Here is a 56,772-nt window from a genome sequence, read left to right as displayed (position 1 = left end):
CGGCGCAGGGAATATGGCGGTCATGGTCAGCCTACTTCGCGGATGGGGCGTAGAGTTTAAGGTTCTCTTGGATGATGATCAAGCGGGCCGGAGAGAGAAGAAGAGATATATTAACGAGCGCATACTCCTCGAGAATGAGGTGTTTACGCTTGGAGATATCATCCCGGAATTGAAAGAAAAATCTTTTGAATCAATATATCAAAACGACGTAATTGATGATGTAAAAGAATACTACTCTGTCAATAAAGTTGACAAGCGTCATTTCGCGACGTTTTTTCAAAATAAACTCTTAACAAAACACAAAAGTGACTACAATGAAACAGACAAAATATTCGAATCAATCAGAATATGGCTTAAAATTAGAAGATAGATCCATTCTTATAAAAGTATAATTTCATCCCCTTGACTCCCCACCCCCAGCGGCTCTACCCCCATCGACGGGACACGCCCCCCCAACGGGGCGCGCCCATCTGTAAGGATGGAGACATCGATGGCGAATACCGCACCTAGCACGCGCCCGCGCGTGCCTAACTTCTCGTCTGGCCCCTGCGCCAAGCGCCCCGGCTGGGCCCTCAAGAACCTCTCCGACGCCCCGCTTGGCCGCTCGCACCGCGCCAAGATCGGCAAAGACAAGCTGAAAGCTGCGATCGACCTGACGCGCGAGGTGCTGCAGGTCCCCGCCGATTACCGCATCGGCATCGTGCCGGCTTCCGATACCGGCGCCGTCGAGATGGCGCTCTGGTCGCTGCTCGGCGCCCGCGGCGTCGACATGCTGAGCTGGGAAAGTTTTGGCGCCGGCTGGGTCACCGATGTCGTCAAGCAGCTCAAGCTCGCCGATGTCCGCACCTTCGACGCGCCCTATGGCGAATTGCCGAACCTCAAGAAGGTCGACACGAAGAACCGCGACGTCGTCTTCACCTGGAACGGCACCACCTCGGGCGTGCGCGTCGTCGACGCCAGCTGGATCGCTGACGATCGCGAGGGGCTGACCATCTGCGACGCGACCTCCGCCGCCTTCGCGCAGCGCCTCGACTGGCCGAAGCTCGATGTCGTCACCTTCTCCTGGCAGAAGGTGCTCGGCGGCGAGGCCGCGCATGGCATGATCGTGCTCTCGCCCCGCGCCGTCGCCCGGCTCGAAAGCTACAAGCCGGCCTGGCCGCTGCCGAAGATCTTCCGCATGACCTCGGGCGGCAAGCTGATCGAGGGCATCTTCACCGGCGAGACCATCAACACCCCCTCCATGCTCGCGGTCGAGGACTATATCGATGCGCTGGAATGGGCCCGGAAGGTCGGCGGGCTCGACGGCCTGGTGAAGCGCGCCGACGGCAATGCCCGCGTCATCGCCAAGTTCGTGCGCGAGAACGACTGGATCGACTTCCTCGCCGTGAAGCCGAAGACGCGCTCCAACACCAGCGTGTGCCTGAAGTTCACCGACCCGGCCGTGACGGCCCTGCCGGCGGACGCGCAGGCTGCCTTCGCCAAGCAGGTGGTCTCGATCATCGAGAAGGCCGGCGCCGGCTACGACCTCGGCCATTACCGCGACGCCCCTCCCGGCCTGCGCATCTGGTGCGGCGCAACCGTCCAGTCGCGCGACGTGAAGGCGCTGCTGCCCTGGATCGCCTATGCCTTCGCCGAGGCCAAGGCGGGCTTGGGCAAGAAGGCCGCGTAAGCGCTTCGCCTCCGCCATGTCGTGGTCGGGTTTGTCCCGACCATCCACGCCTCGCTTCGCCAATGGCATCGCGAGCGTTCGAGACAGGCGGCGCAACCGATATCCGACAGCGCGGCGCCAAGCCGCGCGAAGACGTGGATGGTCGCCACAAGGGCGACCATGACGCCCTCCCCCTTCTCAGCGCCAGACCGCTCCCTGTGCAGCGCGGCGCCAGCCGGAGCCTCCCATGCCCGCACCAAAGGTCCTGATTTCCGACGCCCTCTCCCCCGCCGCAGTCCAGATCTTCAAGGACCGCGGCATCGACGTGACCTTCGATCCCAACCTCGGCAAGGACAAGGACAAGCTCGCCGCGATCATCGGCGATTATGACGGCCTCGCCATCCGCTCGGCCACCAAGGCCACCGCCAAGCTCCTGGAGCAGGCGAAGAACCTGAAGGTCATCGGCCGCGCCGGCATCGGCGTCGACAATGTCGAGATCCCCGCCGCGACCGCGCGCGGCGTGATCGTGATGAACACGCCCTTCGGCAACTCGATCACCACCGCCGAGCACGCCATCGCCATGATGTTCGCGCTCGCCCGCCAGATCCCCTCGGCGGATATCTCGACCCAGGCCGGGAAGTGGGAGAAGAACCGCTTCATGGGCGTCGAGATCACGGCCAAGACGCTGGGCCTGATCGGCGCCGGCAATATCGGCTCGATCGTCGCCGAGCGCGCCATCGGCCTGAAGATGCGCGTCATCGCCTATGACCCATATCTGTCTCCCGAACGCGCGGTTCAGCTCGGCGTCGAGAAGGTCGAGTTGGAAGACCTGCTGAAGCGTTCCGACTTCATCACGCTGCACGTCCCGATGACCGAGAAGACGAAGAACATCCTCTCGGCCGAGAATCTCGCCAAGACCAAGAAAGGCGTGCGCATCATCAACTGCGCCCGCGGCGGCCTCGTCGACGAGCAGGCGCTGGCGGACCTGATCAAATCCGGCCATGTCGCGGGCGCGGCCTTCGACGTGTTCTCGGTCGAGCCGGCCGAGCAGAATCCGCTCTTCGGGCTGGAGAACGTGGTCTGCACGCCGCATCTCGGCGCCTCCACCAACGAGGCGCAGGAGAATGTCGCGCTGCAGGTCGCCGAGCAAATGAGCGACTATCTGCTCAAGGGCGCGATCACCAATGCGGTCAACTTCCCCTCGATCACGGCGGAAGAAGCGCCGCGCGTGAAGCCTTTCGTCGATCTCGCCGAGAAGCTCGGCTCCTTCCTCGGCCAGCTCACCGAGGCACCAATCAAGGGCATCCGCATCGAGTACGAGGGCGCGGTCGCGAGCCTCAATCTCAAGGCGATCTCGGCGGCCGCGATCACCGGCGTGCTCAGGCCCTTCCTGCCCGAGATCAACATGGTCAACTCGGCCATGGTGGCGAAGGAGAAGGGCATCGTCGTCGAGGAACTGACCCGCGAGGTCGCCGGCAATCTCGAAAGCGTCATCCGCATCGTCGTCGAGGCCGAGGACATGCCGCGCCACGCCTCCGGCACGGTCTTCCAGGACGGCAAGCCGCGCATCGTCGAAATCCGCGACATCGCGGTCGATGCCGAGTTCGCGCCGCACATGCTCTATGTCCGCAACGCCGACAAGCCGGGCTTCATCGGCCAGTTCGGCTCGCTGCTGGGCGCGGCTGGCGTCAATGTCGCGACCTTCGCGCTCGGCCGCGACAAGCCGGGCGGCGACGCGATCTGCTATGTCTCGGTCGACGAGCCGATCTCGGACGAGTTGCTCGACAAGATCCACGAGATCCCGATGGTCAAGCGCGCCCGGCGCCTGCGGTTCTGACTTGCTCGGCCCGCTGAAGGCTCTCGTCGCCGCGCCTGCCGGGGCGGCGGAGCCGATCCGCTTCGAGGTCCGCCGCGACGAGGCGGCGGGCCTCTGGTACGCCATGGATGTGGGCGAGCTCGGCATCGTCACCGAGGCCGAGACGCTCGATGCCCTGCGCGAGCGATTGAACCAGCTCCTGCCGGAATGCTTCGGCATCGAGGGCTGCCCGGTCGAGCTCTCGCTTTGCGACGCGGAGAGCGGCGAGCCGGCGTGAACCGCCGCAACCTTGCCGCAATATCGCGGCCCTGTGATGGCCCATCACAGAGGACCGCCCATGCCTGCCGTTGCCCCCCTCGCCGCCGCAGCTCTCGCCTGCCTCGCGGCCGTCCCGGCCCTCGCCGACTGGGATCGCGACAAGCTCGACAAGGCGATCGGGGGCATCGAACAGCAGTCGAAGGGCCGGCTCGGCGTCGCGCTGATGGATCTCCGCGACCGCAAGCTCTGGTCGCATCGCGGCTCCGAGACGTTCCCGATGCAGAGCGTGTTCAAGCTGCCGCTGGCGGTCGCGGTGCTGCAGCAGGTCGAGGTCGGCAAGTTCGGACTGGATCAGCCGATCACCGTCACCCGCAAGGATTTCTCGCTGTTCCACAGCCCGCTGGTCAAAGGCTTCAAGGGCGAGCGCAACGACTATCCGCTGCGCGAACTGATTCGCCTCGCGGCCGGCGAAAGCGACAACACTGCCGCCGATCTGCTGATGCGCGAGATCGGCGGCCCGCAGGTCGTGACCAGGATGCTGCGCGACGGCGGCATCCAGGGCATGTCGGTCGATCGCTACGAGCGCCTGTTCCAGCCGGAGATTTACGGGCTGAAGGGCTTCGGCTGGGATCAGGTCGTGGACGAGAAGGCCTTCCGCGCCGAGCTCAAGGCGATGCAGCCTCGCCTGCGCATCGCCGCCCTGTCGAACGCGCTCAAGGACAGGCGCGACGCCTCGACGCCGGAAGCGAGCGCGCAGTTCCTCGAAGCCTTCGCCAAGGGCAACTGGCTGCGCGATCCCGCCCATACCGCCTTTATCGAGAAGATTATCGCGGAATCGAAGGTCGGCACCGACCGCATCAAGGCCGGCCTGCCGGCAGGCTCCCGTTTCGCCCATCGCACCGGCCTCGGCCTCACCACCGACGGGATCAATCATGCCACCAACGATATCGGCATCGCGACGCTGCCGGACGGCCGGCGCTTCGTCATCGTGACCTATCTCGCGGGTTCGCGCGCCGATTCGAAGGAGCGGGAGGCGGCGCTGGCGGATGTCGCGCGGCTGGCCGTTTCGGCGCTGCGCTGAGAACTGCTGAGCTTATACTTTATCTCCCCTTGCGCTGGGGAAAGCCCTCTCGCAGTCTGGTCGATGGGGAGACAACATGCGCAGCTCAGTCTTCAAGGGAGGCGTCTCGCTGCCGCCTCCGCTGTTCGCGGACGACGGCCTCAATGACAATGCCATTATCGGCATGTGGTATTGGGACGTGCTGAACGATCGCCTCTATGCTGACGCCCGCATGGCCGCGCTTTTCGGCGTCGATCCGTTGGAAGCGATGCGCGGGACGCGGTGCGATGCCTTCGTAGTGGGCATTCACCCGGACGATCGCAATGGCGTCGCCCAGGAGATCGAGCGCTGCGTCCGGGCTGCCATCGATTTCCGCTGCGAGTATCGAATTATTACGGCTGCGGGCGAGCGTTTGATATCGGCCTTTGCCCGATGTCATCGGACCGAGGGGCGCAGCGCCGGACATTATGTCGGGATGGCTTATGACGTTACGCGGCAGCGCGATGCGGAAGCTATCACGCCAACCTCTCGCGTCGCCGATCACGTCATGCAGGCCTATAGCCTCTCAAGTCAGATCACCGACGACGAAATCAGGCGCAAGCTCAAGGACGTACTCGTGCAGCTTGGCATGAATCTCGCGGCCGAGATCAAAGAACGGCCGATCTGATTACCGCCCCAGCCGCTCGGCTATGAAAATTCCGCCGAGCACCAGCACAAGCGCGACCGCATGGTAGAGCCCGAAAGGCTCGCCGATGATCAGCACGGCCAGGATCGGCGCGAAGACCGGCACGAGATTGACGAAGACGCCGGCCCGGCCGGGCCCGATCAGCTCGATAGCGCGCATGAAGGAGAGCTGTGACAGGATCGACGGAAAGATCACGGTGAAGGCGAGGACCAGCCAGCCTTTCGGCGTGGGAATGTAGGAGCGCCCCAAAGCGATCTCGGCCGCGAGCAGAGGGAGCGACGCCAGGCAGGCGCAACAGGCCATCGCCGTGAAGAAGACGAGGCCCGGCACCGCCGGCCGCTTGCGCACGCCGACCGTGTAGCCGGCATAGAGCACGCAGGCGGCGATCATCAGCAAGTCGCCCGGCACGAAGCGCAACGCGGTGAGGACGTGGATATCGCCCCGGCTCGCGGTCACCGCGACGCCGAGCAGCGTGATCGCCACGCCGATCCCCTGCATCAGGGTGATCCGGGTGTGGTAGACCAGAAAGGCACCGATCAGCACGATGACCGGAATCGAGCCTTGGAGAATGCCGATATTGATCGCGCTGGTCGAATAGGCCGCGAGATACATCAGCGTGTTGAAGCCGGTGAAGCCGAGCGCGCCGAGCATCGCGATGAGCCGCCAATGCGCACGCAGCGCCGGCCAATGCGCGCGCAACTGGTCGCGCAGCAGCACAGGCATGACGGCACAGACCGCGACCCAGCGCAGCGAGGTCAGCATCATCGGCGAGATGTTGCCGACGGCGAGCCGGCTCGCCACGGCGTTGCCGCCCCACATCAGCGTGGTCAACACCATCAGCAGATAGGCATTGGCCCAGGCGCGTTGCAACCAGGTCTGGGAAGGGTGCACGTTTCCGCTCTGTCGCGAGGAAGGGTCTTTGCAATAGCCTTGCGCCGCCCGTCCCCCTATGAGACAGCGCGCAAGCCTGCCCATCGCCCTGTGCATTCCTGCGGAACGTCCCAATGATCGAAACCAGCGCCCGCCCGCTCCGCCTGCTCTTCGTCGACGGCAACATGCGCGACACCCGCGAAGGGCTGCGCCAATCCTATGGCATGGCTTATGGCGAGGCCTATGCCGCCGAGATCGCAGCGTTCGAACCGGGCATCGTCTCCGATATCTGCCTGCCGGCCGACGAAGGCGCCAACCTGCCTGATGGCGAAGGGCTCGAATCCTATGACGGCATCTTCCTGACCGGCTCGGCCCTGCACATCTACGACACCGCCCCGCCCGTGACCCGGCAGATCGACCTGATGCGCGCGATCTATGCCAGCGGGACGCCCTGCTTCGGCTCCTGCTGGGGCATCCAGGTCGGCTCCGTCGCGGCTGGCGGCACCGTCACCGCCAATCCGAAGGGCCGCGAAGCCGGCTTCGCCCGCAAGATCACGCCGACCGAGGCCGGCCGCAACCATGCGCTGCTCGCCAGCCGTCCCGCCGCCTTCGACGCCCCGGCGATCCATCTCGATACTATCGCGCTGCCCGCGCATGGCACGACGATCCTCGCCTCCAATGCCTACAGCCAGGTCCAAGCGGCCGAGATCAAGCACAATGGCGGGACGTTCTGGGGCGTGCAGTACCACCCCGAATTCTCCCTGAAGCAGATCGTCGCGATTCTCCAACGCCGCGTGCCCCTGCTGATCAAGGAAGGTTTCCGCAAGGACGAAGCTTCCGCGAAAGGCTGGCTCGACGACCTGCTGACGCTGGATGCCGAGCCCAACCGGCAGGACCTCGCCTGGGCGCATGGCCTCGACCGCGAGGTTCTCGATGCCGTGCGGCGCGTGACCGAGCTGCGCAACTTCATGGAGCACCGCGTCAAGCCTCATGCCAGCGCCCGCGGCCGCGCCTGAGCCGCCAGGCCGGCCTCCGTCCTCTCCTGCGAACGCAGGATGCTTCCGCTACCCGCCCCGCCTATCCGCATTCCGGCCCAATTCCGCCTTGGACACGCCGAATTCGGCGGTGTCTATCACGGGTACGTGATTGCGATCTGGAGGGGATGATTTCGATGCGAAGCCATATTGCCGCGGCCCTTTTTCTGGCGCCCAGCCTCGCCAGCGCTGCCGAGACCGAATTGTCGAGCCGGATCGACCGCGTCACCGTCTTTCCGGACGGGGCGGTGGTGACGCGTCTCGGCAAGGCCAATCTCCTGCAGGGCGCCTCGCAGATCGTGCTGCGCGGCCTGCCGGCGACGATCGACCCCTCTTCGATTCGCGTCGAAGGCAAGGGCGACGGCAGCTTCTCGGTCGGCGCGGTCGATGTCCGCATCACGCCCGGCGACGCCAGGCCCGTGCTCGACACGGCGCTGGAAGAGAAGCTCAAGGCGCTGCGCGACGAGAAGGAAAAGCTCGCCGGCCAGGTCGCCGCGATCGAAGCCAAGCGCGCCACGATCGAGCGCTTCGCGCAGGTCGGCCCCGACAAGCTCGGCCCCGACGGCAAGGCCCTGCCCGTCGGCGACTGGCCCGCGGTGTTCGAGGCGATCGGCACGGCGCTGGTCAAGGTGCAGGACGAACTGCGCGGCACCCGCAACCGCCTCGCCGATGTCGAGGGCGAGATCGCCTCCCTGGAGCGCGCGCGCCCGCAGGCCGGCCGCCCCGGCGCACCGAAGCGCGACGTCGCCATCGCGGTCGAGGCGCCGCAGCCGGTCGCGGCCGAGTTCACGGTGACCTATCGCGTCACGGGCGCGAACTGGACTCCGACCTATGAGGCGCGCCTGACCACGACCGGCGAGAAGCCGGAAATCGCCCTCGCGCGTCGCGCCGAGATCCGACAGCGCAGCGGCGAAACGTGGGACGACGTCGCCCTGACGCTCTCGACCACGCGCTCGGCCGGCGGCACCCGCGCGCCCGACCTCACCCCAATGCAGGTCGCTTTCTTCGAGCCGCAGATCGTTGCCGAGGCGCGCGCGCGGGCTCAGGCTCTGGCTCGCAAGGCGGAAGCGGAGAAGGCGGCGCCGACCATGCAGCGCCGGGCAGCGGGCATGGCCGCCCCCGCTGCTCCAGCACCCGAAGACAGCCTCGCCAAGCCCATCATTGCGGCGGATGTCGCCGAGGCCGCGCTCGAAGCCGGCGCTTATCAGGCGAATTTCCAGGTACCCGGCCGCGCGTCGATCCCGCAGGACGGCAGCTCCAAGACAGTGACGCTGAGCCAGCGCAAGACGGAGGCGACGCTCGCCGCCCGCACCGTGCCGGAGATCGAGCAGAAAGCCTATCTCGAAGCCGGCTTCACCCATGACGAGGAGGCTCCGCTGCTCGCCGGCCGCGTCGCGCTGCATCGCGACGGCACCTATGTCGGCATGGGCCAGTTCAATCTCGTCGCGCCCGGCGACAAGGTCGAGCTCGGCTTCGGCGCCGACGACCGGATCAAGGTCTCCTTCGCGCCGGTAAAGCGCCGCGAGAACGATCCGACCTGGCTCGGCCAGACCCGCACCGACCAGCGCGAGTTCCGGACCGTCGTGAAGAGCCTGCATGCGCGGCCGGTCAAGGTCGCCGTGCTGCAGCGCATTCCGTACTCGGAAAGCAGCGCGATCACGGTCGAGACCATCACCGCCCAGACCACGCCGCCGACCGAGAAGCAGGTCGGCGACCGCCGCGGCGTCGCCTCCTGGACCTTCGATCTCGCCCCCGGCACCGAGAAGGAGATCAAGCTCGCCTACCGCATCAAATGGCCGGGCGACCGCGAGCTCTCCTACGAGGAGCAGCCACTGCCGGGGAAGTGAGGAAACAAGGCGCCTGCCCCAACCGATCAGGCCGACTTCGCATCACGTCATGCTCGCCCTTGTGGCGAGCATCCACGTCTTGAGCACGACGCTCGATCAATGAAGACGTGGATGGCCGGGACAAGCCCGACCATGACGAAACCTCAGACCATCAAGCCCATCTCGATCTCGCGCTTGCGGCCGAGATCGTTCATCCAGGTCCGGAACTGGGGCTGCGCTTCGATCTGATGGGCATAGTGCCGCCGCAGCGCCTGCGTCAGCCGGCCGCCGCGGCCGAGCTGCTCGTCGGCGAAACCGATCATCACCGAATTCGGCCAGGCCTGCGGCCGGATCCCGCGCAAGCGGGTGAACAGTGCGTCCTCGCTCTCCGCCGGATCGGCCTGCGCCATCAGGGTCATCATCGCCGCCGTCGAACGCGAGATGCCCATATGGCAATGCACCAGCAGATGGCCCTTCACGCGGCCGGTCGCGGTCTCGCGCAGGCCCTCGCCGAAATTCAGGATTTCGCCGACATGCTCCGGCGTCGGCATGATCTGGCCAGGTCGCGGGTCGATGATGTCGTGGAAGCGCAGCGTGACTCGATGATGCTCGCCATAGGTTCCAAAGGCCTCGATCTCGGCCCGGTCGGGATCGAGCACGGACAGCACATGCGTCACCTCGCGGGCGCTGTTGCCGGGCAATTCTTCGATGCCGCAGATCGTCAGGGTCGAGATGGACAGGGTCTTCATGGCGTGCCTCCGCTGCGGAGCCCGCCGCCTAGCGCTCTTGCGCCGGCTACACAACCGCCGGAATTGACGGGCTGCCCTGCATGATTGCAGCCGGCCCCGGAGGGCCGGCCATAATGATCGTGATCAGGCGGCCTTCGCCTGCCCGAGTTCCTGGTCGACGACGCCGACCCAGTAGCGCACGCCGTCCGGAATGATCGCGTCGTTGAAGTCGTAAAGCGGCGTATGCAGGCCGACGAAGGAGCCATCCGGATTGACGCCGTTGCCGATGCGCATGAAGGCGCCCGGGCGGACCAGCATCATCTCCGCGAAATCCTCGCCGCCCGTGCCCGGCCGGAGCTGGCCATTGACCTTCTCCGCGCCGACGGCGGCCGTGGCCGCCGCGACGCCGACCCGCACCTGCTCGGCCTCGTTCACCAGCGGGCTGGTGCCGCGACGGTAGGAGGCCTCCGCCTTGCAACCCCAGGCCTGCGCCGTCGCCGCCGCGAGTTCGCCGATACGGCGCTCGACGAGGTCGCGCACTTCCTGCGAATAGGTCCGCGCCGTGCCGCCGATGACGAGCTCGGACGGAATCACGTTCGAGGCGTTGACGTCGCCGCCATGGATATAGCCGACGCTGATCACCGCCGTATCGAGCGGAGCCACGTTGCGGCCGATGATGCCCTGCAGACCGAGCACGAAATGCGCCTGGGCATAGGTGATGTCGGTCGAGCGATGCGGCTGCGAACCGCCATGGCCGCCGACGCCGTGGAAGGTGACCTTCCAGCTATCGGCCGCCGCCAGGAACGGGCCGACCGTGGTGCCGAAGGTGCCGGGCGCCATGCCGGGCGTGTTGTGCAGGCCGTAGATCGCATCGCAGGGGAAGCGCTCGAACAGCTTGTCGGCGAGCATCGCGTTGGCGCCGCCGCGGCCTTCCTCGGCCGGCTGGAAGATCAGGTTGACGGTGCCCTCGAAATCCCGGTTCTCGGCGAGATAGCGCCCGGCAGCGAGCAGCATGGTGGTGTGCCCGTCATGGCCGCAGGCATGCATCCGGCCCGGATTCTTCGAGGAATAGGGCAGGTTCGTCGTCTCATCGAGCGCGAGGCAATCCATGTCGGCGCGCAGGCCCACCGCACGGCCTGGCTTGTTGCCGCGGATGACGCCGACGACGCCGGTCTTGCCGACGTTCTCGGTGACCTCGACGCCCCACTCACGCAGCTTGTCGGCAACGAGCTTGGCCGTGCGGACCTCTTCGAGGCCGAGCTCGGGATGGGCATGGATGTCGCGGCGGATCGCGGTGAAGGCGGCGTGATGCTGGTCGAGCCAGGCGTCGAGCTTGGTCATGGTCGGTGAGATCCCCTCTCCTGCAGATGCGGCGGCATGGCCCCTCCATCGCCGCCCGCTGGGCACCCTAGCCCTTACGCCCGATTGTGGCAGCATCACTGCGCAGATGCTGCAGAGCGGCCATGCTCAAGCAGTTTATCCCCTCGGATCATGGCCCCGCCTGCCGAAAAACTTGACCTGCGAGCCAGGTTGGCCCATGAGGGCTTGCAAGGACCTGCCCCGAAACCCCGGCCTTGCGCCGGGGTTTTGCATTTGCGCGGGCCGCTTGCGTGAGGCAACGCGGAACAAGCAGGGACACATCGCTCATGGCGAATGTTGTGGTGGTCGGCGCCCAGTGGGGCGACGAGGGCAAGGGCAAGATCGTCGACTGGCTTTCCAGCCAGGCCGATGTCGTCGTCAGGTTCCAGGGCGGCCATAATGCCGGCCATACGCTGGTCATCGACGGCGTCACCTACAAGCTCTCGCTGCTGCCTTCCGGCATCGTCCGCCCCGGCAAGCTCTCGGTCATCGGCAACGGCGTCGTCGTCGACCCCTGGCATCTCGTCGAGGAGATTGGCAAGCTGCGCGCGCAAGGCGTTGCGATCACCCCGGACAACCTGCGTATCGCCGACAATGCGACGCTGATCCTGCCGCTGCACCGCGAGCTCGACCATTTCCGCGAGACCTCGAATGCTGGCATGAAGATCGGCACGACCAAGCGCGGCATCGGCCCCGCTTATGAAGACAAGGTCGGCCGGCGCGCCATCCGCGTCATCGATCTCAAGGACGACGCGCTGCTCGAAGCCAAGATCGAGCGCCTGCTCGCCCATCACAACGCCCTGCGCCGCGGTCTCGGCATCGGCGAAGTCGACGCCAAGGAATTGCTCGGCCAGCTCAAGGCGATCGCGCCCGAAGTGCTGCCCTATGCCACATCGGTCTGGGCCCTGCTCGACGCCGAGCGCCGCGCCGGCAAGCGCATCCTGTTCGAGGGCGCGCAGGGCGCCCTGCTCGATGTCGACCACGGCACCTATCCCTTCGTCACCTCCTCCAACATCGTCGCCGGCCAGGCCGCGACAGGCTCCGGCATGGGCCCCTCGGCGGTCGGCTATGTGCTGGGCATCGCCAAGGCCTACACCACCCGCGTCGGCGAAGGCCCCTTCCCGACCGAGCTCTTCGACGAGATCGGCGAATTGATCGGCACCAAGGGCAAGGAATTCGGCGTCGTCACCGGCCGCAAGCGCCGCTGCGGCTGGTTCGATGCCTGCCTCGTGCGCCAGACGGTCAAGACCTCCGGCATCGACGGCATCGCGCTGACCAAGCTCGACATCCTCGACGGCTTCAAGGAGATCAAGGTCTGCGTCGGCTACAGGCTCGATGGCCAGATTCTCGAGCACCTGCCGGCCGGCCAGAACGACCAGGCCCGTGTCGAGCCGATCTACGAGACCATCGAAGGCTGGGAAGGCTCCACCGCCAATGCCCGCTCCTGGGCCGATCTCCCGGCGCAGGCGATCAAATATGTCCGCCGCATCGAGGAGCTGATCGGCGCCACCGTCGCCGTGCTCTCCACCAGCCCGGAGCGCGACGATACGATCCTCGTCCACAACCCTTTCGAGGGTTGACGCCAGAGCACGCGCCACCCAGATTGCGCCGCAATCTGGGTGGATGACGCGTTCTCTATCAATATCTTAGATACGGATTCACCGATCAGGTTGAATCAACCTGATCGGTGAATCCGTATCTATCGCCATCAGCGACAAGTGAGGCCAATGGCCGACTTCTATCCGATCCTGGCGCGTGCGGTCGCCGGGCTGCCCGAAACCTCCCCGGAGGCCCGGCGCGCCATCTACGACCGGGCGCGGACGGCGCTCGTCGCGCAGTTGCGCGGGCTCGACCCGCCGCTGAGCGAGGCCGAGATCATGCGCGAGCGCCTGGCGCTCGACGAGGCCGTCGCCCGGATCGAGGCCGACTACGACGACGCCCCGGCCCCACCGCCGGCATCGGACGGCCCGGTGATCCGCACCGTCGAGAACCCGACTCTGCCGATCCGCCCGCCGACACCGAAGAAGGCGCCGGAATTCGCTCCGCTGCCTCCGGCCGCCGGACAGGACGATGGCGAGCCCCTGCCCGAACCGGCGGAGCCGCAGGTCGCCCGGCCGCGCGTGCAGCCGCCGCGCGAACGGCGGGTCAAGCCCGGCCATATCCGATCGGCCGTCGTGGGCGGCGTGGTGGCCGTTGCGGTAGCCGCCATCGCGGCGACCGCCATCTATGTCCACAAGCTCCGCCCCCAGGACACGCAGCGCCCGAGCAGCGAAACCGCGCAGCGCGCCCAGCCCGCCCAGCCGGAGAATGGCGCCAAGATCGCCGAGCGCGTCGGCGAACCCCAGCAGAACCGCCCGGCCGGCAACCCGCAGGGCGGTACACCCGGCACGCCCGTTCCGCAGCCAGGCGGCGAAATCGCCGTCGCCCAGCGTGCAATGCTCTTCGTCGAGGTCCCCGAAAATCCGCAGCAGCCGCAGACCTCGACCGGCCGCGTGTTCTGGCGCCTCGACAGCGAGAGCGCCGGCCAGGGCCGGCCGATCGAGACCATCGTGCGCGCGACCGTCGAGATTCCCGATATCGGCCTGAGCCTCGACTTCACCATCCGCCGCAACACCGATTCGGCCTTCCCGGCCTCGCATATCATCGGCCTGCGCTTCACCAGTTCCGGCGACCCGGCCAGCCAGGCCATCAAGGAGGTCGGCGTTCCCCAGTTCAAGAGCGAGGAAAGCGAGCGCGGCGCGCCGCTCTCGGCGATCAATTCGGCGCTCGGCGACAATCTCTTCGTGGCGGCGCTGTCGAATGTACCGGTCGAGGTCGAGCGCAATCTCGACCTGATCCTGAACCGCAGCTGGATCGACGTGCCCGTGCGCTTCGCCTCCGGCCGCCGCGGCATCATCACCTTCGAGAAAGGCGTCTCCGGCAGCCAGACGCTGGCCGACGCCTTCGGTCGCTGGCGGTAAGGCGAACGCCGAACCGCCTTCACTGAGCGGGCGTTTCGTCATGGTCGGGCTTGTCCCGACCATCCACGTCTTCGCTGGTCGCAGGTCATGTTCAAGACGTCGATGCTCGCCACAAGGGCGAGCATGACGCCGTGTTTCGTTCGGATCGATTGTAAGCGTTTAGCTCTTCCGCTCGGCGGCAAACCGCGCCGCGGCCCGCAGCACGTCCGCCTCAGCGCCGAAACCTGACAGCGCCGCCACGGCCTCCGCGCTCAGCCGGTCGCGTTCACGCTTGGCACCGTCGAGGCCGAGCGCGCCGACCAGCGTGCCCTTGCCCTTGTCCGCGTCCTTCGCCGTCGCCTTGCCCATCTGCGCGGCATCCGATTCGACGTCGAGAATGTCGTCTGCGATCTGGAAGGTGGCGCCAAGCGCCCGACCATAGCGCCCCAGCGCCGCCAGCGCCGTCGCATCGGCGCCGCCGAGCCGCGCACCGATCTCGACGCTTGCGGCCAGCAGCGCACCGGTCTTCATGGCTTGCAATTGCCTGATCTCGACTTCCGGAAGCGCACCCCGCGCTTCCTCGAAGCGCCCTTCCGCCGCCAGGTCGAGCATCTGTCCACCGACCATGCCGCCAAGGCCGGAGGCCCGTGTGAGGCAAGTCACAAGCGCCGCACGCACCGCACCGGCTTCATGCGTCGCCTCGTCCGCCAGAACGTCGAAGGCCAGCGTCAAGAGCGCATCGCCCGCCAGGATTGCGGTCGCCTCGTCGAAGGCCTTGTGCACGGTCGGCCGCCCCCGGCGCAGATCGTCATCATCCATCGCCGGCAGGTCGTCATGCACCAGCGAATAGCAATGCAGCAGCTCGACCGCCGCGCCCGCTCGCCGCGCCTGCTCGACGGGCGCGCCCAGCAACCGGGCCGTCTCGACCGTCAGGAAAGGACGCAGCCGCTTGCCGCCGCCGAGCACGCCATGCCGCATCGCGGCAAGGAGGCGCGGCGGGCGTGTGATTTCGTCGGCGGCCGGAATATCGGACAGCAGCGCTTCCAGCAGCGTTTCGATGGCAGCGGCATTCTGAGCCAGCCTTGCATCGAGATCGCCGGAACGGGCCGAGGGAGAAACGGAACTCATGCGCGGGTCTCGCGTTCGCTGCCGGAAGGGGGGCCTTGCCGGACGCTGGCGGCATCGTCAAGCTGCGCCGCCTCGGGCTCGGGCCATGCTGGCCGGGGCGATCGAACGGCAGCGGGGGTGAAGCGAGGTGCTGGGTAGGATTCTCGGCTTTTGCTTCCGATTCGCCGTCTGGCTGCTCATCGCCCTCGCCGGCCTGATCCTGTTCTATCGATTCGTGCCGGTGCCCTCGACCCTGATGCTCGGCCGCTGGCTGGTGCTGAAGCCGGTCGATCGTGAATGGGTCCCGCTCGACCAGATCTCGCCCCATCTCGTGCGTGCCGTCATCGCCTCCGAGGACCAGCGCTTCTGCAGCCATCGCGGCGTCGACTGGGTCGAGCTCAACAAGGTCCTGGAGAACGAGGACGGGCCAAGCCGCGGCGCCTCGACGCTGACCATGCAGACCGCCAAGAACGTCTTCCTCTGGCCGGGCCGCTCCTATATCCGCAAGGGCATGGAGATCCCGCTCGCCATGGCGATCGACTTCGCCTGGTCGAAGCCGCGCGTCATCGAGGTCTATCTCAACGTCGCGGAATGGGGCGAAGGCCTGTTCGGGGCGGAGGCCGCGGCGCAGCGCTATTTCCGCAAATCCGCCGCGCGCCTGACCGCGGGAGAGGCGGCCAGACTCGCTGGCGCCCTGCCCAATCCGCTGCTGCGCAACCCAGCCAAACCGAATCGCGCCCTGCAATCCGCTGCCGGCCGCAGCTTGCGCCAGCTCGGACAACTCGGATCGCTGGGCGATTGCGCCCTGCCCGGCTGATTGGCTAGATCTCGGACGTTCCGAACCGCTGCGGCGAAGAAATCCGGATTCGGCACTAGCAATCCCCGCCCTGACGGTGTAAGGCCAACGCCTCACGAGATTGATCCGTCGCCGTGGCGGATGCTTGGCCTTGGGGCCAGCGTCCGGGCGGTGGCACGATGGAGAGTACAATGGCCGTTCCGAAGAGAAAGACGTCGCCGTCGAAGCGTGGCATGCGCCGCTCGGCCGACGCCCTGAAGCAGCCCACCTATATCGAGGACAAGAACTCGGGTGAGCTGCGCCGTCCGCACCATGTCGACCTGAAGAGCGGCATGTATCGCGGCCGTCAGGTGCTGAAGGTCAAGACCGACGCCTGAGGCGCTCCGCCTTCGGCTTAGGCTTGCCTGCGAAGTTCGAAACCGGCCGCAAGGCCGGTTTTTCTTTGTCCTGCATCGCATCGACGTTTCCTGAGCCCTCGCCGTCATGGTCGGGCTTGTCCCGACCATCCACGTCTTCCTTCGTCGAGGACTTTGTTCAAGACGTGGATGCTCGCCACAAGGGCGAGCATGACGAATCGGATCGGGGTCGTGTGTTGAGGTCTGCTGCCCTCGCCAAAATCGCGGGGCTCCATCGCAGTAGACAACCTTCAGCGTCGCGCCGATTGCAGGCGGACGCTCGCGGCCGGAGCGGCAAGCCGGGCCGCGGCCCGGTAGAAGCCCGCTGCCGCTTGCGGGCTCGCTCGCCCGCGCTGCGCGAAGGGGCCGATCTCCGCCCGCGCCGCAGCCGCCTGCAGGAGCACCAGCGCCGATGCGTTGACATCGGCGGCGTTCCGCTCGCTCCAGTTTCCGGCTTCCGCCATGTATCACTCCGGCACACGCAACTTGTGACGGAGTCGTTACTGCAAGGAATCAACCAGCCTTAACGCCGCGTTAATCAGGAATACCGCATCGTTTCGAAGCACTTCCCTTCACATGGACAGCGCGCCGAAGCACCAGAACGGAGCCGCGCGGCCGTCCAATAGAGGCCGCCCGATGCCCTCCCCGTCGATCTTCAGCTTCCAGAACGGTGGCCCGGTTGATCCCCGCAGCATCCTCTCCTCGATCGGCGAAGTGGTCTATGGCTGGGATATCCAGAGCGACGCCCTGAGCTGGGGGCCGAATGCCCGCGAGGTTCTCGGCGCGATTCCCGAGCAGACCATGCAGCGCGGCCTCGCCTTCGCCGGCTTGGTCGAGCCCGGCAGCGGTCCGAGTCGCTACGACGCGATCTTCTGCTCCAGCGAGCATGATCAGGGCGAAGGCGTCATCTACCGCACCCGCTACGCCATCGATCTCGCCGGCCGCAAGATGTGGGCCGAGGACACCGGCCGCTGGTTCGCCGGCAGCGACGGCTATCCGGCGAGCGCCCGTGGCGTGCTCAGGCTCGAGCGCGCCGCCCGTGCCGACGAGCTCGAGCAGTTCGGCAACGAGCTCTGCGACCGCCCTGCCCTGGTCGAACGAATCGGCATGGCCCTGCAGGAGCATCTGCCGGCGGAGCGCCCGGTCGTCGTCCTCGTCGCCGCGATCGACGAGCTCGCCCGCCTCAACGACGATTTCGGCCACGAGGCCACAGACGAGATCATCAGCACCGTCCACGAGCGCCTGCGCTCGGTGACGCGCCGGCGCGACCATCTCGTCCGCTATGCCGGCAACAGCTTCGCCATCCTGCTCGTCGGCTGCCCGCCCGAGCAGGTCGAGCCCGCCGCCCGCCGCTTCATCAAGGTGGTCGCCCAGTCCGCGATCGAGACCAGCCGCGGCATCGCGCTGGTGCGGCTGCGCGTCGGCGCCGCCAGCGCGCCCGAGCTCGGCAATCATGGCGGCGCGCTGCTGGCCGCCGCGGAAGGGGCTCTCGCCAGCGCCCGCATGGGCGCCATCGATACGGCCGTTATGGCCAAGCCGCAGCCGCGGCGCAGCCCAGGCGGCGAGCAGGCTGGTTTCGACGTCCAGGCCATCGCCGCCCTGAACGACCGCCGCGTGCGCCTTGCCCTGCAGCCGATCGTTAGGACGAACTCGCGCGAGGTCGCCTTCCATGAGGCGCTCCTGCGCGTCGGCCAGGGCGAAACCGGCCTCTATTTCGCCTCGGCCGAACTCATTCCCATGCTGGAGCGCCGTGGCCTCGTGCGGCTCTTCGACCAGCGCGTGCTCGAACTCGCGATCGAGATGCTCGGCGCCGATCCTAATCTCACCCTTTCCGTGAATGTCTCGCCGCGTTCCCTGAACGACCCCGAGTGGTTCGACGCCTTCGTCGCCTGCACCAGCGCCGCGCGCGGCAAGGCCTCGCGCCTGATCGTCGAGGTCACGGAAACGGCGACGATCGAGAATCCCGGCCGGATAGCCAAATTGCTGGGCCGGATCAAGGAACAGGGCGCGCGCGTCGCGATCGACGATTTCGGCGCCGGCCACACCTCGCTCAAGCACCTGCGCGTCTTCCCGATCGACATCCTCAAGATCGACGGCGCCTTCACCCAGAACCTGCGCCGCTCGACCGACGATCGCTTCTATGTACGCACGCTGATCGAGCTCGCCGGCCATCTCGGCGTCGAAACCGTCGCCGAATGGGTCGATGACGAGATGCAGGCCAGCATGCTGCGCGACTGGGGCGTCACCTATCTGCAGGGCCATCTCGTGGGCCGCGCCGAAACGGTCGAGCCCATGCAGGCACCCCCGCCGCGGCGGCTGGCGGTGGGCTGAGGCAGGCGCCGCGCAGGACCCCGATGCCTGCGCCGGAAGAACGCGCCCTGACGGGTGGCAGCGGTCACAGGCTCAGAACGGGTTCCACGGCGCGTCGATGGCGCTGACATGGCCGTACAGGATCGGCTTGGCCGCCCTGAGCTTGTCCAGATTCGGCTTCGCCAGCTCCCAGAACTTGGCGGAGTCCTTGAATTTTCCCGGCATGGCCTGAAAACCCCAGTGGTCTTTCCGCAGGGGCCGGCCTCTCATGGACGCATACGTGTTGGTCGCGTTGACCGAGAAGAAGTCGAACTTATCGTATTGGAAAGTCTGACCCGTCTCCGAATCCGTTAACTTGACGTAAGTTCCCAGCGTGCCGTCCGCGATATGGCACAATTCATGAAAGAGGATCTCGTTCGGCTGCGCGCCCGGCGCCAGGCTTCCGGAGAAGTTCTTGGGCGAGAACTGCACGGTCGAATTGGCGTTCTGCTCTCCGGACAAGAAGGGGAAGATATCGACATTTCCCGGCAGGGAATTGACGATCAACCGGCCCATCTCGTTGGCAAGGATGTATTTGATCACTTTCTCGATGCCGTTGATCCAGTCCTGGCCGGTCGTCTTGAGGTCGGCCTGCTCTGCACCCGCAGGGTTCAGGATCAGCTTCGACGAAAATGCGCTTGGCCGCGACGCCAGATTGTTCGAGGCACGGTCGGTCGAAGCGAATGTAATCGGCAAGGCTGCCGTTTGTGGCCGGCCGGCCGCGTCATAGGCCGCGATATTGTCTCCGGCCTTCAATCCGCGCAGCATGAAGTAGACGTGCAGATTTCCGTCCTTCTTATAGGGCGGCGGCGATTGAAAACGGCTGCTGTCGATCGGCACATAGGCATTGCCCGGCTGACACAGCTGAATGGACCAATCCATGTCGGCCGCCCAGACCGCGATGGCGGCGTTTCCCGAGGGGTCCTTCAAGGCCAAGCTGCTGAGACCCGGGCTGTTCTTGGTAGCCGGAATACCGACGAAATGCGGCATATGCAGCTCCTTGGTTGAGAATGCTTCAGCCACTGCGCGGAGAGGCGCCGTCCGGTCGCCCTCACCGCGCAAGCGAGAATGGCCGACACTGCGCAGCGCCGCTTCATCCATATGGACGAGGCATTGCGGGGGCGTGTGCTGGGCAGGCGTTATTCGGATATTGGCGAGCCCCCCCATCTAGTGGGATCGGTGGAGGTCGAGGCCTGCGCCTGATTGCCTTTCGCGAGCGTCTGCTGACCGCCCGTTGCGGACGTGGGCCGGGATGCTCGATTACCGTGAAAGCCAGCTCCTTCTAGGCGGCAGCTCCGCCATAGCTAAACTGCCTTCGTTACGTTCCATGATTGCAATGACGTTCGCGGCTGCAAAGGGAAGCTCGGTTCCCGACCAAAGCTCATCATTCTCAGCGATCTCAGTCGGGTCATTATCGAGAATGCCAACATAGCCGCTCTCATTTCGAGCGGTTACGAGCACCCACATCCGCTCTACGATGACGCGATCCCCAACCGCGATTTCAAACATCAGCTTTGCGAAATCGCCGACCCGCAATCCTTCTCACTCTGGCCGCGTTGGGATTGAGAATGTTGCCGGAGCCCATTGATGGTGTTCTTCGCCATCAAGTAGCTGCCAGCCGTCGATCGCCATTGAGGGGAAGCGCATGCCGAATCCTCGCGCCCAAACGAATGGCTGCAATCAATCCAATCCCGACGCTCGCATCGCCCCCAACCCAACAAAAAGCCGCGCCCGAATCCCTCGGGCGCGGCTCAAATCGTCAGGCCAAATTCAGCGCGTACGCGAAAGCTTGTCGAGCCGCTCGCGCATCTCGTTGAGCTCGCGCTTGAGGTCGCCGAGCTCGCCGCTGCCGGCTTCCGCCGCGGGCTTCGTGCCGGCAGCCGCTTCCTGCTTGGCCTGCGCCACAGCGGTAAACGGATTGAACAGCCGGAAGGCCTCCTGGAACATCTGCATGTTCGCCCGCGTCTGCGCCTGGATGGCGTCGAGCGCGTTGCCGCCGAAGGCCGAGCCGCTGAAGGCCTTGCTCATCTGCTCGCGGAACTTGCTCTGCTCCTGCGTGAGGTTCTCCATCGAGAACTCCAGATAGCGCGGCACCAGCGCCTGCATACTGTCGCCGTAGAAGCGGATGAGCTGGCGCAGGAACGCAATCGGCAGCAGGTTCTGCCCGTCCTTGGCCTCCTCGTCGAAGATGATCTGCGCCAACACCGAGCGCGTGATGTCCTCACCGGACTTCGCATCATAGACCACGAAATCCTCGCCCGAGCGGACGAGCCCGGCGAGGTCCTCCAAGGTCACATAGGAACTGGTGCCCGTATGATAGAGACGCCGATTGGCATATTTCTTGATGACGGTCGGTTCTTTGTCGCTGGCCATCATGTCCCGCTTGACGTTGATCCGCGGCCGCAGGTGGTTCCAGCGTGCTCGGCGAAACGGTCTCCCATCCCGCGACGATAGCCTGTCGGTGCTGCACCGCAAGCTCTTTGAGCGAATGCGGCAAAAATCGCCGAAGCCCTGCAACCACAAGGATGTACCCTCCGTTACGTCATTCCAGCGGCGATGCCCCGCACGATTTCACCGCTTGCCCGTCTTGACGCGGTCGCAGCAGGCTTCGAAGGTGGTGGGGAACGGTTGCGCCGGCGGGAGCGGTGCGGCCGCAACAACAAGCGAGGAACCCTCTCATGGCAGATTCGGATATCGTGATCGTCGGCGCGGCCCGCACGGCGGTCGGCGCCTTCAACGGCGCTTTTGCCAATACTCCCGCCCATGATCTCGCCGCCGTCGCGATCAAGGAAGCGCTGCGCCGCGCCAAGGTCGAGGCCGCCGAAGTCGACGAACTGGTGATGGGCCAGGTGCTCGCCGCCGGCCAGGGCCAGAACCCGGCCCGCCAGGCCGCGATGGCTGCCGGCATCCCGCAGGAGAAGACTGCCTGGGGCCTGAACCAGCTCTGCGGCTCGGGCCTGCGCACCGTCGCGATCGGCCTGCAGCAGATCGCCAATGGCGATGCCAATGTCATCGTCGCCGGCGGCATGGAATCGATGTCGCTCGCCCCGCATGCCTCCTATATGCGCGCCGGCACCAAGATGGGCGACGTCAAGTTCGTCGACACCATGATCAAGGACGGCCTCTGGGACGCCTTCCACGGCTACCACATGGGCACGACCGCCGAGAACGTCGCGACCAAGTACCAGATCAGCCGCGAGGAGCAGGACCGCTTCGCCGTCGCCTCGCAGAACAAGGCCGAGGCCGCCCAGAAGGCCGGCAAGTTCAAGGACGAGATCGCGCCGGTCACCATCTCCTCTCGCAAGGGCGACATCGTCGTCGACAGCGACGAGTATCCGCGCCATGGCGCCACGATCGAGGCCATGGCCAAGCTCAAGCCGGCCTTCTCGAAGGACGGCACGGTGACGGCCGGCAACGCGTCGGGCCTCAATGACGGCGCCGCCGCGCTCGTCATCATGACCGCCAAGGAAGCGGCCCGCCGCGGCCTGACCCCGCTCGCCCGCATCGCCTCCTGGGCGACGGCCGGCGTCGACCCCGCGATCATGGGCACCGGCCCGATCCCCTCGACCCGCAAGGCGCTCGAGAAGGCCGGCTGGAAGGTCGGCGATCTCGATCTCGTCGAGGCCAACGAGGCCTTCGCGGCGCAGGCGCTGGCGGTCAACAAGGACCTCGGCTGGAACCCTGATATCGTCAACGTCAATGGCGGCGCGATCGCGATCGGCCATCCGATCGGCGCGTCCGGCGCCCGCGTGCTGGTGACGCTGCTGCACGAGATGGCCAAGCGCGACGCCAAGAAGGGCCTCGCCACGCTCTGCATCGGCGGCGGCATGGGCGTCGCCATGGCCGTGGAGCGCTGAGAAGAAGCACCGTCACCTCATGGCGAAGCGCACGACGCTCTACCGCTATCTCACCGGCCCCGATGACGCTTCCTTCTGTCATCGGGTTTCCGAAGCGCTGAGCCTCGGCTGGTCGCTCTACGGCCAGCCCACCCTGACCTTCGACGCGGTCAAGGGCCAGGTCATCTGTGGCCAGGCCATCATCAAGGACGTGGACGCGGATTACGCGCCCACTCTCAAACTGTCTGAACAATAACGGCGGCAAGCCGGAAGACGCTCACGAAAAGGGAGAATGGCCTATGGCGAAGGTGGCATTGGTTACGGGGGGCTCGCGCGGTATCGGCGAAGCGATCTCGAAGGGTCTGAAGGCGGCCGGCTACAGCGTCGCCGCGAGCTATGCCGGCAATGACGAGGCTGCGGCCAAATTCACGGCCGAGACCGGCATCAAGACCTATAAATGGGACGTCTCGGACTATGATTCCTGCGTCGCCGGCATCGCCAAGGTCGAGGCCGATCTCGGGCCGGTCGACGTGCTCGTCAACAATGCCGGCATCACCCGCGACGGCATGTTCCACAAGATGACCAAGGATCAGTGGAACGCGGTGATCAACACCAACCTGAACTCGCTGTTCAACATGACCCGCCCGGTCTGGGAAGGCATGCGCGCCCGCAAGTTCGGCCGCGTCATCTGCATCTCCTCGATCAACGGCCAGAAGGGCCAGATGGGCCAGGTGAACTATTCCGCCGCCAAGGCCGGCGATATCGGCTTCGTCAAGGCGCTGGCCCAGGAAGGCGCGCGCGCCGGCATCACGGTCAACGCGATCTGCCCCGGCTATATCGCGACCGAGATGGTCAAGGCGATCGATCCGGCCGTGATCGAGAAATCGATCCTGCCGCATATCCCGGTCGGCCGCCTCGGCGAGCCGGAGGAGATCGCGCGCGCCGTGGTGTTCCTCGCCAGCGACGATGCCGGCTTCATCACTGGCTCGACCCTCTCCGCCAATGGCGGCCAGAACATGGTCTGACGCCCACCGCGAAGCGGGCTGCCCGCGCGAGTGTCCCGCTTCGCGATCGCTTCCTCAAGAGTCTGCGAACCGATCGATCGCAGCACAGCTTGAGGCACCTGCAGCTCACGCGGCTATTGCTCATTTCCAGATTTCATATATCGTCGAAATATGGAAATCTCATCCGCCGTCACCAGCCTCGCGGCGCTCGCTCATGCCGGGCGCCTGACTGTTTTCCGCATGCTCGTCCAGGCTGGTCCCGAGGGTCTCGCCGCCGGTGTGATAGCACAGCGTCTTTCCGTGCCGCCGAGCAGCCTCTCCGCCAATCTGAACCTGCTCAGCAATGCTGGCTTGATCGTGTCCCGGCGCGAGGGTCGCTCGATCGTCTACACGGCCCGATACGACGAGATGGCACGGCTGCTCGGCTATCTCCTCGACGATTGCTGCGACGGCTCGCCCGAGATTTGCCGCCCGCTCGCCGAAAGGCTCTCCCAGGCAGTGCACTGCTTCGATAGCAGCAACTCGGCCTCGTCGTGATGCTTGCGGTGATACGCACCGCTCTCGACACGGCCTTGGCCCGCCGCCTGATCGCGGAGGGGCTTGGAACGATGGCGCTGCTCGCCATTGTCGTCGGCTCCGGCATCATGGCCGAACGGCTGGCCGGAGGGAACACGGCGATTGCCCTGATGGGCAACACGCTTGCGACCGGCGCCGGCCTGGTTGTGCTCGTGACGATCTTCGGCCCGGTTTCCGGAGCGCATTTCAACCCGGCCGTCACTCTGGTCGCAGCCCTCCGCCAGGATTTGCCTCGATCGACGGCCTGCGCCTATGTCGCGATCCAGATCGCCGGCGCCATTCTCGGGGTTTGGCTTGCACATGCCATGTTTGCCGAGCCGCTTTTGCAGGTTTCGGGCAAGCTGCGCGACGGGCCCGGCCAGGCATTGTCGGAATTCACCGCGACCTTCGGTCTGGTCGCCGCCATTATCGGCACGATGCGCGTCCGGCCACAGGCCGTGCCGTCGATCGTAGGCCTCTACATCACGGCCGCATACTGGTTCACGGCCTCGACATCGTTCGCCAATCCCGCCGTCACTCTGGCACGCAGCCTGTCCGACAGCTTCGCCGGCATCGCCCCGGCATCCGTGCCGATCTTTCTGGTGGCACAGCTGGCTGGCGCCGCCGCTGCCTCGTGCGTCTTCCAGTGGCTCCTCAACGACAGTGCAAGCTCATGACCGCCGGTTTTCCGATCACCATTTTCCACAATCTCGCCTGTGGGACATCCCGCAATGCACTCGCGATGATCCGAGCCGCCGGTTACGAGCCGCGTGTCGTCCACTATCTTGAAGTCGGCTGGCAGCGGGAGCAGTTGCGACAGCTTCTCGGTGCAATGAGCGCCCGCCCGCGCGACATCCTGCGCGAAAAAGGCACCCCTGCCGCCGAGTTCGGCCTGCTCGATCCCGCAATCGACGACGAGACGATCCTGGACGCGATGCTCGCCGAGCCTATCCTCGTGAACCGTCCAATCGTCGTAACGCCAAAGGGCGTGACACTGGCGCGCCCTTCGGAAGCGGTATTCGCTCTTCTCGAACGTCGCCCCACCTCCTTCACGAAGGAAGATGGCGAGGTCGTCTACCCTCCGACGATCTGAGAACTGCCGACGACTCCACCTCGGAGCCTCCCCGGCCTCATCGCTGCGCTCGGCCGCCTCGGCGGAAACCCGACGCGCAACGCCATGGCGGCTGGGAGGCGCGACATGCAGCACATCTCAGCTCTGCCGTCCGCCCTTCGGCAGCAGGAAGGTCAGAAGGCCGAAGGCCGGCAGCCACGCGCAGATCTTGAACACCTCGATGATTCCGATCTTGTCGGCGAGCAGGCCGATGCCCGCCGCCGCGACGCCGCCGAGCCCGAAGGACAGGCCGTAGAACAGCCCGCCGACGAGGCCGACCCGATGCGGCACGAGATCGATCGCGTAGATCAGGATGGCCGAGAAGGCGCTCGACATGATGAAGCTGACGATGATGCTGAGCACGCCGGTCCAGAACAGGTCGGCATGGGGCAAGAGCAGCGCGAAAGGCAGCGAGCCCAGGATCGACAGCCAGATCACCCGGTCGCGGCCGATCTTGTCGCCGATCATGCCGCCGACGATCACGCCGATCGCGCCGACGACGAGATAGAGGAACAGCATGATCTGCGAGAGCTGGATCTCGATGCCGAAACGCTCGATCAGATAGAAGGTGTAATAGGAGGTGAAGGCCGCCGTGTAGCCGTTCTTCGAGATCAGCAGCATCACCAGCACGGCCATCGCCAGCAGCACGCGCCCATGCGGCAGGCCGTGGCTCGCGCTTTCCTCGACATGGGCCGAGGACGATTTCTGCTCGCGCCGCATCGCGGAATAGCGCGCGCCGAGCCAGCCCATCACCAGCATTGCGATCAGCACGACGCCGGAGAACCAGGACAGGCTGGCCTGCCCGCGCGGCATCACCACCGCCGCCGCCAGCAGCGGGCCGACCGAATAGCCGATATGGCCGCCGACCTGGAACACGCCCTGCGCCAGACCCTGGCGGCCGGCCGCGGCATGGCGCGCCATCCGCGTCGCCTCCGGGTGGAACACCGCCGAGCCCAGGCCGATCAGGCCCGCTGCAAGCAGGACCATCGCATAGCTATGGGCAAAGGAGAGCATCAGGAGGCCCGCCAGCGTCGAGCACATGCCGGCGACCATCGCATAGGGCCAGGGCTTTCGGTCGGTGACGAAGCCGAGGATCGGCTGCAGCAGCGAGGAGGTCACCTGGAAGGCGAGCGTGATCAGGCCGATCTGCACGAAATCGAGCTGATAGTTCTCCTTGAACAGCGGATAGAGCGCCGGGATCATCGACTGGACGAGGTCGTTCAGCAGATGTGCGACGCTGAGCGCCGCCAGAACCGGCATCAGCGGGCGGCGAGCGACGGATTGCAGCGGGATCGTGGTCATAAAACAGGCAATGAGCCGCCTTTTGCGCGCGGTCAACGGGGCCGAAAGCATGACGCCCATGGCTGCAAGGCTGGGTTGCGGCGCAGCACCCCCGTCCATTGACCCTGACACCACCCATCGGCAAGCCCCCCGAAACCTGCTATCGCCGCGCGGTCTTCACGCCCGGCCCCGCCTCATGACCCCCCGCACCGCGACTCTCATCGGCTTCTGCGCCATCCTGCTCTGGTCGACGCTGGCGCTGTTCACGGCGATGTCGGGCCGCGTACCGCCCTTCCAGCTCGTCGCCATGACCTTCGTCATCGGGGGACTGCTGATCCTCGCGATCACGGCTTTGCGCGGGCAGCTCTCGCGCATCCGGCCGACGCCGGCTTCCTTCGCGCTTGGGCTCTACGGCCCGTTCGGCGACACCGCGCTTTATTATGCTGCGGTGAAAACGGCCCCGCCGGCTGAGGCGAACCTTATCCATTATCTCTGGCCGCTGCTGATCGTGCTCTTCGCAGCGCTGCTGCCGGGCGGCGGCCTCAAGCCTCGCCACCTCGTCGGCGCGCTGATCGGATTGGTGGCGACAGGCCTGCTGGTCTCCGGCGGGCTTGGAAGCGGCGACGGGCTCGCACTCGGGCATGTCCTGGCCGCGCTCGGCGCCTTCGTCTGGGCGAGCTATTCGGTGGCCTCGCGCCGCTTCGCCAATGTGCCCTCGGAAAGCCTTTGCGTGACCATGCTGGGTTGCGCCGTGCCGGCCCTCGCCTGTCATTTCGCCTTCGAGACCACGCTCTGGTCGCTGACGGCGATCGAATGGAGCGGCGTGCTCGGGCTCGGACTCGGCTCGATCGGGCTCGCCTTCGTCGTCTGGGATATCGGCATGAAGCAGGGCGACGTCGCGCTGCTCGGGGTCGCCTCCTATGCCGCGCCGGTGCTCTCGACGCTGGTCCTCGTTCTGTTCGGCTACGCCCCGGCAAGCGGGCTGCTTGCGGCCTCCTGCGCGCTGATCGTCGTGGGGGCTCTGGTGGCGAGCTGGGGCGGGCGGAAGAGCTGAGCCCCTAAGCGAGAACAGGCATCGCCATGGTCGGGCTTGTCCCGACCATCCACGTCTCTACCGATGCAATACGGTGCTCAAGACGTGGATGCTCGCCACAAGGGCGAGCATGACGGCAATGAAACAGCGCGTTCCCGCTCAATCGAAACGCCCGCTCAATTCCGCCGCAGCAGCCGCTCCAGGTAGTCCAGCTCTTCGGTCGGCCTCAAGGGATCACCGAGCCGCTTGCGCAGCTCTTCCAGGATGCGCCGGGCTCGCTGGGTCGCGCTTTCGTCGGCGCCCGGCACCTTGACCCGGCCGTCGGCCCAGTCGCGCTGGCGCTGCGGCCGGCCGAGCGGATCCTCGCTGCCGCGCTGCTGCGCCGAAGGCCGCCCCTGCTGACGTCCGTCGGGCTCGCCATAGGCCTGCCCCTCGCCTTCGCCCTCGCCGGGCTGGCCCTGCATCTGCTGGGCGAGATTCTGCCCCCCCTTGCGCAGGGCTTCGAGCGCACGGCCCTGCGCATCGAGGGCACCCTCGCCCTGACCCTGGCCGAGCTGGCTTTCGGCCTCGCGCATCGCGTCCTCGGCTTCGTCGAGTTCGCCGCTCTGCGGCGCCCCCATGCCGCGCATCCGCCGCTGCAGATCCTGCAGGCGCTCGCGCAGGGCCTGCTGGCGCTGCGACAGGCCCTGCCCCTGGCCGTTCTGGCCCTGCATGCCCTCGCCGCCTTCACCGTCCTCACCCTGCTCGCCGGGCTGCTGACCCGGCTGCTGGCCACGCTGACCTTGTTGACCGCGTTGCCCTTGCTGGCCTTGTTGCCCGCGCTGACCCGGCCGGGCCTGCTGCTGGCCCGGGCGCTGGCCGCGCTGGGTCTGGCCCTGCCCCTGCTGGCGGCGCTGCTCGTTCTGATAGGTCTCGTCGCGCAGGTTCTGCTGGTCGCGCGTCATCCGGTCGAGATCGCCGAGCGCCTGGTTCATCTCGCGCTGGCGCGGGTCCTGCTGACCCGGACGCGCCATCTGGAGATTGTTGAGCATCCGGTTGAGCTCTTCCATCAGGCGCTGCGCTTCGGCCATGTCGCCGCGCTTCGACAATTCCTCGATGCGGTCGAGCATGTTCTGCAGGTCGCGCGGCGTCACCGTCCGGAAGTTCTCGGGCAGGCGGGCCTGATCGCGGTCGCCGTTCTGCTGTTGCTGGCGCATCATCTGCTCGGCGAGCTGGCGCATGAAATTGTCCATGGCCCGGCGCATCTCGTCGGTGAGCTTCTTGATCTCCTCCTCGGAGGCCCCGCGCTCCAGAGCCTGCTGCAGGTTCTCTTGCGCCTGCCGCAGCGCCCGCTCGGCATCGGACATGTCGCCATCCTCGAGCTGGAGCGCCATCGCCCACATCAGCTCGGAGACCTCGCGCAATTCATCGTCGCTGCTGGAGCGGCGCAGGCGCTCGGTCAGCAGGCGCATGCCGAGATAGACACCGGCCTCCGGCATGAACAGGTTGGGCTCGATCATCAGCGCGTCCATGGCGAGCTGCACCTTGGAGCGGTCCTCGACATCCATGACGAGCTTGCGGCGCTGCTCGACCAGCGCCTTGGCCAGCGGCTTGGTGAAGGTGCGCTGCGGCAGCACGACCTCAAGCGGCTCGCTGCGCCCCTCCTGCCCGGCCTCGTCCTTGGCGATCAGCACCATCCTGACCTTGGCGCCGGCCCAGGGATGCGCGGAGAAATCGACGGTGCTCTTGTTCTCCTCCTCGCCCGAGGCAGAGGACGGCACGGCGAGATTCTGCTTCGGCGGCTCGACGAGCGAGCGCCCGCCCTTCGCCACGTCGGGACGCGAAACATTCACCTCGATCGAGGCGATGCCATAATCATCCTTGGCCTTGTAGGTGATGGCGAGGCCGCCCGATTGCGCGCCGGTGACCGGCTTCGGCGGATCGGTGAAGGCGATGGTCGGCGGCTGGTCGGCCACGGAGGTGATCGAGAGCGTCGTACCCGGCGCGCCGCTGCCGGTGAGCTTCAGCGTGCCATTGCCGGCGAGCATGAAGCGCTTCTCCAGCACGGCCTGCTGCGGCCAGGCCGGTTGAGCTGGCTTGGCCTCGCCTTCCTTCGCCTCCGGCTTGATCGGGTCGAGCCGGCCGGTCGTGGCGACGTCCATGTTCGTCTTGCCGGCGATGCGCACGACGATGACGGATTTCTCGGGCGCGCTGAGATGCGGGCTCGCGAGCTTGGCGAAATCGATCAGGATCGGCGGCAGCCGCGTATAGGCCGGCGGATCGATCCAGGCGTCGATCCGGGTCGAGGCCGCGATGGCGGAGGGCCCCTTCCAGTCGAAGGCGGCGGAGAGCCGCTGCGTGATCTCGGGCCCGGCGACGAAGAAGCCGGTGATGGCGGCGAGCAGCGGCACGGCGCGCAGCGCCCGCCTGTCATGGCCTGCCATGTGCGGCTGCGGCGGCTGGACACGCAACGCCGCGACCTGCCGGCTCTGGCGCTCGACATGCAGCTTCCACAGCGCCTGCGAGACCGGATCGGCCGAACCGATCGCCAGGCTGTCCTCCAGCGACGAGGCCGGGCGGTGACCCTCGGCAAAGGAGCGGTCGAGCCGCGTCAGCGCATCGCGATGCGTCGGCAGGACGAGGCGGGCGACATGCCAGAGGCTGCCCGCGAAGGCTCCAGCGAACGCCAGCACGCCGATGATCCGCCCATACCAGGGCAGATGCGTCCACAGGCCAAACCACGAGACGGCGAGGAAGGTCAGGACGATGCCGAGCGGCAGCCAGAGCCGCGGCCACAGCCGCTCCCAGCCGAGCGAAACCCGCGAAGCCAGCGCGAGACGGCGCAGCCGCAGCCGGATGCCGTCGATCGTGTCGGGCGCCTTTCGGCGCTCTGCCTCGCTCATGCCATCGCTCCGGGGCAGCCCCCATTCCTGTCTGAACTTGCCTGACCCGGTCAGGCTAACACGGGAATGTGGCATTGCCAGTCCCCGGACCGGCCTTTGCACCGCGCTCGACGTTTCGTGAACGGTCGGTCCGGAGCAGGCCGATCAGGCCAACCAGCCCGGCAGCTTGTCCGTGCCGATGAGCTCCTCGTAGCTCTGGCGCGGCCGCGTCACGGCATATTGGTCGCCCTTGACCATGACCTCGGCGACCAGCAGGCGCTGGTTATAGGTGGAGGACATCGAGGCGCCATAGGCGCCCGCCGTCATGAAGGCGACGAGATCGTTCTGGCGCAGCTGCGGCAGCTTGCGCCCGGTGGTGAAGGTGTCGCCCGATTCGCAGATCGGCCCGACCACGTCATAGGACAGTTCCGGCCCACCGATTTCGGGCTCCGCCACCGGCCAGATCTCGTGATAGGCCTCGTACATCGCCGGCCGGACGAGATCGTTCATCGCCGCATCGACGACCAGGAACTGCTTGGTCGGGCGCGGATTGAGATGCAGCACCCGCGTCAGCAGGATGCCGGCATTGCCGACGATCAGGCGGCCGGGCTCGAAGCCGAGCTCGACATCGAGCCCCTTCGTCACCCTGGCGACCATTTCGGCATAGGCATCGATCAGGCCCGGCCCGTAATCGAAGGTCTTGGGGATGTCGTAGGGGATGCCGAGCCCGCCTCCGAGATCGAGCCGGTCGACGCGGTGTCCCTCGCCCTTAAGGTCGCCGACCAGTGCGACCATCTTGGAATAGGCGGCCTCGAAGGCATCGATCTCGCGGATCTGGCTGCCGATATGGACGGCGAGGCCCATGATCCGCACGCCCTGCATGTTGGCAGCGCGCGCATAGAGCCGGCCGACCTCCTCGAAGGAGACGCCGAACTTGTTCTCGGAGGAGCCGGTCGTGATCTTGGCATGGCCGCCGGCGCCGATATCGGGATTGACCCGGAACACCGCCTCCTGCCGCTTGCCGAGCGACGCCGCGACCTTAGACAGCAGGTCGAGCTCACTCTCGCTCTCGATATTGACCTGATAGATGCCGGCCTCGACGGCGAAGCGCAGCTCCTGCTCGCTCTTGCCGACGCCGGAGAACACGATCTTCTCGGGCGGAATGCCGGCGGCCAGCGCCTTGCGCACCTCGCCTTCCGAGACCGTGTCGATGCCGGCGCCGAGCGCGCCCAGCGTCTTCAGCACGCCGAGATTGCCGTTTGCCTTCATCGCATAGAAGACATGGGCCTTGCCGGCCGGCGCGGTCGTCTTCATCGCCGCCTCGAACAGCTTGTAGTGCCGCTCGATCGTCGCGCTCGAATAGACATAGACCGGCGTGCCGACCTCGGCCGCGATGCGCTGGAGATCGACGCCCTCGGCATGGAGCGAGCCGTCGCGATAGGCGAAATGATGCATGGGATTAACCCTGGAAAGGCTTGCTGAAATTCACGCCGGCATCCCGGCCGGAGCGAGGCGCAGAGCCGGGATCCATGCCGGAATCTTCGACGGCAGCGCTCTGGCATGGATCCCGGGTCTCCCTTCGGTTGCCCGGGATGACCGCGAGGAAAATGAAATCACATCAACGGGTCGAGGAGGAAAGGCTTGTCCGGCACGGTGATCGCCCGGTTGGTCTTGGCCGGCTTCGCCAGCACGGAGGCCGAGCCCAGGGAGGCGGGGTCGTTCTCCTTGGCACCGATCTGATCGTCCGGCAGGTCGATGGCGCCCGTTGCGTTCGGCGGCGGCTCCAACGGCCCTTTGCGCCCGCAGGCGCCGAGTGCAACGGCCAGCAGGCCGACGACCAGCAAGGTGCGGCCGAGTTTCAGGCGGGAATCAAGCACGAAAACGAACCCTCGGGGCGAAACGTGGCGGGACCTTAGCGGAGGATGCGGCGGAGCGCGAGACTCTCCGCCGCTTCAACCTCAGCCTTTCGCGAGCTGCTTCAGCCAGCGGCGCGCCTGCTTGCGGACATTGGCCGGGGCCGTGCCACCATAGCTGACGCGGCTCTTCACCGACTGGTCGACGCCGAGCACGGCGAAGACGGCCTCGGTGATGGCAGGCTCGACGGCCTGCATCTCGGCGAGCGAGAGCTTTTCCAGCCCGACCTTCTTCTCGGAGGCGATGCCGACGAGGCGGCCGGTGACGTGATGCGCGTCGCGGAACGGCATCTTGAGAACCCGCACCAGCCAGTCGGCGAGATCGGTCGCGGTGGCGTAACCGAGGCCGGCGGCCTTCTTCATCACCTTGAGGTCCGGCTGCATGTCGCGGACCATGCCGGCCGTCGCGGCGAGGCAGAGCGACAGCGTCTGCAGCGCGTCGAACGTGCCTTCCTTGTCCTCCTGCATGTCCTTCGAATAGGTCAGCGGCAGGCCCTTCATCATGGTCAGCAGGCCCTGGAGCGCGCCGAAGACACGGCCCGCCTTGCCGCGCACCAGCTCGGCCGCGTCGGGATTGCGCTTCTGCGGCATGATCGAGGAGCCGGTCGAGAAGGCGTCGGAGAGCCGGACGAAGCCGAATTGCGGCGTCGACCACAGCACGATCTCTTCGGCGAAACGCGAGAGATGCATCGCGCAGATCGAGGCCGCCGAGAGCGTCTCCAGCACGAAGTCGCGATCCGAGACCGAATCGAGCGAATTCGCCGTTGGCCGGTCGAAGCCGAGCGCCTTCGCGGTCATGTGCCGGTCGATCGGGAAAGAGGTGCCGGCAAGCGCAGCGGCGCCCAACGGGCACTCGTTGAGGCGGGTACGGGCGTCGCGGATGCGGCTGCGATCGCGGCCGAGCATCTCGACATAGGCGAGCAGATGATGGCCGAAGGTGACCGGCTGTGCCGATTGCAGATGGGTGAAGCCCGGCATCACCGCGCCGGCGTAGGTATCGGCCTTCTCGGCCAGCGCGCGCTGGAGGTCGGCCATCTGGCCGTCGATCTCGTCGAGCGTATCGCGCACCCACAGACGCATGTCGGTCGCAACCTGGTCGTTGCGCGAGCGGGCGGTGTGCAGGCGGCCGGCGGCGAGGCCGATCTTGTCCTTGAGATTGGACTCGACGTTCATATGGACGTCTTCGAGCGCCCGCGAGAACGTGAAGGCACCGCTCTCGATCTCGCCCTCGACGGTCTTGAGGCCGGCGGTGATCGTCGCGACATCATCCTTGGTCAGGATGCCGGTCTCGGCCAGCATGGCCGCATGCGCCAGCGAGCCGCGGATATCCTGGCGCCAGAGCTTCCTGTCGAAATCGATGGAGGCATTGATCTCCTCCATGATGGCGTCGGGACCTGTGGCGAAACGCCCACCCCACATGCGATTGCTCACGACGGTCTTTCCTGCTTTTGAGGACGCGCGATGACGTCTGGAAAAAAGATCGGACTGGCCCTCGGGGTCGTGGCGGCGCTCGGCCTCGCTGGCGTAGCTGCCTTCTACTCCGTCACCGGCGATGCCGGCAACGGATCATGCAGCGCCGCGCGCGCGACAGCAGAGCGCATGAAGCCGCTGGTCAAGGGCGAGGTCGCGGCCGTGGAACTGCGCACCCGCCCGCAGCCAGCGCCGCAGCTCACCTTCACCGGACCGGACGGGCAGCCGATGACCTTGGCCGCTCTCAAGGGCAAGACGCTGCTGGTCAATCTCTGGGCGACCTGGTGCGCGCCCTGCCTGAAGGAAATGCCGGCGCTCGACGCGCTCCAGAAGGAGATGGGCGGGCCGGATTTCGCAGTCGTCGCGATCAATATCGACACGCGCAATCTCGACAAGCCGAAGGCCTGGCTCGCCGAGAACAAGGTCGCCACCCTGCCCTTCTACGGCGATCCGCAGGCCGGGACTTTCCAGGCGCTGCGTGCCGCCCACAAGGTCGAGGGCATGCCGGTCAGCATCATCGTCGACAAGACCGGCTGCGAGCTCGGCATCATCCAGGGACCGGCCGATTGGGCCAGCGCCGATTCGAAAGCCCTGATGAAGGCCGCCATCGGCCGCTGATTGACGACTTTGAACCGCGCGGGCTTAGAGCCTCTAACAAAACCCGGAGGGGTCTCGATGGGCTTTGGAGGAGCCGAATGCCAGGAGGAGCGCGCAGCCGATATCCATCGATATCGGCAAGTCGCTCCGACGCCGCAGGCGGCCCTCCAAAGCCCACCTTCGGCGCCGGGAATTCGACCGCCCGCGGCGTCGCGGCGCTTGCCGATACCAACGGTATCGGCTTCACTCCGCTCCTGGCGGAGCGGACGAATTGCCGGCGTCGAGACCCCTCCGGGTTTTGTTAGAGGCTCTTAATTGCGCGACGGCGGGAGGGAGCATTCGTCGCAAGCGAGGTCTTCGATCGTGAACGCATCCACTGTCCGCGCGGCGCTTCTGCACTGCCTTCTCGCCGTTACCCTGCTCGGCGCCAGCCTCGGTCTCGCACAAGCTCAGGAGCGCAAGGCGATCACCGGGACCACCGTGTCGCTCGTGCCGCTCACCGGCTTCACGCCCGCGACGACCTTCGCCGGGCTGGAAAGCGCCAGCACCAAGGCCTCGCTCCTCGTCGTCGAACTGCCGCCGGTGGCTCATGACCAGCTCGCCCCGCTCTTCGGCGACATCGACAAGGCCAAAGCGAATTTCGCGCGCCAGAACATCACCGTCGACGACATCGAGACGATCGAGACCGGTGCCGGCCCGGCCCCGCTGATCACCGGCAGCCAGCAGGCCAACGGCGCGAGCTACGACAAGTGGATCGTGCTGCTGAAGGGCGAGAAGACGGTGATGATCACCGTCCAGTCGCCCGATGGCGCCGATCTCGACCCGGACGATATCGTCGCGATGCTGAAGACGGTCTCGCTCGGCGCCCCGCCCAGCATGGCGGAGAAGCTGAAGGCCCTGCCCTTCACCGTCGCAGCGGCCGAGCCGTTCCGGATCATCGATACGCTCGGCGGCTCCGGCGTGCTGATGACCTCAGGCCCGCTCGACGCCGATCCTTCCGGCACGCAGCCGATCATCGTCGTCGCCTACCAGCTCTCCGCGCCGGTTCCGGCCGACAAGCTCGAAGCCGGCGCCGAGGCCCTGCTCAAGCAGACCAAGAATCTCGAAACCGCGGCGATCACGACGCGCGAGCGCGTGCCCTTCGCCGGCGGCTCCGGCATCCTGCTCGCGGGCACCGCCACGGACCGCGGCACCGAGAAGCGCTTCGCCCAATATATGGCGATCGGCGCCGACGGACGGTTCGTCCGCCTCATCGCGATCGCCCCGGCCGGCGCCTATGACGGCGTCAAGCCCGGCATCGAGAAGGTCGCGGCCAGCATCGCCTTCGCCGCGAAATAGCTGCCCCCTGTCGCGCTCTCCGCTCAATCCGATTGGCTGGGAGCGCGGACAAGGGTAAGGCAGGCGCCATGACCTATACGATCGGCCTTGCCACCACCTTCCACGATCCCGCCATCGCGATCATCGGCCCCGATGGCGAGGTGCTCTTCGCGGAGGCGACCGAGCGCTATCTGCAATACAAGCGCGCGCCGAACTGCGAGCCGGATTCGGCGCCGCGCATGGAAGGCCTGCTGAAGCGCTACATCCCTGAAGGCGCCGAGGTCCGAATCGCCACGAGCTGGGGAGAGGATTTCACCGGCTTCCTCGACCAGATGGCTCGCGCCGGCTCCTTCACGCTCGACACTTTGCTCAAGCTCTCGCCCGACCTCAACCGCTCGCTGGTGCCGGAACGGACCGAGCGCGCGCTGATCGCCTCGCTGCATCTCGGCCAGCAGCGCGCCGGCATGGGCGTGCTGCTGGGGCTCGACCGCGCTTATGGCAAGGCGAACGTCACCGGCCTTAAGCGCTACGGCCACCATCTCAGCCACGCGGCCTATGCCTGCTGGTCCTCGCCTTTCGACAACGCCGCTTGCCTCGTCGTCGACGGCATGGGCGAGACCGGCGCCTCGGCGATCTTCGCGCTGGAGAACGGCAAACTCCGCGAAGTGAAGCGCCATCGCGGCCGGGAATCGATCGGCTTCTATTTCGGGCTCGTCACCGATCTTGCCGGCTTCGATCAGGCCAAGGGCGAGGAGTGGAAGATCATGGGGCTCGCGCCCTATGGCAAGACCGACCCGGAGCTGATGGCGCTGCTGCGCAAGCTCTACAGCATCGAGGACCACAAGCTCTCCTTCGCCAAGGCCGATATCGTGCAGGGGGTCGCCGCCGAGATCCTGACGAAGCGCCCGGCCAATGCTCTCGACCAAGGCTGGGCCGATCTCGCCCGTTGCGGGCAGGACGTCTTCGCCGAGATGATGGAAGCGCTGCTCGGTGAAGCCGCGGCATTGGTGCCGAGCGAAAACCTCGTTCTGGCCGGCGGCTGCGCGCTGAACTCCTCCTTCAACGGCAAGATCGCCGGCCGCCACGGCTTCAAGACGGTCTTCGTGCCCTCGGCTCCAGCGGATGACGGCAACGCGATCGGGGCCGCCTGGCTCGCGCACGCTGAAGCCAATCCGGACTGGCGCGCACTGAGGGGACCGCTCTCGCCCTATCTCGGCTCGACCGTCTCGACCGAGCCCTTCGAGCGCATGCAGCTCTGGGAGAAGCGGCTGCGCAAGCTCTCCCCCGACGAGATCGCGCCCGTCACTGCCAAGCTCCTCACCGAAGGCAAGCTGATCGGCTGGGTGCAGGGCCGTGCCGAGTTCGGGCCGCGCGCGCTCGGCAATCGCTCAATCATCGCCGATCCCCGCCCCGCCGACGCCAAGGACATCCTCAATGCCAAGGTGAAGTACCGCGAGGCCTTCCGGCCCTTCGCACCCTCGATCCTGGCCGAGCATGCCTCCGACTGGTTCGAGAACTACCAGGACGCGCCCTATATGGAGCGCACGCTGGTCTGGAAGGAAGCGGTGCGCGACCGTGTCCCGGCCGTGGTCCATGAGGACGCGACCGGCCGTCTCCAGAGCGTCACGGCTGAACGCAATGCGCGCTATCACGCGCTGATCTCGGCCTTCCATGAACTCACGGGTGTGCCGGTGATCCTCAACACCTCCTTCAACATCATGGGCAAGCCGATCCTGCACACAGCGGAGGACGCGATCCTGATGTTCTATACGAGCGGGCTTGACGCGCTGGTGATCGACGATTGGCTGCTGGTGAAGTAACGGGCGGCCGACCGATCCGCCCCGTTGATCGGTCGGATCACGCGAAATCGCTGGTTTCAGCCTGGTTTGCGGTCAATCTTCCGGCCATCGGAAGGAGACGACGCCATGCTGCAATTGCGCCCGAACTGCGAATGCTGCGACCGCGACCTGCCACCGCAATCGCGCGACGCCCTGATCTGCACCTTCGAATGCACCTTCTGCAGCGACTGCGTCGAGACGCGCTTCGCCGGCACCTGCCCGAATTGCGGCGGCGACCTCGTGCGCCGGCCGATCAGGCCGGAGCGCATGCTGGAGAAATACCCGGCCTCGACCGAACGCGTCCGCAAGCCGCATCCGCAATGCGCGGCGGCTTGAGGAAAGCGCTCAGGTCAGAAAGCTGATCGGGAAACCGGCGAGCCTCAGCTCGCCTGCTTCACCGCGATGCCCTTCTCTTCGAAGAGCGCCTGCAATTCGCCGGCCTGGAACATCTCGCGGGTGATGTCGCAGCCGCCGATGAACTCGCCCTTGACATAGAGCTGCGGGATCGTCGGCCAGTTCGAGAAGGCCTTGATGCCCTCGCGGATTTCCTGATCCTCGAGCACGTTCACGCCCTTATAGGGCACGCCGATATAGCCGAGGATCTGCGCGACCTGGCCGGAGAAGCCGCACATCGGGAATTGCGGCGTGCCCTTCATGAACAGCACCACGTCATTGTTCTTCACTTCCGCTTCGATGCGGGCATTGACGTCGGACATCGTCTCGTCTCCTGCAGCGGGTTCAAGGCCCGCCGGATGGTCTCAAGATCGCGCCGCATTCGGATGTTTCATCCGAATGCGGAAGAAGTGATCGATTCTCAAAAACGGAGCATTGCCCCGCAATGCTCTAATCTTGGGGAACGCTGGTCGTCAGCGCAAGGGCGTGCAGCACGCCGCCCATATTCCCCTGCAGCGCGGCATAGACCATCTGGTGCTGCTGCACCCGGGTCTTGCCCTTGAAGGCGGCCGAGACGACGGTCGCGGCATAGTGGTCGCCGTCGCCGGCCAGATCCTTGATCTCGATCGCCGCATCCGGCAGCGCCGCCTTGATCATGCGCTCGATCTCGTGGGCATCCATCGCCATGGGTCGAACTCCTCAGGCCGCCTTGCCGGCCATGTAGGACGGCAGCCAGTCTTCATGGATCGTGCGGAGATCGGCGATCGCCAGAGCCGGCTCGCCCGGCAGGGCAAGCGAAGCGCCGCCTGTCTTGCCGACAACAAGTGCCGGGACACCGGCAGCCTTCGCCGCAGCGATTGTCGCCTCGGCCTCGGCCGCCGGAACCGCCAGGACATAGCGCGCCTGATCCTCGCCGAAGAGCGCGGCATGGGCGGGGCCGGCCGGCAGCGTCTCGATGGTGGCGCCGATGCCCTTGGCCATCACCATCTCGGCGAGCGCCACGGCAAGGCCGCCATCCGACAGGTCGTGGCAGGTCGAGACCTTGCCGCCCGCGATCAGCCCGCGCACGAAATCGCCGTTGCGGCGCTCGATCGCGAGATCGACCGGCGGCGGGGCGCCCTCCTCGCGACCGCAGACGGTCGCGAGATAGGCGCTCTGGCCGAGCCAGCCCTGCGTTTCGCCGATCAGGATGATCGCCTCGCCCTCAGCCTTGAAGGCGACGGTAGCATGCCTGGTCACATCGGCCATGACGCCGACGCCGCCGATGGTCGGGGTCGGCAGGATCGAGATGCCGTTGGTCTCGTTGTAGAGCGAGACGTTGCCGGAGACGACCGGGAAGTCGAGCGCCTTGCAGGCCTCGCCGATGCCGCGGATGCAGCCGACGAACTGACCCATCACTTCCGGCTTCTCGGGATTGCCGAAATTCAGGTTGTCGGTGATGGCGAGCGGCGTCGCACCCGTCGCGGTCAGGTTGCGCCAGGCTTCGGCCACCGCCTGCTTGCCGCCCTCGAACGGATCGGCCTCGCAATAGCGCGGGGTGACGTCGGCGGTCATGGCAAGGCCCTTCGGCCCGTCCTCGATGCGGATCACGCCGGCATCGCCGCCCGGCGTCACCGCCGAGTTGCCGAGGATCAGCGTGTCGTACTGCTCCCAGATCCAGCGCTTGGAGGAGAGGTCCGGCGAGCCGATCAGCTTCTTCAGCGCGTCGGCATTGCCGCAGGGCGGCGCGACGTTCTCTGCCGCGATGCGCTGCTGCGGCACGGTCTCGATCCAGGGCCGGTCGTATTCCGGAGCCTCGTCGCCGAGTTCCTTGATCGGCAGGTCGGCCATGACCTCGCCCTTGTGCTTGATGACGAAGCGCAGCGTGTCGGTGGTGTGGCCGATGACGGCGAAGTCCAGGCCCCATTTCTTGAAGATCGCCTCGGCGGCGTCCTCATGGCCGGGCTTGATCACCATGAGCATGCGCTCCTGGCTCTCCGACAGCATCATCTCATAGGCGCTCATGCCCTCCTCGCGGCAGGGCACCTTGTCGAGGTCGAGCTCGACGCCGAGATCGCCCTTGGCGCCCATCTCGACGGCCGAGCAGGTCAGGCCCGCAGCGCCCATGTCCTGGATCGCGTCGACATGGCCCGCAGCCATGATCTCGAGGCAGGCTTCGAGCAGGAGCTTCTCGGCGAAGGGGTCGCCAACCTGCACGGTCGGGCGCTTCTCCTCCGACTTGTCGTCGAATTCGGCCGAGGCCATGGTCGCGCCGTGGATGCCGTCGCGGCCGGTCTTGGATCCCAGATAGACGATCGCCTTACCGACGCCGGAGGCCTTGGCGTAGAAGATTTCGTCGGCCTTGGCGATGCCGACAGCCATGGCGTTGACGAGGATGTTGCCGTCATAACGCGTATGGAAGCCGGTGGCGCCGCCGACATTCGGCACGCCGAAGGAATTGCCGTAGCCGCCGATGCCGGCGACGACGCCGGAAACCAGATGGCGGGTCTTCGGATGCGCCGGATCGCCGAAGCGCAACGCGTCGAGCACCGCGATCGGGCGCGCGCCCATGGTGAAAACGTCGCGCAGGATGCCGCCGACGCCCGTCGTCGCGCCCTGATAGGGCTCGATGAAGGACGGGTGGTTGTGGCTTTCCATCTTGAAGACGATCGCCGTGCCGTCGCCGATATCGATGACGCCGGCATTCTCGCCCGGCCCCTGAATCACCCAGGGCGCCTTGGTCGGCAAGGTCTTCAGGTGGATCTTCGAAGACTTGTAGGAGCAGTGCTCGTTCCACATCGCCGAGACGATGCCGAGCTCCGTGATCGTCGGCTCGCGGCCGATCAGATGCAGGAAGCGCTGATACTCGTCCGGCTTCAGGCCGTGCTCGGCGACGAGCTGCGGGGTGATCTTGATGTCGTTCGGAATCACGGGCTCAGGCTTCCTGGCGGTCCGGCGATAGGGGTTGGCAGGGGCATAGCCTGCCTCAGCCCGCGAGACAACATTCCCCGGCGCAGCTGGTCCTTTTCAGCTCGGGATGGCCGCCAACGCCCCCCTAAGCGGCGCCGGGATCGGCACCGGCTTCTGGCTCGCGCGCTCGACATAGACATGGGTGAAGCGCCCTTGCGCCGCCGCCTGCGTGCCGCCATGCCGGAAGATGCCGATCCGATAGGTGACGGAGCTGTTGCCGAGCCGCTCGACCGCGATCCCGGCCTCCACGGTCTCCGGGAAGGCGACGCTCTCGAAATAGGTGCAGCCGGTCTCGACCACGAGCCCGACGATCTCGCTGCCGGCAAGGTCGAGGAAGCCGTTCTCGATCAGCCAGGCATTCACCGCCGTATCGAACCAGCCGTAATAGACGACGTTGTTGACGTGTCCGAAGACGTCGTTGTCGTGCCAGCGCGTCGGAATAGCGCGGAAGACGCGGAAATCGGCGCGGGTCAGGCGCGGCTGGCGTTCGCTCATTCCGCGCCTCCCGGCTTCTCGCCCGCCTTGATCTCCGGCACGCCGAGCGCATCGGCCAATCGTGCCTTGGCCGAGCCGGGCTTCAATGGCTTCTGCTGACTCTCATGCGGGGCCCAGCCGGAGACCCAGACGAATTCGAAGGTCGCGGGCAAACGCCCGTCCGGGTCGGCAAAGCGCTCGGCATAGAGCGAGGCCGCGCGCAGCAGCGTCTCGCGCCGGAGCGGCGTCTTACGCCGGGCCACGAGCACATTGGCCCAGCCCATGGCGCGCAGGTCGCGGAACAGCCCGAAGGCGTCGCGATAGCGCACCGTGACAATCTCGCTGTCGATGACCGGCAGCGCAAAGCCGGCCCGTTGCAGCAATCCGCCGAGATCGCGCAGGTCGGCGAAAGGCGCGACGCGCGGACTGACCCCGCCCGTCGTCTCGCTCTCGGCTTCGAGCAATGCCTGCCTGAGTTCCTGCAAAGTCCGCCCGCCGAGCAGGCAGCCCATGAACAGGCCGTCCGGCCTGAGCGCCCGCTTGATCTGGATGAGCGCGCCGGGCAAGTCGTTGACGCCATGGAGCGCCAGCAGCGAGACGGCGAGATCAAGCGAACCGGCGGCGAAGGGCAGGCTTTCGAGATCGCCGACGACATCGGCCGGCGTCCCTTCCGCCTCGGCCATGCGCAGAAGCCGCCCGGCGCGTTGCGCCAGCACCGGCGCGACCACAGGCAAGGCCGTGCCGAGGTCGGCCGCGACCGCGAACTCCCGCAGCACCGCGCCGAGCCGCTCCTCCAGATCACCGGCCGCGCGCTGCAGCAGAAAATCCGGATAGTCGCCGGCAAGCGCGCGCCTCAACCGCGAACGGCCGAGCGCACGGTCGAAGACGAGGCTCTGGTCACTCAACTTTGCACCGTCAGCAAGACGCAAACCCTCACCCTTGAAGGCGCCATTCCTAGTCGGAACAGCGCTTCAGGACGAGGGCTGAGTTGAACGGCTGCGCGGCTCAGCGGTCGAGCAGCTTCTCGATTTCCGCGCGCAGTTGCGGGCCGAGGTCGCCCCGGTCGAGCGCATAGGCGACATTCGCCGCCAGAAAGCCGATCTTCGAGCCGGCATCGTAGATATCGCCGTCGAAGCGCACCGCGAAGAACGGCTCCAGATGCGACAGCGCGATCATCGAATCGGTCAGCTGGATCTCGCCGCCTGCGCCCTTTTCCTGGTTGGCGAGCAGGTTGAAGATCGTCGGCTGCAGGATATAGCGACCGGAAATGTGCAGGTTGGACGGGGCCGTGCCTTTCGCCGGCTTCTCGACCATGCCGGTGATCTTCGAGACCTTGGCCTTGGCGTCCTCGACGCCGACAATGCCGTATTGATGCGTCTGATCGTCCGGCACCGGCGCGACGGCAATGTGGTTGCCGCCATGCTGCTCATAGGCGTCGATCATCTCGGCAAGGCAGCCCTTTCCGGCGCTGTAATGCAGCATGTCCGGCAGCAGCAGCGCGAAGGGCTCCTCGCCGACGATCTCTCGCGCGCACCAGACGGCATGGCCCAGGCCCAGCGGCGCCTGCTGGCGGGTGAAGCTGGTCGCGCCGGCAGCCGGCAGGTCGTGCTTCAGCGCCTCCAGCTCCTTCACCTTGTTGCGCTTGGCGAGCGTGTCGTCGAGCTCGTAGGCCATGTCGAAATGGTCCTCGATCACAGCCTTGTTGCGGCCGGTGACGAAGATGAAATGCTCGATGCCGGCGGCGCGCGCCTCATCCACGACATGCTGCACGACCGGTCGGTCGACGATGGTGAGCATCTCCTTCGGGATCGCCTTGGTGGCGGGCAGGAAGCGGGTGCCAAGACCAGCGACGGGAAGAACGGCCTTGCGGATGCGTTTCGTCATGAAAAATCCATTGGGCGCAATAGCCTTGCCGAAGCCAGGCGATGATGGGAACGGCCGTACAACTGTCATGGTTGCGGGCCATCAGGCGGTATTAGCTGACAGGCCTTGAGAAGCCGTCAACGGTTTTTCGATAAGTCCGGTTCCTGACAAAGATGAGGCGAGAGAGACGATGGCGGTATTGGTTTCCGGCGGCGCCGGCTACATCGGCAGCCATATGGTCCTTGAATTGCTGGACCGCGGCGAGAAGGTGGTGGTGCTCGACAATCTCTCCACGGGCTTCTGGTGGGCGGTGCCGCCCGAGGCGATCTTCGTCCAGGGTGATATCGGCAACCAGGAACTCGTCGAGGGCCTGATCGGCGAATACGACATCACCGAGATTGCGCATTTCGCCGCCAGGATCGTGGTTCCGGAATCCGTCACCGATCCTCTGGGCTATTATTTCAACAATACGGTGAAGACCCGCGCCCTGATCGAGAGTGCAGCCCGCAAGGGTGTGAAGCACGTCATCTTCTCCTCCACCGCCGCCGTCTATGGCGAGCCGCCGGTCTCGCCGGTGCCGGAGGAGATCGCGCTCAACCCGATCAACCCCTATGGCCGCTCCAAGCTGATGAGCGAGTGGATGCTGCAGGACGCGGCGAAGGCGCATGGCTTTTCTTATGTCGCGCTGCGCTATTTCAACGTCGCCGGCGCCGATCCGAAGCTGCGCTCCGGCCAGTCCTCGCCGAACGCCACCCATCTCATCAAGGTCGCGAGCCAGGCGGCGCTCGGCCAGCGCGACGGCCTGACCGTCTTCGGCACCGATTACGGGACGCCGGACGGCACCTGCGTGCGCGACTATATTCACGTCACGGACCTCGCCCGCGCCCATCTCGCCGCGCTCGACCATCTGCGCAGCGGCGGAGCAAGCCTGACGCTCAACTGCGGCTATGGCCGGGGCTATTCGGTGAAGGAGGTCGTCGAGGTCGTGAAGAAGGTCTCCGGCGTCGATTTCCCGGTGACGCTGGCGGAGCGCCGTGCCGGCGATCCGGCCTCGCTGATCGCCAGGGCCGACCGTATCCGCGCCGAACTCGGCTGGCAGCCCGAGCATGACGATCTCGAGGAGATCGTCGGCCAGGCGCTCGCCTGGGAAGAAAAGCTCAGGACGAAGAACGCCTCCGCCTGAGCTTTCCGGTCGCGATCAGGACGCAGCCGGCTCCTCGGCCGGCTCGTGCACCGCGAGCACCGTCAGGCGCTTCACATCGCCGGAGCGGGTCGTCCAGTCGATCGAACGCTCGGCCGCCATGCCGATCAGCGCGACGCCGATCGGCGTCATCACCGAGATCCGGTTCTTCTCGATATCGGCATGCTCAGGCCAGACCAGCGTGACAGTCGTTTCCCGCTTGGTGCTCTCGTCGCGATAGACGATCCGGCTGCCGATCCGGGCATGCTCGGCGGAGACCTTGCTCCCGGCGAGGATGCGGGCACGGTCGAGCTCATGGGTCAGCTCGGCGGCAAGCTCGGGCATGGTGTGGGCCGCGCCGGCCGCGATGCGGCTCAGCATGGCGTGGTCCGCGGCCGTGACGGTGATGGCGGGACGCTTGGCGGTCATTGGAACAGGTCTTTCATCGAAAACGCGAGCGCCCGCCGGCGGACAAACCCGCGCGGCATCAGGAAAGGTCGAACTCGCAGGGAAATTGGTGAGAGGAGCGCCCCCCGAACCGGAGGCGCGACGCGCGACAGGCCCGGGGCTAGAAGCCCGCGATGAGGTTGCCCGAGCGGTGCAGACCGCGGCGGAAGAGGGACGCGCTATTCATTGAGCAAGAGTCTGACAATCGCCGAAGCTTGTCAAATCACGAATACCGCAACGTTCCAGAAGCGAATTAACCACTGATTAATCTTGTTAGGGCGCTGTGAAGGTGTTTCCATCCGGTATCCTGCGGGAGTGTCCATGCGCCTGTCCGTCATCGCAGCTGCGGCCTTGATCAGCCTGGCGCCGGCGCTGGCCCAGACGACCGGCTCGATCAACGTCTCCGGCGCCCATGCGCGCAATGCACAGGCAACACCGGCCAGCGCCTCCTTCGACATCTTCCTGCAGCGGCTATGGCCGCAGGCTCAGGCACGCGGCATCTCGCGCGCGACCTTCGATCTCGCCTTCCGTAACGTGACGCCTGACGCCTCGATCGTCGCCCTGACGAAGAAGCAGGCCGAGTTCAGCGCCCCGATCTGGAGCTATCTCGAAAATGCCGTCGGCGGCGCGCGCATCCAGCGCGGGCGTGAAGCCGCAGCCGAGAATGCCTCTGTGCTCTCCCAGGTCGAGGCGCGCTATGGCGTGCCCAAGGAGGTCGTCCTTGGCGTCTGGGGCATGGAGACCAATTTCGGCTCGTTCAAGGGCAACAAGGACGTCATCCGCTCGCTGGCGACACTCGCCTCGATTCGCTACCGCGGCGACTTCTTCCGCGATGAACTGCTGACCGCCCTCGAACTGATCGAGAAGGGCTATGTCGAGCGCAGCGAACTGAAGGGCTCCTGGGCTGGCGCCATGGGCCATACCCAGTTCATGCCGTCGAGCTACATGAAATACGCGGTCGACTGGACCGGCAACGGCCATGCCGACATCTGGACCTCGTCGAGCGACGCCATCGCCTCCACCGCCAATTACCTCAAGGGCTATGGTTGGGTGCCCGGCCTGCCCTGGGGCATGGAGGTGACGCTGCCGGATGGCTTCGACTATCGCCTGGACAAGGCGAGCTTCGCCAGCTTCGCCTCTGCCGGCGTGCGTCGCGCCGATGGCGGCCGCCTGCCCTCCTCCGGCGAAGGCCGCCTGTTCTATCCGGCCGGCCATACCGGCCCGGTGATGCTGCTCACCGCCAATTTCGACGTCATCAAGAAATACAATTCCTCGGATGCCTATGCGATGGCCGTCGGCCATCTCGGCGACCGGATCGCCGGGCGCGCCGCCATCCAGGCGAGCTGGCCGACCAAGGCGCCGCGCCTCGACATGGCCGCGACCCGCGATCTCCAGAACCGCCTGAAAGCCATCGGCCTCTACAACCACGATGCCGATGGCCGGATCGGCACCGGCACGCGCGAGGCGGTCCGCCGCTACCAGATCAGCGCCGGCGAGATCGCCGACGGCTACCCGACCCCGGCCCTGCTCACCAAGCTGCGCGGCAAGCGCTGACTTCGGGCCCGCTCCGGCCTATAATGGGGCAAAGAGGAACCGCCGGATCGGCCTATGCGCCTGCGCTCGCTCGCCATGGTTCTGGTTGCCGCCTGCCTGCTCCTCCTGACGGGCGGGCCGATCTCCCTCGCCCAGCAGCCGCAACAGCAGCAGCGCAGCCTGTTCCAGATGTTCTGGCAACTGCCAGCTCAGCCACGGACCGTGGCGCCGCAGCCGCGCCAGCGCGTCGCGCCTGTGGTCCGCCGCCGCGAGGCCCCCGTCATCGTCCGCGACGACCCGATCATCCCCAAGGTTGATGTCAGCAGCCATATCGTGGTGATGGGCGATTCCCTCGCCAATCTCCTGGCGAATGGACTGGACGACGCCCTCAACAATCGCCCGGATGTCGAGGTGGTCCACAAGGCCAAGCCCGATTCCGGCCTCGTCCGTAGCGATTTCTACGACTGGCCGAAAGCCGTCTCCGATCTCCTCGCCAGCGACCAGAAGATCAGCATCGGCGTCATCCTGCTCGGCCTCAACGATCGCCAGCCGATCCGCGAGGGCGAAGCCGTCCACGAGCCCTTGAGCCCGCGCTGGCTCGAGCTCTATCGCGACCGTGTCGACGCCATCGCCAACGCCTTCGCCGGCAAGCGCGTGCCGCTGATCTGGGTCGGCGCGCCGCCGATGCAGAACGGGCGCCTCTCCGCCGATCTCGTCACCCTCAACGATCTCTATCGCCAGCGCGTCGAGAAGGCGGGCGGGCAATATGTCGATCTCTGGGGCGGCTTCGTCGATGCCGAGAACCGCTATACGGCGACCGGCCCCGACGTATCCGGCCAGCCGGTGCGGCTGCGTCTCGGCGACGGCATCCATTTCACCGCCGCTGGCGCGCGCAAGGCCGCGCATTTCGTCGACCTCGTCATCCGCCGCATGATCGAGACCGCGCCGCAGAGCAGCGTCATCGCCCTGCCCGTCTCGCCCGAGACCGGCGCCCCGACCGCCCCCGAGCTCCAGCCCGGCGGCGTCGAGCGCCTGATCGACCAGATGGTCGCGGGCGTGCCCACGATCGGCCTGCCCGCCGCCTTGCAGGCGCGCCCGCTCGCCGGGCCGATCCAGCCGCTCACCGGCCTGGCCACGGCCTCCGAGCAACCGCTGCTCGCCTCGATCACCGAGGCGCGCGGGCGCGGCGATGCCGCCATCCAGCTCGAACGCGTCTTCGGTCAGGGCATCGCGCCGGACCCGGTCTCGGGGCGGCTCGACGACTACCGCTGGCCGCGCTGAACCGGAGAACGCCATTCGGCAGTCAGCAGGGCGTAGAGCGCGTCATCCCGCCAATCTTCCCCAACCCGCAGATGGTCACGCAGCAGGCCCTCGCGACGGAAACCGAGCTTCTCGATCAGGCGGAGCGACGCCTGGTTCTCCGGATGGATGAAGGCCTGGAGGCGATGCAGACCGAGTTCGCCGAAGCAGAAATCGAGCATCGCCGTCACCGCCTCCATGGCGATGCCTTGCCGATGATGCTCCGGGTCGATGATGTAGCCGATACTCGCCCGCCGGCTGCGGATATGGCCGTCATGGTAATTGACCAGGCCCAGGCAGCGATCGGTTTCGGCATCGGCGACGGCCCAGAACCGGTAATAGGACGGCGTGCAGTCGATGAAGTTGCGCACGGAGCGCTCGGTTTCGATCAGTCTTGTATGAACAGGCGTGTTCCAGAAGCGCATCGCGTCTGGATCGGCAAAGCAGGCATGCATCGCGTCCACATCGTCGGTGCGAAACTGGCGCAGGCGCAGACGCGGCGTCGATAGAACCGGGTGCGGAACAGGTTTCTTCGGCATGCGGCAGGCTCGTGTGAGGTCGGCGCCGAGCTTCAGCCGGCGTCGCCGCAAAGTCCAATCGTTCGCTTCAGCCGTCCCTTCATCCCGCCATCAGCCGGTCGAAAACCGGATCGGGATCGTCGACCTCGACCAGTTTCTTGCCGGTGATCACCCAGATCCGCGTCGCCACCGCCCGCACGAAGGCGCGATCATGGCTGACCAGCAGGCAGGCCGTCTCCTGCTTGATCAGTTCACTCTCCAGCATGTCCTGCCCCTCGATATCGAGATGGTTGGTCGGCTCGTCCAGCAGGTAGAAATTCGGCTCGGTCAGGCGCAGCAGCAACATCGCCAGCCGAGCCCGCTGCCCGCCTGAGAGGCGAGCCGTCGGCGCGGTCTGGGCATCGCTCGCAATCCCCGCGCCGGCCAGCACGGTGCGCGCCGTCTGGTCGCCGATATCGCTGGAATGCTTCACCGCATCCCAGGGCGTGCGCCAGGCGTCGAGCTGCGACAGACCTTGGTCGGAATAGCCGGCCTTCAGCGTCGCAGCGCCACGGATTTCCGGGTCGGAGCCGTCCAGCGCCGCCTGCAAGCGCGCGACGAAGCGCGTCTTGCCGCTGCCATTGGCTCCGAGCAGCGCGATCCGGTCGCCCTTCTCGATCCAGAGCGGCCCGGTTCGGAACAGCAAGCGCCCGTCCGGCGTGCTGATAGCTGTTTCCTTGATCGAGACCAGCGCCTTGGCATGGGTGCCGCTGCTGGCGAGCCGGATCGTGCCAGCCGAACGCTCCTTATGCCCGGGCTTGGCCTGCTCCTCCAGCTTGTCGGCCCGCTCGGAGAGTTGCTTGGTCTTGACCACCAGCAGGTCCGAGCCGGAATTGATGCCGATATTCTTCAGCTTCGCCGCCTGCTGACGAAGCGCCCGAACCTTGCGCATCTCGTTCTCGAACTGCCGGTCGCGCGCCGCATCGCGCTCCTCCAGCGCCTGCAGAGCGCGCGAATAGGGTAGCGCAAAATCAGCGCTCTCGGCCGGGCGCAGGAACAAGGTACGTGTGCTGACATCGTCGAGGAAGGCGCGGTCGTGGCTGGCGGCGATCACGGCGCAGTCGCGCGGCAGATTGGCGAGGAAGCGTTCCAGCAGGCCGATCCGTTCGAGATCGAGATGGTTGGTCGGCTCGTCCAGCAACAGCAGGTTGGGCTCGATCACCACCGCCCGCGCCAGCAACATCGTGCGCTGCCAGCCGCCGGAGAGGCTGCCCACAGCGCGATTGCGCAGGCCCTCCTCCACCATGAGATCGTCGAGCAGCACGTCGACGCGCCAGCTCTCGGTCTCCGCCGCTTCGGCATCGAGCGCGTCCAGCACCGCATCATAAAGGCTCATCGGCAGCAGGCGCTCGGGCGGGTCCTGCGGTGCGAAGGCGGTGACGAGGCCGCGCGACCGGGTAAGCGTCCCGCCACTCGCTTCCTCGCTGCCGGCCAGGATACGCAAGAGCGAGGATTTGCCGCGCCCATTGGCGGCGACGAGGCCGAGCCGGTCGCCCTTGGCGATGGCGAGGTCGAGACCAGCGAAAAGCGGCGCGCTGCGAGTGAGCGAAAGGTCTTTGAGGGTGATCATGAACATCGGAATCTCATGAAGTCAGGCATGCGCGCAGGAGCGCGCCGACAAAGGCTGACGATGAGACGACAATGCGTTCCCGGTCAGCCCCGCGAGGTGAAGCGCGGGGCGCAGACAGGTCCGCGGGTGCGGCAATGGAAGCGACGGCGCGGCGCCTGCTTCCCCTTCGGGTTCGATTCCATGGCGGCGATCATAGCGGGGGCCGCGCCCGTGAACAGAGCTTCACAGGTATGAGGGGCACGAGCGCGGCGCGGATCACGGAACCGCCGCGCATCCGCAGGATTGATGGTGAGCGGAGGAGGCACAGCGATGCCCAGATTCGTCACGATCGGCTATGGCGACCGGGCCGGCTATGACCGTACCGCGCCCGAAATCCGCGACGCGGCCCATGTCCAGGATGCGGCACTCGTCGCGCGCGGTGCCGTCATGGGCATGGCTGGAAGCCCGGTGCAGGTGCGTAATCCGGATGCCACCGGGGTTAGCACGACGGATGGGCCGTTCATGACCACGGCTCTACCCATCGCCGGCTTCGCCCTCATCGAGGCCGCGGATATGGCGGAAGCCGTCGCGCTCGTTTCAGGCGTGCCCTGCGCCGTGGCGCATGGCGTCGTCGAGATCTGGCCGCTGGAAGAGCCGGGACAATCCTGATCCCGGCCCAGCGTCACACCGGGAGGATCGTCGCGCCCATCAGTTCCTTGTCGATGGCATGGGCCGCCTGGCGGCCCTCGCGGATCGCCCAGACCACCAGCGACTGGCCGCGGCGCATGTCGCCCGCGACGAAGACCTTGCCGACGCTGGTCTTGTAGTCGCGGTCATTGGCGACGACGTTGGCGCGCTTGTCTACGCCTACGCCCGACTGCGCGATCATCCCTTCGATCACCGAGCCGGCGAAGCCGATGGCGAGGAAGCAGAGATCGGCCTGAAGCACGAATTCGGTGCCGGGAATGGGCTTGCGCTTCTCGTCGACGCGGGCGCATTTCACGCCGGTGAGCCGGCCATTGCGGCCCTCCAGCCCGAGCGTCGCCGCCTGGAACTCGCGCTCGGCGCCTTCGGCCTGCGAGGACGAGGTGCGGAACTTGGTCGGCCAGTACGGCCAGACGGTGAGCTTGTCCTCCAGCTCCGGCGCCATCGGCCGGATGTCGAGCTGCGTCACCGAGAGCGCGCCCTGCCGGAAAGCGGTGCCGACGCAGTCCGAGGCCGTGTCGCCGCCGCCGACCACGACGACATGCTTGCCGGCCGCGCTGATCGGTTCGAGGCTCGAAACGTCCTCGCCGCCGACGCGCTTGTTCTGCTGGGTCAGGTACGGCATCGCATAGTGGACACCGGCTAGATTGGTGTCCGGCAGGCCGGGATCGCGCGGCGCTTCCGCACCACCGGTCATCAGCACCGCGTCATGCTCGGCCATCAACGTGGCGAAGGGCAGGTTCACGCCGATATTGGCGTTGTAGTGGAAGGTCACGCCTTCCGCCTCCATCTGCTTCACCCGGCGGTCGATATGCTTCTTCTCCATCTTGAAGTCGGGGATGCCGTAGCGCAGCAGGCCGCCGGCCTTGGCCTCGCGCTCATAGAGATGGACATCGTGTCCGACGCGGGCGAGCTGCTGCGCCGCAGCCATTCCGGCGGGGCCAGAGCCGACGATGGCGATGCGCTTGCCGGTGCGCTTCGCCGGGATTTCCGGCGCGATCCAGCCCTCTTCCCAGCCCTTGTCGGCGATCGCCTGCTCGATCGTCTTGATCGTCACCGGCATGTTTTCGAGGTTGAGCGTGCAGGCTTCCTCGCAAGGAGCCGGACAGATGCGGCCGGTGAATTCCGGGAAGTTGTTGGTGGAGTGGAGGTTGCGCAGAGCATCCTCCCAGCCGCCGGAATAGACCAGCTCGTTCCAGTCCGGGATCTGGTTATGGACCGGGCAGCCGGTCGGCCCATGGCAGAACGGAATGCCGCAATCCATGCAGCGCGCCGCCTGCTTCTTGATATCGCGCTCTTCCAGCGGGAGCGTGAACTCGCGGAAGTGGCGAATGCGGTCGCCGGCGAGCTGATACTTCTGCTCCTGCCGGTCGAATTCGAGGAAGCCCGTGACCTTGCCCATGCCGTTTCTCTCGCCGTGTGCGCGGGGCGTTCCCGTGCGCGTGCCATAACCTGATCGAGATGCCGGAGCCGTGACGGCCCCGGCGGGGTGGCGTTCGCTTATTCCGCAGCCTGCAAGGTGCGGGCCTGTTCCATCTCGCGCAGCGCGCGGCGGTACTCGACCGGCATCACCTTGACGAACTTGGTGCGGTAATCCGCCCAGTTGTCGAGGATGGTGCGGGCGCGCTCCGAACCGGTGTAGTCGACATGGTTCGTCAGCATCTGCATCAGGCGCTCTTCATCGTGGCCCGACATGTTGGTCATGTCGATCCGGCCCTTGTGCTCGAGATCGCCGCCGTGATGGTGCAGCCGCTCCATCAGGTCCTCTTCCTCCTCGACCGGTTCGAGATCGACCATCGAGAGGTTGCAGCGCGACTTGAAGGTGCCGTCCTCGTCCAGGACATAGGCGATGCCGCCCGACATGCCGGCCGCGAAATTGCGCCCGGTCTGGCCGATGACCGCGACGACGCCGCCGGTCATGTACTCGCAGCCATGGTCGCCCGTGCCTTCCACCACCGCGATGGCGCCGGAATTGCGCACCGCGAAGCGCTCGCCGGCGACGCCCCGGAAATAGGCCTCGCCCGCGATCGCGCCGTAGAGCACGGTGTTGCCGACGATGATCGAGCGCTCGGCCACAGCCTTGGTCGCCGGGTCGGGCTTCACGATGACCTTGCCGCCGGACAGGCCCTTGGCGACATAGTCGTTGGCCTGGCCGGTGAGCTCGACCGTGACGCCGGCCGCGAGGAAGGCCGCGAAGCTCTGACCGGAGGTGCCCTTGAGCTTCACGGTGATCGTGTCTTCCGGCAGGCCGGCATGACCGTACTTCTTGGCGACGGCGCCCGAGAGCATCGCACCCGTGCTGCGGTCGACATTGCCCACTGGCTTCTCGATCACGACCGGCGTGCCGGTCTCGATCGCATTGGTCGCCTCGGCGAGGAGCTGGCGGTCGAGCACGGTGTCGATCGGGTGCTTCTGCAACTCGACATGGCGGATCGCCACGCCCGGCAGGTCGACCTTGTGGAAGAGCTTGGTGAAGTCGAGCCCGTTCGCCTTCCAGTGTTCGATCGCGTCGCGCTTGTCGAGCAGGTCCGAGCGGCCGACGATCTCCTCGATCTTGGTGAAGCCCATCTCCGCCATGATCCGGCGGACATCCTCGGCCACGAAGAAGAAGTAGTTCACGACATGCTCGGGCAGGCCCTTGAAGCGCTTGCGCAGCACCGGGTCCTGCGTCGCGACGCCGACCGGGCAGGTGTTGAGATGGCACTTGCGCATCATGATGCAGCCGGCAGCGATCAGCGGCGCGGTCGAGAAGCCGAACTCGTCGGCACCGAGCAGCGCGCCGATGACGACGTCCCGGCCCGTGCGCAACCCACCATCGACCTGCAAGGCGACGCGGCCGCGCAGATGGTTCAGCACCAGCGTCTGCTGCGTCTCGGCCAGCCCGATCTCCCAGGGCGAGCCGGCATGCTTCAGCGAGGTCAGCGGGCTCGCGCCCGTGCCGCCCTCGAAGCCGGAGATGGTGATGTGGTCGGCGCGCGACTTGGCGACGCCGGCCGCAACCGTGCCGACGCCGATCTCGGAGACGAGCTTCACCGAGACATCGGCCGAGGGATTGACGTTCTTCAGGTCGAAGATGAGCTGCGCCAAATCTTCGATCGAATAGATATCATGGTGCGGCGGCGGCGAGATCAGGCCGACGCCCGGCGTCGAATGCCGGGTCCGGGCGATCTTGGCATCGACCTTGTGGCCGGGGAGCTGGCCGCCCTCGCCGGGCTTGGCACCCTGCGCGACCTTGATCTGCATCACGTCGGCATTGACGAGATACTCGGTGGTGACGCCGAAGCGGCCGGATGCGATCTGCTTGATCGCCGAGCGCTTCGAGCGCCCATCCGGCATCGGCCGGAAGCGGATCGGCTCCTCGCCGCCCTCGCCGGTGTTCGACTTGCCGCCGATCTGGTTCATCGCAAGCGCGATCGTCTCATGCGCCTCGCGCGAGATCGAGCCGAAGGACATCGCGCCGGTGGCGAAGCGCTTCACGATCTCGGCGGCGGGTTCGACGCTCTCCAGCGGCACGGGCGCGCGGCCGTTATCGGTGGCCATCTTGACCTTGAACAGGCCGCGGATGGTGCTGAGCCGCTGCGCATCGTCGTTGACCTGCTGCGCGAACTCCTCGTAGCGATCCTGCGCGTTGAGGCGCACCGCATGCTGGAGCGAGGCGACCACGTCCGGCTTCCAGACATGGTCCTCGCCGCGGACGCGGTACATGTACTCGCCGCCGATATCGAGGCTGTTGCGGTAGAGCGGCGAGTCGCCGAAGGCGTCGCGATGCCGACGCACGCTTTCCTCGGCAATCTCGTCGAGGCCGACGCCCTCGATCGCCGTGCCCGTGCCGAAGAAGAACTTGTCGACGAAGGCGCTCTTCAGGCCGACGGCGTCGAAGATCTGCGCGCCGCAATAGGACTGGTAGGTCGAGATGCCCATCTTGGACATCACCTTGAGCACGCCCTTGCCGACCGACTTGATGTAGCGCTTCACCACCTCGTCGGCATCGACCTCCTCGGGGAAGGCGCCCTGCTCATGCTGGTCGAGCAGGGTGTCGAAGGCGAGATAGGGGTTGATCGCCTCGGCGCCGTAGCCGGCAAGGCAGCAGAAATGATGGATCTCGCGCGGCTCGCCGGATTCCACGACGAGGCCGACCGAGGTGCGCAGGCCCTTGCGGATCAGGTGATGATGCACCGCCGCCGTCGCCAGCAGCGCCGGGATCGGGATGCGGTCCGGCCCGACCTGCCGGTCGGACAGGATGATGATGTTGTAGCCGCCATGGACCGCAGCTTCCGCGCGCTCGCAGAGCCGCGCCACGGCGCCGCCCATTCCGGCCGCACCCTCGCGCGCCGGATAGGTGAAGTCGATCGTCTTGGTGTCGAAGCGGTCCTCGTAATGGCCGATACAGCGGATCTTCTCGAGATCGTCATTGGTCAGGATCGGGGTGCGGACCTCCAGGCGCTTGCGGCGCGAGGTACCTTCCAGATCGAGGATGTTCGGACGCGGCCCGATGAAGGAGAGCAGGCTCATCACCAACTCCTCGCGGATCGGGTCGATCGGCGGGTTCGTCACCTGCGCGAAGTTCTGCTTGAAATAGGTGTAGAGCAGCTTCGACTTGAGCGAGAGCGCCGAGATCGGCGTGTCCGTGCCCATCGAGCCGACCGCTTCCTGGCCGGTCACCGCCATCGGCGCCATCAGCAGGCGTACATCCTCGGTGGTGTAGCCGAAAGCCTGCTGGCGATCGAGCAGCGGCACGTCGGTGCGCGAGGCCCGCGCCTCGACCGGCGGCAGCTCCTCCAGCACGATCTGGGTCCGCTTCAGCCAGTCCTTGTAGGGGTTGGCGAGGCAGAGCGAGGTCTTGATCTCGTCGTCGCCGATGATGCGGCCCTGTTCGAGATCGATCAGCAGCATCTTGCCGGGCTGGAGCCGCCACTTCTCGACGATTGTCTCCTCCGGGATCGGCAGCACGCCGAATTCCGACGCCAGCACCACGAGCCCGTCCTCGGTGACGAGATAGCGCGCGGGGCGCAGGCCGTTGCGGTCCAGCGTCGCGCCGATCTGGCGCCCGTCGGTGAAGGCGATCGCCGCCGGCCCGTCCCAAGGCTCCATCAGCGCGGCGTGATATTCGTAGAAGGCGCGCCGCTCCTCGTTCATCAGCGGGTTGCCGTTCCACGCCTCCGGCACGAGCATCATCATCGCATGGGCCAGCGAATAACCGCCCTGCACCAGGAATTCGAGCGCGTTGTCGAAGCAGGCGGTGTCGGACTGGCCCTCGTAGGAAATCGGCCAGAGCTTCGAGATATCCGAGCCGAACAGGTCGGAATCGACGCTCGCCTGCCGCGCCGCCATCCAGTTGACGTTGCCGCGCAGCGTGTTGATCTCGCCGTTATGGGCGACCATCCGGTAGGGATGGGCGAGGCGCCAGGACGGGAAGGTGTTGGTGGCGAAGCGCTGGTGAACCAGCGCCAGCGCGCTGACGAAGCGCTCGTCCTGCAAATCCTTGAAATAGGAGCCGAGCTGGTTGACCAGCACCATGCCCTTGTAGACGATGGTGCGGCAGGACATCGAGACGGGATAGTACTCCGCCGTCTTGCGCTCCTGATGCTTGTAGACCTTGTTCGAGACCGACTTGCGCAGGACATAGACCTGCCGCTCGAACTCGTCCTCGTCGGTGATATCCTCCGGACGGCCGACGAAGAGTTGGCGATGCACCGGCTCGGTCGCGAGCACGGCCTGGCCGAGATCGCGGTTGTCGACCGGCACGTCGCGCCAGCCGAGGAAGACGAGTCCCTCCTCCGCCACGGCTTGCGAGATGATCTCCTCGCAGAGCGCCCGAGCCGCCGGATCGCGCGGCATGAAGAACTGGCCGATCGCGTAGTGACCGGGCTCCGGCAGGGTGATGCCGAGCCGCGCGGTCTCCTCGCGGAAGAACTGGTCGGGGATCTGGACCAGGATGCCGCAGCCGTCGCCGAGCTTCGGGTCGGCCCCGACCGCGCCGCGATGGTCGATATTGTGCAGGATCTGCAGGCCCTGCTGCACGATCGCATGGCTCTTGCGGTTCTTCATGTCGGCGATGAAGCCGACGCCGCACGAGTCTTTTTCGTTATTGGGATCGTACAGGCCCTGATGCGTCGGCATCGCCGGATCGCGCACGG

At 66.4% G+C, this 56,772-nt stretch carries 52 protein-coding genes (1 of these 52 only partly in view); 28 read left to right on the top strand and 24 right to left on the bottom strand.

Translation table 11 applies throughout. The features are described from left to right. The 6 genes from Q0Q36_RS12375 to Q0Q36_RS12350 all read left to right on the top strand — a co-directional run. A protein-coding gene (locus Q0Q36_RS12375) for an AAA family ATPase (RefSeq protein WP_293798481.1) crosses the window boundary here: on the top strand, positions 1–370 show its end. Its footprint begins 1,499 nt before the window's first position; the window shows 370 of its 1,869 coding nt (coding positions 1,500–1,869); its start codon lies off the left edge, out of view; its stop codon occupies positions 368–370. A gap of 120 nt (positions 371–490) precedes the next feature. Continuing rightward, complete coding sequence (locus tag Q0Q36_RS12370; RefSeq protein ID WP_293798480.1) at positions 491–1,669, top strand: phosphoserine transaminase; 1,179 nt, start codon at positions 491–493, stop codon at positions 1,667–1,669. 226 nt (positions 1,670–1,895) lie between these two features. Continuing rightward, a complete protein-coding gene (gene serA, locus Q0Q36_RS12365; protein ID WP_293798479.1) occupies positions 1,896–3,485 on the top strand; it encodes a phosphoglycerate dehydrogenase in 1,590 nt (529 codons plus the stop codon). Position 3,486: 1 nt separating this feature from the next. Beyond that, positions 3,487–3,741, top strand: coding sequence for a DUF1902 domain-containing protein (locus Q0Q36_RS12360; RefSeq protein ID WP_293798478.1), 255 nt, complete (start codon positions 3,487–3,489; stop codon positions 3,739–3,741). A gap of 60 nt (positions 3,742–3,801) precedes the next feature. Next, positions 3,802–4,803: a class A beta-lactamase gene (bla, locus tag Q0Q36_RS12355; protein ID WP_293798477.1), complete on the top strand. Its 1,002-nt coding sequence runs from the start codon at positions 3,802–3,804 to the stop codon at positions 4,801–4,803. Between the two features lie 76 nt (positions 4,804–4,879). Beyond that, the gene (locus Q0Q36_RS12350; protein WP_293798476.1) at positions 4,880–5,449 is read left to right on the top strand and encodes a PAS domain-containing protein; all 570 of its coding nucleotides are present in this window, start codon (positions 4,880–4,882) and stop codon (positions 5,447–5,449) included. On the opposite strand, the gene Q0Q36_RS12345 is transcribed toward Q0Q36_RS12350, so the two are convergent. Continuing rightward, positions 5,450–6,358 carry a DMT family transporter gene (locus Q0Q36_RS12345; RefSeq protein ID WP_293798475.1) on the bottom strand — a complete coding sequence of 303 codons (909 nt, stop codon included), beginning with the start codon at positions 6,356–6,358 and terminating at the stop codon, positions 5,450–5,452. A gap of 113 nt (positions 6,359–6,471) precedes the next feature. Here Q0Q36_RS12345 and Q0Q36_RS12340 point away from each other — a divergent pair, with 113 nt between their 5' ends. Continuing rightward, positions 6,472–7,353 (top strand): type 1 glutamine amidotransferase, encoded by an 882-nt coding sequence (locus Q0Q36_RS12340; RefSeq protein ID WP_293798474.1) that lies wholly within the window; start codon positions 6,472–6,474, stop codon positions 7,351–7,353. Positions 7,354–7,508: 155 nt separating this feature from the next. Further along, positions 7,509–9,218, top strand: a complete 1,710-nt coding sequence (locus Q0Q36_RS12335) for a mucoidy inhibitor MuiA family protein (protein ID WP_293798473.1) — start codon at positions 7,509–7,511, stop codon at positions 9,216–9,218. A 143-nt stretch (positions 9,219–9,361) separates the two neighbouring features. Here Q0Q36_RS12335 and Q0Q36_RS12330 read toward each other — a convergent pair whose 3' ends face one another. Beyond that, positions 9,362–9,946, bottom strand: coding sequence for a protein-tyrosine-phosphatase (locus Q0Q36_RS12330; RefSeq protein ID WP_293798472.1), 585 nt, complete (start codon positions 9,944–9,946; stop codon positions 9,362–9,364). A 123-nt stretch (positions 9,947–10,069) separates the two neighbouring features. Further along, positions 10,070–11,266, bottom strand: a complete 1,197-nt coding sequence (locus tag Q0Q36_RS12325; RefSeq protein WP_293798471.1) for a M20 aminoacylase family protein — start codon at positions 11,264–11,266, stop codon at positions 10,070–10,072. Between the two features lie 305 nt (positions 11,267–11,571). Here Q0Q36_RS12325 and Q0Q36_RS12320 point away from each other — a divergent pair, with 305 nt between their 5' ends. Next, a complete protein-coding gene (locus Q0Q36_RS12320; protein ID WP_293798470.1) occupies positions 11,572–12,864 on the top strand; it encodes an adenylosuccinate synthase in 1,293 nt (430 codons plus the stop codon). Positions 12,865–13,011: 147 nt separating this feature from the next. Beyond that, positions 13,012–14,244 (top strand): histidine kinase, encoded by a 1,233-nt coding sequence (locus Q0Q36_RS12315; protein ID WP_293798469.1) that lies wholly within the window; start codon positions 13,012–13,014, stop codon positions 14,242–14,244. Between the two features lie 159 nt (positions 14,245–14,403). Here the strand turns inward: Q0Q36_RS12315 and Q0Q36_RS12310 are convergent, their stop codons facing one another. After that, positions 14,404–15,351, bottom strand: a complete 948-nt coding sequence (locus Q0Q36_RS12310; protein ID WP_293798468.1) for a polyprenyl synthetase family protein — start codon at positions 15,349–15,351, stop codon at positions 14,404–14,406. Positions 15,352–15,478: 127 nt separating this feature from the next. Here Q0Q36_RS12310 and mtgA point away from each other — a divergent pair, with 127 nt between their 5' ends. Both mtgA and rpmF read left to right on the top strand, forming a co-directional pair. Continuing rightward, positions 15,479–16,147: a monofunctional biosynthetic peptidoglycan transglycosylase gene (mtgA, locus tag Q0Q36_RS12305; protein ID WP_293798467.1), complete on the top strand. Its 669-nt coding sequence runs from the start codon at positions 15,479–15,481 to the stop codon at positions 16,145–16,147. 170 nt (positions 16,148–16,317) lie between these two features. Next, positions 16,318–16,503: a 50S ribosomal protein L32 gene (gene rpmF / locus Q0Q36_RS12300; RefSeq protein ID WP_047582212.1), complete on the top strand. Its 186-nt coding sequence runs from the start codon at positions 16,318–16,320 to the stop codon at positions 16,501–16,503. A 269-nt stretch (positions 16,504–16,772) separates the two neighbouring features. On the opposite strand, the gene Q0Q36_RS12295 is transcribed toward rpmF, so the two are convergent. After that, positions 16,773–16,985, bottom strand: coding sequence for a hypothetical protein (locus Q0Q36_RS12295; RefSeq protein WP_293798466.1), 213 nt, complete (start codon positions 16,983–16,985; stop codon positions 16,773–16,775). 172 nt (positions 16,986–17,157) lie between these two features. Here Q0Q36_RS12295 and Q0Q36_RS12290 point away from each other — a divergent pair, with 172 nt between their 5' ends. Next, entirely contained in the window at positions 17,158–18,852 is a 1,695-nt protein-coding gene (locus Q0Q36_RS12290) for an EAL domain-containing protein (protein ID WP_293798465.1), read from the top strand. Positions 18,853–18,924: 72 nt separating this feature from the next. Here Q0Q36_RS12290 and Q0Q36_RS12285 read toward each other — a convergent pair whose 3' ends face one another. The 3 genes from Q0Q36_RS12285 to phaR all read right to left on the bottom strand — a co-directional run bounded on the left by Q0Q36_RS12285 (position 18,925) and on the right by phaR (position 21,243). Further along, entirely contained in the window at positions 18,925–20,037 is a 1,113-nt protein-coding gene (locus Q0Q36_RS12285) for a hypothetical protein (RefSeq protein ID WP_293798464.1), read from the bottom strand. Between the two features lie 93 nt (positions 20,038–20,130). Continuing rightward, positions 20,131–20,406 (bottom strand): hypothetical protein, encoded by a 276-nt coding sequence (locus tag Q0Q36_RS12280; RefSeq protein ID WP_293798463.1) that lies wholly within the window; start codon positions 20,404–20,406, stop codon positions 20,131–20,133. A 234-nt stretch (positions 20,407–20,640) separates the two neighbouring features. Further along, positions 20,641–21,243, bottom strand: coding sequence for a polyhydroxyalkanoate synthesis repressor PhaR (phaR, locus tag Q0Q36_RS12275; protein ID WP_293798502.1), 603 nt, complete (start codon positions 21,241–21,243; stop codon positions 20,641–20,643). 305 nt (positions 21,244–21,548) lie between these two features. Here phaR and Q0Q36_RS12270 point away from each other — a divergent pair, with 305 nt between their 5' ends. From Q0Q36_RS12270 to arsC, 6 genes are all read left to right on the top strand, one after another. Continuing rightward, positions 21,549–22,727: an acetyl-CoA C-acetyltransferase gene (locus tag Q0Q36_RS12270; protein ID WP_293798462.1), complete on the top strand. Its 1,179-nt coding sequence runs from the start codon at positions 21,549–21,551 to the stop codon at positions 22,725–22,727. Positions 22,728–22,746: 19 nt separating this feature from the next. Then, a complete protein-coding gene (locus tag Q0Q36_RS12265; RefSeq protein WP_265056098.1) occupies positions 22,747–22,962 on the top strand; it encodes a DUF1737 domain-containing protein in 216 nt (71 codons plus the stop codon). Positions 22,963–23,005: 43 nt separating this feature from the next. Continuing rightward, the gene (gene phbB, locus Q0Q36_RS12260; RefSeq protein WP_293798461.1) at positions 23,006–23,731 is read left to right on the top strand and encodes an acetoacetyl-CoA reductase; all 726 of its coding nucleotides are present in this window, start codon (positions 23,006–23,008) and stop codon (positions 23,729–23,731) included. Positions 23,732–23,881: 150 nt separating this feature from the next. Further along, positions 23,882–24,247, top strand: coding sequence for a helix-turn-helix transcriptional regulator (locus Q0Q36_RS12255; protein WP_293798460.1), 366 nt, complete (start codon positions 23,882–23,884; stop codon positions 24,245–24,247). Continuing rightward, positions 24,247–24,942, top strand: a complete 696-nt coding sequence (locus Q0Q36_RS12250; protein ID WP_293798459.1) for an MIP/aquaporin family protein — start codon at positions 24,247–24,249, stop codon at positions 24,940–24,942. Before Q0Q36_RS12255 ends, Q0Q36_RS12250 begins: the two co-directional genes overlap by 1 nt. Further along, positions 24,939–25,358, top strand: coding sequence for an arsenate reductase (glutaredoxin) (gene arsC, locus Q0Q36_RS12245; protein ID WP_293798458.1), 420 nt, complete (start codon positions 24,939–24,941; stop codon positions 25,356–25,358). Before Q0Q36_RS12250 ends, arsC begins: the two co-directional genes overlap by 4 nt. A gap of 117 nt (positions 25,359–25,475) precedes the next feature. Here the strand turns inward: arsC and Q0Q36_RS12240 are convergent, their stop codons facing one another. Next, entirely contained in the window at positions 25,476–26,678 is a 1,203-nt protein-coding gene (locus tag Q0Q36_RS12240) for an MFS transporter (protein WP_293798457.1), read from the bottom strand. Between the two features lie 175 nt (positions 26,679–26,853). Here Q0Q36_RS12240 and Q0Q36_RS12235 point away from each other — a divergent pair, with 175 nt between their 5' ends. Further along, a complete protein-coding gene (locus Q0Q36_RS12235; RefSeq protein WP_293798456.1) occupies positions 26,854–27,711 on the top strand; it encodes an EamA family transporter in 858 nt (285 codons plus the stop codon). 155 nt (positions 27,712–27,866) lie between these two features. On the opposite strand, the gene Q0Q36_RS12230 is transcribed toward Q0Q36_RS12235, so the two are convergent. The 4 genes from Q0Q36_RS12230 to argH all read right to left on the bottom strand — a co-directional run bounded on the left by Q0Q36_RS12230 (position 27,867) and on the right by argH (position 33,895). Further along, positions 27,867–30,572 carry a TIGR02302 family protein gene (locus Q0Q36_RS12230; RefSeq protein ID WP_293798455.1) on the bottom strand — a complete coding sequence of 902 codons (2,706 nt, stop codon included), beginning with the start codon at positions 30,570–30,572 and terminating at the stop codon, positions 27,867–27,869. Between the two features lie 144 nt (positions 30,573–30,716). Continuing rightward, on the bottom strand, positions 30,717–32,006 hold the full coding sequence (lysA, locus tag Q0Q36_RS12225; protein WP_293798454.1) for a diaminopimelate decarboxylase: 1,290 nt from the start codon (positions 32,004–32,006) through the stop codon (positions 30,717–30,719). Between the two features lie 158 nt (positions 32,007–32,164). After that, positions 32,165–32,428, bottom strand: a complete 264-nt coding sequence (locus tag Q0Q36_RS12220) for a lipoprotein (RefSeq protein ID WP_265056104.1) — start codon at positions 32,426–32,428, stop codon at positions 32,165–32,167. 81 nt (positions 32,429–32,509) lie between these two features. Continuing rightward, positions 32,510–33,895, bottom strand: a complete 1,386-nt coding sequence (argH, locus tag Q0Q36_RS12215) for an argininosuccinate lyase (protein ID WP_293798453.1) — start codon at positions 33,893–33,895, stop codon at positions 32,510–32,512. Between the two features lie 30 nt (positions 33,896–33,925). On the opposite strand from argH, the gene Q0Q36_RS12210 reads away from it, so the two are divergent. The 4 genes from Q0Q36_RS12210 to Q0Q36_RS12195 all read left to right on the top strand — a co-directional run bounded on the left by Q0Q36_RS12210 (position 33,926) and on the right by Q0Q36_RS12195 (position 38,022). Continuing rightward, positions 33,926–34,552 carry a TlpA disulfide reductase family protein gene (locus Q0Q36_RS12210; RefSeq protein WP_293798452.1) on the top strand — a complete coding sequence of 209 codons (627 nt, stop codon included), beginning with the start codon at positions 33,926–33,928 and terminating at the stop codon, positions 34,550–34,552. A gap of 342 nt (positions 34,553–34,894) precedes the next feature. Continuing rightward, on the top strand, positions 34,895–35,869 hold the full coding sequence (locus Q0Q36_RS12205; RefSeq protein ID WP_293798451.1) for a hypothetical protein: 975 nt from the start codon (positions 34,895–34,897) through the stop codon (positions 35,867–35,869). Positions 35,870–35,937: 68 nt separating this feature from the next. Further along, on the top strand, positions 35,938–37,668 hold the full coding sequence (locus tag Q0Q36_RS12200; RefSeq protein ID WP_293798450.1) for a carbamoyltransferase C-terminal domain-containing protein: 1,731 nt from the start codon (positions 35,938–35,940) through the stop codon (positions 37,666–37,668). Positions 37,669–37,773: 105 nt separating this feature from the next. Beyond that, the gene (locus Q0Q36_RS12195; RefSeq protein WP_265056109.1) at positions 37,774–38,022 is read left to right on the top strand and encodes a DUF1272 domain-containing protein; all 249 of its coding nucleotides are present in this window, start codon (positions 37,774–37,776) and stop codon (positions 38,020–38,022) included. A gap of 44 nt (positions 38,023–38,066) precedes the next feature. Here the strand turns inward: Q0Q36_RS12195 and grxD are convergent, their stop codons facing one another. The 6 genes from grxD to Q0Q36_RS12165 form a co-directional block, all read right to left on the bottom strand. Next, positions 38,067–38,402 (bottom strand): Grx4 family monothiol glutaredoxin, encoded by a 336-nt coding sequence (grxD, locus tag Q0Q36_RS12190; protein WP_293798449.1) that lies wholly within the window; start codon positions 38,400–38,402, stop codon positions 38,067–38,069. Positions 38,403–38,529: 127 nt separating this feature from the next. Next, a complete protein-coding gene (locus Q0Q36_RS12185; protein ID WP_061970071.1) occupies positions 38,530–38,766 on the bottom strand; it encodes a BolA family protein in 237 nt (78 codons plus the stop codon). Between the two features lie 12 nt (positions 38,767–38,778). Beyond that, the gene (gene purL / locus Q0Q36_RS12180; protein ID WP_293798448.1) at positions 38,779–40,989 is read right to left on the bottom strand and encodes a phosphoribosylformylglycinamidine synthase subunit PurL; all 2,211 of its coding nucleotides are present in this window, start codon (positions 40,987–40,989) and stop codon (positions 38,779–38,781) included. A 96-nt stretch (positions 40,990–41,085) separates the two neighbouring features. Further along, positions 41,086–41,523, bottom strand: coding sequence for a thioesterase family protein (locus Q0Q36_RS12175; protein WP_293798447.1), 438 nt, complete (start codon positions 41,521–41,523; stop codon positions 41,086–41,088). Next, positions 41,520–42,407, bottom strand: coding sequence for a methyltransferase domain-containing protein (locus Q0Q36_RS12170; RefSeq protein WP_293798446.1), 888 nt, complete (start codon positions 42,405–42,407; stop codon positions 41,520–41,522). The genes Q0Q36_RS12175 and Q0Q36_RS12170 overlap by 4 nt, the downstream gene beginning before the upstream one ends. 100 nt (positions 42,408–42,507) lie before the next feature. Continuing rightward, entirely contained in the window at positions 42,508–43,386 is an 879-nt protein-coding gene (locus tag Q0Q36_RS12165; protein WP_293798445.1) for a UTP--glucose-1-phosphate uridylyltransferase, read from the bottom strand. Positions 43,387–43,555: 169 nt separating this feature from the next. Between Q0Q36_RS12165 and galE the strand changes: the two genes are divergently transcribed. Beyond that, on the top strand, positions 43,556–44,548 hold the full coding sequence (gene galE, locus Q0Q36_RS12160; protein WP_293798444.1) for a UDP-glucose 4-epimerase GalE: 993 nt from the start codon (positions 43,556–43,558) through the stop codon (positions 44,546–44,548). Between the two features lie 15 nt (positions 44,549–44,563). Here galE and rnk read toward each other — a convergent pair whose 3' ends face one another. Then, the gene (gene rnk, locus Q0Q36_RS12155; RefSeq protein ID WP_293798443.1) at positions 44,564–44,974 is read right to left on the bottom strand and encodes a nucleoside diphosphate kinase regulator; all 411 of its coding nucleotides are present in this window, start codon (positions 44,972–44,974) and stop codon (positions 44,564–44,566) included. A 339-nt stretch (positions 44,975–45,313) separates the two neighbouring features. On the opposite strand from rnk, the gene Q0Q36_RS12150 reads away from it, so the two are divergent. Next, positions 45,314–46,546: a lytic murein transglycosylase gene (locus Q0Q36_RS12150; RefSeq protein WP_293798442.1), complete on the top strand. Its 1,233-nt coding sequence runs from the start codon at positions 45,314–45,316 to the stop codon at positions 46,544–46,546. A 54-nt stretch (positions 46,547–46,600) separates the two neighbouring features. After that, positions 46,601–47,806 (top strand): SGNH family hydrolase, encoded by a 1,206-nt coding sequence (locus tag Q0Q36_RS12145; protein WP_293798441.1) that lies wholly within the window; start codon positions 46,601–46,603, stop codon positions 47,804–47,806. On the opposite strand, the gene Q0Q36_RS12140 is transcribed toward Q0Q36_RS12145, so the two are convergent. Further along, positions 47,788–48,363 carry a GNAT family protein gene (locus tag Q0Q36_RS12140; RefSeq protein WP_293798440.1) on the bottom strand — a complete coding sequence of 192 codons (576 nt, stop codon included), beginning with the start codon at positions 48,361–48,363 and terminating at the stop codon, positions 47,788–47,790. The genes Q0Q36_RS12145 and Q0Q36_RS12140 overlap by 19 nt on opposite strands. A 79-nt stretch (positions 48,364–48,442) precedes the next feature. Beyond that, positions 48,443–49,957: an ABC-F family ATP-binding cassette domain-containing protein gene (locus Q0Q36_RS12135; RefSeq protein ID WP_293798439.1), complete on the bottom strand. Its 1,515-nt coding sequence runs from the start codon at positions 49,955–49,957 to the stop codon at positions 48,443–48,445. Between the two features lie 303 nt (positions 49,958–50,260). Here Q0Q36_RS12135 and Q0Q36_RS12130 point away from each other — a divergent pair, with 303 nt between their 5' ends. Continuing rightward, a complete protein-coding gene (locus tag Q0Q36_RS12130) occupies positions 50,261–50,599 on the top strand; it encodes a YciI family protein (protein ID WP_293798437.1) in 339 nt (112 codons plus the stop codon). Positions 50,600–50,612: 13 nt separating this feature from the next. Here the strand turns inward: Q0Q36_RS12130 and Q0Q36_RS12125 are convergent, their stop codons facing one another. Next, positions 50,613–52,037, bottom strand: coding sequence for a glutamate synthase subunit beta (locus Q0Q36_RS12125; protein ID WP_293798436.1), 1,425 nt, complete (start codon positions 52,035–52,037; stop codon positions 50,613–50,615). A 98-nt stretch (positions 52,038–52,135) separates the two neighbouring features. Beyond that, positions 52,136–56,770: a glutamate synthase large subunit gene (gene gltB, locus Q0Q36_RS12120; protein ID WP_293798435.1), complete on the bottom strand. Its 4,635-nt coding sequence runs from the start codon at positions 56,768–56,770 to the stop codon at positions 52,136–52,138. Positions 56,771–56,772 lie beyond the last annotated feature (2 nt).

The organism is uncultured Allobosea sp., assembly GCF_945957345.1.
In the GTDB taxonomy this organism is placed as follows: Bacteria; Pseudomonadota; Alphaproteobacteria; order Rhizobiales; family Beijerinckiaceae; genus Allobosea.
This window is presented reverse-complemented; position numbering and strand designations above follow the sequence as displayed.

Coding starts and splice junctions, on each gene's coding strand:
- Q0Q36_RS12370 (WP_293798480.1), top strand. CDS start 491: ATGGCGAATACCGCACCTAGCACGCGCCCGCGCGTGCCTAACTTCTCG.
- serA (WP_293798479.1), top strand. CDS start 1,896: ATGCCCGCACCAAAGGTCCTGATTTCCGACGCCCTCTCCCCCGCCGCA.
- bla (WP_293798477.1), top strand. CDS start 3,802: ATGCCTGCCGTTGCCCCCCTCGCCGCCGCAGCTCTCGCCTGCCTCGCG.
- Q0Q36_RS12350 (WP_293798476.1), top strand. CDS start 4,880: ATGCGCAGCTCAGTCTTCAAGGGAGGCGTCTCGCTGCCGCCTCCGCTG.
- Q0Q36_RS12340 (WP_293798474.1), top strand. CDS start 6,472: ATGATCGAAACCAGCGCCCGCCCGCTCCGCCTGCTCTTCGTCGACGGC.
- Q0Q36_RS12335 (WP_293798473.1), top strand. CDS start 7,509: ATGCGAAGCCATATTGCCGCGGCCCTTTTTCTGGCGCCCAGCCTCGCC.
- Q0Q36_RS12330 (WP_293798472.1), bottom strand. CDS start 9,946: ATGAAGACCCTGTCCATCTCGACCCTGACGATCTGCGGCATCGAAGAA.
- Q0Q36_RS12325 (WP_293798471.1), bottom strand. CDS start 11,266: ATGACCAAGCTCGACGCCTGGCTCGACCAGCATCACGCCGCCTTCACC.
- Q0Q36_RS12320 (WP_293798470.1), top strand. CDS start 11,572: ATGGCGAATGTTGTGGTGGTCGGCGCCCAGTGGGGCGACGAGGGCAAG.
- Q0Q36_RS12315 (WP_293798469.1), top strand. CDS start 13,012: ATGGCCGACTTCTATCCGATCCTGGCGCGTGCGGTCGCCGGGCTGCCC.
- Q0Q36_RS12310 (WP_293798468.1), bottom strand. CDS start 15,351: ATGAGTTCCGTTTCTCCCTCGGCCCGTTCCGGCGATCTCGATGCAAGG.
- rpmF (WP_047582212.1), top strand. CDS start 16,318: ATGGCCGTTCCGAAGAGAAAGACGTCGCCGTCGAAGCGTGGCATGCGC.
- Q0Q36_RS12295 (WP_293798466.1), bottom strand. CDS start 16,985: ATGGCGGAAGCCGGAAACTGGAGCGAGCGGAACGCCGCCGATGTCAAC.
- Q0Q36_RS12290 (WP_293798465.1), top strand. CDS start 17,158: ATGCCCTCCCCGTCGATCTTCAGCTTCCAGAACGGTGGCCCGGTTGAT.
- Q0Q36_RS12285 (WP_293798464.1), bottom strand. CDS start 20,037: ATGGGGGGGCTCGCCAATATCCGAATAACGCCTGCCCAGCACACGCCC.
- phaR (WP_293798502.1), bottom strand. CDS start 21,243: ATGGCCAGCGACAAAGAACCGACCGTCATCAAGAAATATGCCAATCGG.
- Q0Q36_RS12270 (WP_293798462.1), top strand. CDS start 21,549: ATGGCAGATTCGGATATCGTGATCGTCGGCGCGGCCCGCACGGCGGTC.
- Q0Q36_RS12265 (WP_265056098.1), top strand. CDS start 22,747: ATGGCGAAGCGCACGACGCTCTACCGCTATCTCACCGGCCCCGATGAC.
- phbB (WP_293798461.1), top strand. CDS start 23,006: ATGGCGAAGGTGGCATTGGTTACGGGGGGCTCGCGCGGTATCGGCGAA.
- Q0Q36_RS12255 (WP_293798460.1), top strand. CDS start 23,882: ATGGAAATCTCATCCGCCGTCACCAGCCTCGCGGCGCTCGCTCATGCC.
- Q0Q36_RS12250 (WP_293798459.1), top strand. CDS start 24,247: ATGCTTGCGGTGATACGCACCGCTCTCGACACGGCCTTGGCCCGCCGC.
- arsC (WP_293798458.1), top strand. CDS start 24,939: ATGACCGCCGGTTTTCCGATCACCATTTTCCACAATCTCGCCTGTGGG.
- Q0Q36_RS12240 (WP_293798457.1), bottom strand. CDS start 26,678: ATGACCACGATCCCGCTGCAATCCGTCGCTCGCCGCCCGCTGATGCCG.
- Q0Q36_RS12235 (WP_293798456.1), top strand. CDS start 26,854: ATGACCCCCCGCACCGCGACTCTCATCGGCTTCTGCGCCATCCTGCTC.
- Q0Q36_RS12230 (WP_293798455.1), bottom strand. CDS start 30,572: ATGAGCGAGGCAGAGCGCCGAAAGGCGCCCGACACGATCGACGGCATC.
- lysA (WP_293798454.1), bottom strand. CDS start 32,006: ATGCATCATTTCGCCTATCGCGACGGCTCGCTCCATGCCGAGGGCGTC.
- Q0Q36_RS12210 (WP_293798452.1), top strand. CDS start 33,926: ATGACGTCTGGAAAAAAGATCGGACTGGCCCTCGGGGTCGTGGCGGCG.
- Q0Q36_RS12200 (WP_293798450.1), top strand. CDS start 35,938: ATGACCTATACGATCGGCCTTGCCACCACCTTCCACGATCCCGCCATC.
- Q0Q36_RS12195 (WP_265056109.1), top strand. CDS start 37,774: ATGCTGCAATTGCGCCCGAACTGCGAATGCTGCGACCGCGACCTGCCA.
- grxD (WP_293798449.1), bottom strand. CDS start 38,402: ATGTCCGACGTCAATGCCCGCATCGAAGCGGAAGTGAAGAACAATGAC.
- Q0Q36_RS12185 (WP_061970071.1), bottom strand. CDS start 38,766: ATGGCGATGGATGCCCACGAGATCGAGCGCATGATCAAGGCGGCGCTG.
- Q0Q36_RS12175 (WP_293798447.1), bottom strand. CDS start 41,523: ATGAGCGAACGCCAGCCGCGCCTGACCCGCGCCGATTTCCGCGTCTTC.
- Q0Q36_RS12165 (WP_293798445.1), bottom strand. CDS start 43,386: ATGACGAAACGCATCCGCAAGGCCGTTCTTCCCGTCGCTGGTCTTGGC.
- galE (WP_293798444.1), top strand. CDS start 43,556: ATGGCGGTATTGGTTTCCGGCGGCGCCGGCTACATCGGCAGCCATATG.
- rnk (WP_293798443.1), bottom strand. CDS start 44,974: ATGACCGCCAAGCGTCCCGCCATCACCGTCACGGCCGCGGACCACGCC.
- Q0Q36_RS12150 (WP_293798442.1), top strand. CDS start 45,314: ATGCGCCTGTCCGTCATCGCAGCTGCGGCCTTGATCAGCCTGGCGCCG.
- Q0Q36_RS12145 (WP_293798441.1), top strand. CDS start 46,601: ATGCGCCTGCGCTCGCTCGCCATGGTTCTGGTTGCCGCCTGCCTGCTC.
- Q0Q36_RS12140 (WP_293798440.1), bottom strand. CDS start 48,363: ATGCCGAAGAAACCTGTTCCGCACCCGGTTCTATCGACGCCGCGTCTG.
- Q0Q36_RS12135 (WP_293798439.1), bottom strand. CDS start 49,957: ATGTTCATGATCACCCTCAAAGACCTTTCGCTCACTCGCAGCGCGCCG.
- Q0Q36_RS12130 (WP_293798437.1), top strand. CDS start 50,261: ATGCCCAGATTCGTCACGATCGGCTATGGCGACCGGGCCGGCTATGAC.
- Q0Q36_RS12125 (WP_293798436.1), bottom strand. CDS start 52,037: ATGGGCAAGGTCACGGGCTTCCTCGAATTCGACCGGCAGGAGCAGAAG.